The organism is Klebsiella sp. BIGb0132 (genome assembly GCF_024810075.1).
GTDB lineage: Bacteria > Pseudomonadota > Gammaproteobacteria > Enterobacterales > Enterobacteriaceae > Klebsiella > Klebsiella terrigena.
On the sequence record NZ_JANUDW010000004.1, the window covers coordinates 228,336 to 284,262 of the forward strand.

General features: G+C 59.3%; 54 protein-coding genes (2 of these 54 only partly in view). 32 read left to right on the forward strand and 22 right to left on the reverse strand.

Going from position 1 to position 55,927, the window contains the following annotated elements; genetic code table 11:
* Positions 1–422 carry the final stretch of a galactofuranose ABC transporter, permease protein YjfF gene (gene yjfF, locus M2416_RS14380; protein WP_041143751.1) on the forward strand. The gene continues 577 nt to the left of window position 1, outside the view, so the window shows 422 of its 999 coding nt (coding positions 578–999); its start codon lies beyond the left edge, outside the window; it ends in the stop codon at positions 420–422.
* 43 nt (positions 423–465) lie between these two features.
* Here yjfF and fbp read toward each other — a convergent pair whose 3' ends face one another.
* Positions 466–1,464, reverse strand: a complete 999-nt coding sequence (gene fbp, locus M2416_RS14385) for a class 1 fructose-bisphosphatase (protein WP_041143752.1) — start codon at positions 1,462–1,464, stop codon at positions 466–468.
* Positions 1,465–1,639: 175 nt separating this feature from the next.
* Here fbp and mpl point away from each other — a divergent pair, with 175 nt between their 5' ends.
* The gene (gene mpl / locus M2416_RS14390; protein ID WP_178996144.1) at positions 1,640–3,013 is read left to right on the forward strand and encodes a UDP-N-acetylmuramate:L-alanyl-gamma-D-glutamyl-meso-diaminopimelate ligase; all 1,374 of its coding nucleotides are present in this window, start codon (positions 1,640–1,642) and stop codon (positions 3,011–3,013) included.
* Positions 3,014–3,076: 63 nt separating this feature from the next.
* A complete protein-coding gene (locus M2416_RS14395; RefSeq protein WP_259225211.1) occupies positions 3,077–3,598 on the forward strand; it encodes a GNAT family N-acetyltransferase in 522 nt (173 codons plus the stop codon).
* An 89-nt stretch (positions 3,599–3,687) separates the two neighbouring features.
* Here the strand turns inward: M2416_RS14395 and M2416_RS14400 are convergent, their stop codons facing one another.
* Together M2416_RS14400 and yjgA are read right to left on the reverse strand one after the other, a co-directional pair.
* The gene (locus M2416_RS14400) at positions 3,688–4,896 is read right to left on the reverse strand and encodes an aldose 1-epimerase family protein (RefSeq protein WP_041143755.1); all 1,209 of its coding nucleotides are present in this window, start codon (positions 4,894–4,896) and stop codon (positions 3,688–3,690) included.
* A 559-nt stretch (positions 4,897–5,455) separates the two neighbouring features.
* Positions 5,456–6,007, reverse strand: a complete 552-nt coding sequence (yjgA, locus tag M2416_RS14405) for a ribosome biogenesis factor YjgA (RefSeq protein ID WP_041143756.1) — start codon at positions 6,005–6,007, stop codon at positions 5,456–5,458.
* A gap of 95 nt (positions 6,008–6,102) precedes the next feature.
* Between yjgA and pmbA the strand changes: the two genes are divergently transcribed.
* From pmbA to M2416_RS14465, 12 genes are all read left to right on the forward strand, one after another.
* Positions 6,103–7,455: a metalloprotease PmbA gene (pmbA, locus tag M2416_RS14410; RefSeq protein WP_041143757.1), complete on the forward strand. Its 1,353-nt coding sequence runs from the start codon at positions 6,103–6,105 to the stop codon at positions 7,453–7,455.
* 111 nt (positions 7,456–7,566) lie between these two features.
* On the forward strand, positions 7,567–7,956 hold the full coding sequence (gene cybC / locus M2416_RS14415) for a cytochrome b562 (protein WP_041143758.1): 390 nt from the start codon (positions 7,567–7,569) through the stop codon (positions 7,954–7,956).
* 301 nt (positions 7,957–8,257) lie between these two features.
* On the forward strand, positions 8,258–8,596 hold the full coding sequence (locus M2416_RS14420) for a glycine dehydrogenase (protein ID WP_041143759.1): 339 nt from the start codon (positions 8,258–8,260) through the stop codon (positions 8,594–8,596).
* 11 nt (positions 8,597–8,607) lie between these two features.
* Entirely contained in the window at positions 8,608–8,970 is a 363-nt protein-coding gene (locus M2416_RS14425) for an SFCGS family glycine-rich protein (protein ID WP_076947013.1), read from the forward strand.
* Positions 8,971–8,972: 2 nt separating this feature from the next.
* Positions 8,973–9,272, forward strand: a complete 300-nt coding sequence (locus tag M2416_RS14430) for a DUF4312 family protein (protein ID WP_041143761.1) — start codon at positions 8,973–8,975, stop codon at positions 9,270–9,272.
* Between the two features lie 21 nt (positions 9,273–9,293).
* Positions 9,294–10,070: a DUF4311 domain-containing protein gene (locus M2416_RS14435; RefSeq protein WP_041143762.1), complete on the forward strand. Its 777-nt coding sequence runs from the start codon at positions 9,294–9,296 to the stop codon at positions 10,068–10,070.
* Between the two features lie 13 nt (positions 10,071–10,083).
* Complete coding sequence (locus M2416_RS14440) at positions 10,084–10,728, forward strand: DUF4310 family protein (RefSeq protein WP_032689791.1); 645 nt, start codon at positions 10,084–10,086, stop codon at positions 10,726–10,728.
* A gap of 42 nt (positions 10,729–10,770) precedes the next feature.
* On the forward strand, positions 10,771–11,904 hold the full coding sequence (locus M2416_RS14445; protein WP_041143763.1) for an amidohydrolase/deacetylase family metallohydrolase: 1,134 nt from the start codon (positions 10,771–10,773) through the stop codon (positions 11,902–11,904).
* The gene (locus M2416_RS14450) at positions 11,888–13,006 is read left to right on the forward strand and encodes a DgaE family pyridoxal phosphate-dependent ammonia lyase (protein ID WP_041143764.1); all 1,119 of its coding nucleotides are present in this window, start codon (positions 11,888–11,890) and stop codon (positions 13,004–13,006) included. Before M2416_RS14445 ends, M2416_RS14450 begins: the two co-directional genes overlap by 17 nt.
* Complete coding sequence (gene dagF / locus M2416_RS14455; RefSeq protein WP_259225223.1) at positions 13,003–13,743, forward strand: 2-dehydro-3-deoxy-phosphogluconate aldolase; 741 nt, start codon at positions 13,003–13,005, stop codon at positions 13,741–13,743. The genes M2416_RS14450 and dagF overlap by 4 nt, the downstream gene beginning before the upstream one ends.
* Before the next feature lie 86 nt (positions 13,744–13,829).
* On the forward strand, positions 13,830–14,981 hold the full coding sequence (locus tag M2416_RS14460) for a lactonase family protein (protein WP_115193722.1): 1,152 nt from the start codon (positions 13,830–13,832) through the stop codon (positions 14,979–14,981).
* 23 nt (positions 14,982–15,004) lie between these two features.
* On the forward strand, positions 15,005–16,915 hold the full coding sequence (locus tag M2416_RS14465; RefSeq protein WP_259225225.1) for a BglG family transcription antiterminator: 1,911 nt from the start codon (positions 15,005–15,007) through the stop codon (positions 16,913–16,915).
* A 6-nt stretch (positions 16,916–16,921) separates the two neighbouring features.
* Here M2416_RS14465 and nrdG read toward each other — a convergent pair whose 3' ends face one another.
* The 3 genes from nrdG to M2416_RS14480 form a co-directional block, all read right to left on the reverse strand.
* Positions 16,922–17,386 (reverse strand): anaerobic ribonucleoside-triphosphate reductase-activating protein, encoded by a 465-nt coding sequence (gene nrdG / locus M2416_RS14470; protein ID WP_041143768.1) that lies wholly within the window; start codon positions 17,384–17,386, stop codon positions 16,922–16,924.
* 264 nt (positions 17,387–17,650) lie between these two features.
* The gene (gene nrdD / locus M2416_RS14475; RefSeq protein WP_133601063.1) at positions 17,651–19,789 is read right to left on the reverse strand and encodes an anaerobic ribonucleoside-triphosphate reductase; all 2,139 of its coding nucleotides are present in this window, start codon (positions 19,787–19,789) and stop codon (positions 17,651–17,653) included.
* Positions 19,790–20,156: 367 nt separating this feature from the next.
* Complete coding sequence (locus M2416_RS14480) at positions 20,157–20,900, reverse strand: MurR/RpiR family transcriptional regulator (protein ID WP_041143770.1); 744 nt, start codon at positions 20,898–20,900, stop codon at positions 20,157–20,159.
* A 262-nt stretch (positions 20,901–21,162) separates the two neighbouring features.
* Between M2416_RS14480 and M2416_RS14485 the strand changes: the two genes are divergently transcribed.
* The 3 genes from M2416_RS14485 (at position 21,163) to celB (ending at position 24,237) form a co-directional block, all read left to right on the forward strand.
* Positions 21,163–21,471 (forward strand): PTS sugar transporter subunit IIB, encoded by a 309-nt coding sequence (locus tag M2416_RS14485; protein WP_041143771.1) that lies wholly within the window; start codon positions 21,163–21,165, stop codon positions 21,469–21,471.
* 79 nt (positions 21,472–21,550) lie between these two features.
* Positions 21,551–22,858: a 6-phospho-beta-glucosidase gene (locus M2416_RS14490; RefSeq protein ID WP_259225231.1), complete on the forward strand. Its 1,308-nt coding sequence runs from the start codon at positions 21,551–21,553 to the stop codon at positions 22,856–22,858.
* Between the two features lie 26 nt (positions 22,859–22,884).
* Positions 22,885–24,237, forward strand: a complete 1,353-nt coding sequence (gene celB / locus M2416_RS14495; RefSeq protein ID WP_076947006.1) for a PTS cellobiose transporter subunit IIC — start codon at positions 22,885–22,887, stop codon at positions 24,235–24,237.
* Between the two features lie 62 nt (positions 24,238–24,299).
* Here celB and treC read toward each other — a convergent pair whose 3' ends face one another.
* From treC to treR, 3 genes are all read right to left on the reverse strand, one after another.
* On the reverse strand, positions 24,300–25,955 hold the full coding sequence (gene treC, locus M2416_RS14500; RefSeq protein ID WP_259225245.1) for an alpha,alpha-phosphotrehalase: 1,656 nt from the start codon (positions 25,953–25,955) through the stop codon (positions 24,300–24,302).
* A 55-nt stretch (positions 25,956–26,010) separates the two neighbouring features.
* Positions 26,011–27,429, reverse strand: a complete 1,419-nt coding sequence (gene treB, locus M2416_RS14505; protein WP_041143774.1) for a PTS trehalose transporter subunit IIBC — start codon at positions 27,427–27,429, stop codon at positions 26,011–26,013.
* Positions 27,430–27,558: 129 nt separating this feature from the next.
* Entirely contained in the window at positions 27,559–28,506 is a 948-nt protein-coding gene (treR, locus tag M2416_RS14510; protein ID WP_259225260.1) for a trehalose operon repressor TreR, read from the reverse strand.
* Positions 28,507–28,564: 58 nt separating this feature from the next.
* On the opposite strand from treR, the gene M2416_RS14515 reads away from it, so the two are divergent.
* From M2416_RS14515 to M2416_RS14545, 8 genes are all read left to right on the forward strand, one after another.
* Entirely contained in the window at positions 28,565–28,942 is a 378-nt protein-coding gene (locus tag M2416_RS14515; protein WP_259225261.1) for a hypothetical protein, read from the forward strand.
* A gap of 10 nt (positions 28,943–28,952) precedes the next feature.
* Positions 28,953–30,671: an IlvD/Edd family dehydratase gene (locus M2416_RS14520; protein WP_259225264.1), complete on the forward strand. Its 1,719-nt coding sequence runs from the start codon at positions 28,953–28,955 to the stop codon at positions 30,669–30,671.
* A gap of 17 nt (positions 30,672–30,688) precedes the next feature.
* Complete coding sequence (locus M2416_RS14525) at positions 30,689–31,381, forward strand: RraA family protein (RefSeq protein ID WP_259225266.1); 693 nt, start codon at positions 30,689–30,691, stop codon at positions 31,379–31,381.
* Between the two features lie 91 nt (positions 31,382–31,472).
* The gene (locus tag M2416_RS14530; RefSeq protein WP_259225270.1) at positions 31,473–32,810 is read left to right on the forward strand and encodes an MFS transporter; all 1,338 of its coding nucleotides are present in this window, start codon (positions 31,473–31,475) and stop codon (positions 32,808–32,810) included.
* Entirely contained in the window at positions 32,807–33,559 is a 753-nt protein-coding gene (locus M2416_RS14535) for an IclR family transcriptional regulator (protein ID WP_259225272.1), read from the forward strand. The genes M2416_RS14530 and M2416_RS14535 overlap by 4 nt, the downstream gene beginning before the upstream one ends.
* Positions 33,560–33,698: 139 nt before the next feature.
* Positions 33,699–33,752 (forward strand): mgtA regulatory leader peptide MgtL, encoded by a 54-nt coding sequence (mgtL, locus tag M2416_RS26985; protein ID WP_220432789.1) that lies wholly within the window; start codon positions 33,699–33,701, stop codon positions 33,750–33,752.
* Between the two features lie 143 nt (positions 33,753–33,895).
* On the forward strand, positions 33,896–36,604 hold the full coding sequence (mgtA, locus tag M2416_RS14540; RefSeq protein ID WP_259225275.1) for a magnesium-translocating P-type ATPase: 2,709 nt from the start codon (positions 33,896–33,898) through the stop codon (positions 36,602–36,604).
* A gap of 158 nt (positions 36,605–36,762) precedes the next feature.
* Positions 36,763–39,156, forward strand: a complete 2,394-nt coding sequence (locus tag M2416_RS14545) for a beta-N-acetylhexosaminidase (RefSeq protein WP_259225276.1) — start codon at positions 36,763–36,765, stop codon at positions 39,154–39,156.
* A 71-nt stretch (positions 39,157–39,227) separates the two neighbouring features.
* Here the strand turns inward: M2416_RS14545 and M2416_RS14550 are convergent, their stop codons facing one another.
* The gene (locus M2416_RS14550) at positions 39,228–40,088 is read right to left on the reverse strand and encodes an aldo/keto reductase family oxidoreductase (protein WP_259225279.1); all 861 of its coding nucleotides are present in this window, start codon (positions 40,086–40,088) and stop codon (positions 39,228–39,230) included.
* 95 nt (positions 40,089–40,183) lie between these two features.
* Between M2416_RS14550 and M2416_RS14555 the strand changes: the two genes are divergently transcribed.
* Positions 40,184–41,092 (forward strand): LysR substrate-binding domain-containing protein, encoded by a 909-nt coding sequence (locus tag M2416_RS14555; RefSeq protein WP_076946999.1) that lies wholly within the window; start codon positions 40,184–40,186, stop codon positions 41,090–41,092.
* A gap of 48 nt (positions 41,093–41,140) precedes the next feature.
* Here M2416_RS14555 and ridA read toward each other — a convergent pair whose 3' ends face one another.
* From ridA to M2416_RS14575, 5 genes are all read right to left on the reverse strand, one after another.
* Positions 41,141–41,527 (reverse strand): 2-iminobutanoate/2-iminopropanoate deaminase, encoded by a 387-nt coding sequence (gene ridA / locus M2416_RS14560; protein ID WP_076946998.1) that lies wholly within the window; start codon positions 41,525–41,527, stop codon positions 41,141–41,143.
* A 177-nt stretch (positions 41,528–41,704) separates the two neighbouring features.
* Positions 41,705–42,166 carry an aspartate carbamoyltransferase regulatory subunit gene (gene pyrI, locus M2416_RS14565; protein ID WP_076946997.1) on the reverse strand — a complete coding sequence of 154 codons (462 nt, stop codon included), beginning with the start codon at positions 42,164–42,166 and terminating at the stop codon, positions 41,705–41,707.
* Between the two features lie 12 nt (positions 42,167–42,178).
* Positions 42,179–43,114 carry an aspartate carbamoyltransferase gene (gene pyrB / locus M2416_RS14570; RefSeq protein ID WP_045853294.1) on the reverse strand — a complete coding sequence of 312 codons (936 nt, stop codon included), beginning with the start codon at positions 43,112–43,114 and terminating at the stop codon, positions 42,179–42,181.
* Positions 43,115–43,116: 2 nt separating this feature from the next.
* Positions 43,117–43,176 carry a pyrBI operon leader peptide gene (locus M2416_RS26990; RefSeq protein WP_112150686.1) on the reverse strand — a complete coding sequence of 20 codons (60 nt, stop codon included), beginning with the start codon at positions 43,174–43,176 and terminating at the stop codon, positions 43,117–43,119.
* The gene (locus tag M2416_RS14575; RefSeq protein ID WP_080773194.1) at positions 43,151–43,255 is read right to left on the reverse strand and encodes a pyrBI operon leader peptide; all 105 of its coding nucleotides are present in this window, start codon (positions 43,253–43,255) and stop codon (positions 43,151–43,153) included. Before M2416_RS14575 ends, M2416_RS26990 begins: the two co-directional genes overlap by 26 nt.
* 194 nt (positions 43,256–43,449) lie before the next feature.
* On the opposite strand from M2416_RS14575, the gene M2416_RS14580 reads away from it, so the two are divergent.
* Positions 43,450–43,902 carry a NanQ anomerase/TabA/YiaL family protein gene (locus M2416_RS14580; protein ID WP_076946995.1) on the forward strand — a complete coding sequence of 151 codons (453 nt, stop codon included), beginning with the start codon at positions 43,450–43,452 and terminating at the stop codon, positions 43,900–43,902.
* A gap of 100 nt (positions 43,903–44,002) precedes the next feature.
* Here M2416_RS14580 and argF read toward each other — a convergent pair whose 3' ends face one another.
* Both argF and argL read right to left on the reverse strand, forming a co-directional pair.
* Entirely contained in the window at positions 44,003–45,007 is a 1,005-nt protein-coding gene (argF, locus tag M2416_RS14585) for an ornithine carbamoyltransferase (RefSeq protein ID WP_041143787.1), read from the reverse strand.
* The gene (gene argL / locus M2416_RS26995) at positions 44,977–45,072 is read right to left on the reverse strand and encodes a putative translational regulatory protein ArgL (RefSeq protein WP_374756750.1); all 96 of its coding nucleotides are present in this window, start codon (positions 45,070–45,072) and stop codon (positions 44,977–44,979) included. Before argL ends, argF begins: the two co-directional genes overlap by 31 nt.
* A 98-nt stretch (positions 45,073–45,170) precedes the next feature.
* Here argL and rraB point away from each other — a divergent pair, with 98 nt between their 5' ends.
* Positions 45,171–45,596, forward strand: coding sequence for a ribonuclease E inhibitor RraB (gene rraB, locus M2416_RS14590; protein WP_045853291.1), 426 nt, complete (start codon positions 45,171–45,173; stop codon positions 45,594–45,596).
* Positions 45,597–45,645: 49 nt separating this feature from the next.
* Positions 45,646–46,410 (forward strand): tRNA isopentenyl-2-thiomethyl-A-37 hydroxylase MiaE, encoded by a 765-nt coding sequence (gene miaE, locus M2416_RS14595; RefSeq protein WP_045853290.1) that lies wholly within the window; start codon positions 45,646–45,648, stop codon positions 46,408–46,410.
* An 82-nt stretch (positions 46,411–46,492) separates the two neighbouring features.
* Here the strand turns inward: miaE and M2416_RS14600 are convergent, their stop codons facing one another.
* The 4 genes from M2416_RS14600 to pepA all read right to left on the reverse strand — a co-directional run bounded on the left by M2416_RS14600 (position 46,493) and on the right by pepA (position 52,169).
* Positions 46,493–46,996: a GNAT family N-acetyltransferase gene (locus M2416_RS14600; protein WP_259225328.1), complete on the reverse strand. Its 504-nt coding sequence runs from the start codon at positions 46,994–46,996 to the stop codon at positions 46,493–46,495.
* A gap of 170 nt (positions 46,997–47,166) precedes the next feature.
* A complete protein-coding gene (locus tag M2416_RS14605; protein WP_041143791.1) occupies positions 47,167–50,022 on the reverse strand; it encodes a valine--tRNA ligase in 2,856 nt (951 codons plus the stop codon).
* Complete coding sequence (gene holC / locus M2416_RS14610) at positions 50,022–50,465, reverse strand: DNA polymerase III subunit chi (protein WP_041143792.1); 444 nt, start codon at positions 50,463–50,465, stop codon at positions 50,022–50,024. Before holC ends, M2416_RS14605 begins: the two co-directional genes overlap by 1 nt.
* A 192-nt stretch (positions 50,466–50,657) precedes the next feature.
* Positions 50,658–52,169 carry a leucyl aminopeptidase gene (gene pepA, locus M2416_RS14615; protein WP_041143793.1) on the reverse strand — a complete coding sequence of 504 codons (1,512 nt, stop codon included), beginning with the start codon at positions 52,167–52,169 and terminating at the stop codon, positions 50,658–50,660.
* Positions 52,170–52,436: 267 nt separating this feature from the next.
* Here pepA and lptF point away from each other — a divergent pair, with 267 nt between their 5' ends.
* Both lptF and lptG read left to right on the forward strand, forming a co-directional pair.
* Positions 52,437–53,534, forward strand: a complete 1,098-nt coding sequence (gene lptF / locus M2416_RS14620) for an LPS export ABC transporter permease LptF (RefSeq protein ID WP_076946991.1) — start codon at positions 52,437–52,439, stop codon at positions 53,532–53,534.
* On the forward strand, positions 53,534–54,616 hold the full coding sequence (gene lptG, locus M2416_RS14625; RefSeq protein ID WP_041143795.1) for an LPS export ABC transporter permease LptG: 1,083 nt from the start codon (positions 53,534–53,536) through the stop codon (positions 54,614–54,616). The genes lptF and lptG overlap by 1 nt, the downstream gene beginning before the upstream one ends.
* A 40-nt stretch (positions 54,617–54,656) precedes the next feature.
* On the opposite strand, the gene M2416_RS14630 is transcribed toward lptG, so the two are convergent.
* On the reverse strand, positions 54,657–55,927 hold the 3' portion of the coding sequence (locus M2416_RS14630) for a helicase HerA-like C-terminal domain-containing protein (protein ID WP_259225344.1). It continues 232 nt past the right edge of the window; 1,271 of the gene's 1,503 nt are visible here — the last part of the coding sequence; its start codon lies off the right edge, out of view; its stop codon occupies positions 54,657–54,659.

Below are 55,927 nucleotides of genomic sequence, written 5' to 3' on the forward strand. Positions count from 1 at the left end.
GCGGCAGCGCCGTCTCGGCGAACCTGATGGGCATTTCGACGCGTGGGACCACCATCCGCATCTACATGCTCTCGACCGGGCTGGCGACGCTGGCGGGGATCGTTTTTTCTATCTATACCCAGGCCGGTTACGCGCTGGCCGGAGTGGGCGTTGAGCTGGACGCGATTGCGTCGGTGGTGATTGGCGGCACGCTGCTCAGCGGCGGCGTCGGCACGGTATTAGGCACGCTGTTCGGCGTGGCGATTCAGGGGCTGATTCAGACCTACATCAACTTTGACGGTACGCTCAGCTCGTGGTGGACGAAAATTGCGATCGGCATTCTGCTGTTTATCTTTATTGCGCTGCAGCGCGGGCTGACGGTGCTGTGGGAAAACCGCCAGAACTCGCCGGTATCGCGGGTGAGCGGGGCGGCGAATCGCTAGCGTAAATTCCCCTCTCGCCGGGCGAGAGGGGAAGTCAGAAGCGTTACGCGTCCGGGAACTCTTTAATCAGGTTTTCGACGTCTTCAACCATATGGTTGTTGCCGACGAAGAAGGAGCGGCGCTGGTGCAGGCTAACCGGGACGATATCGAGAATACGCTCTTTACCGTCGCTGGCCTTACCGCCCGCCTGCTCGGCGAGGAACGCCATCGGGTTGCATTCGTACAGCAGGCGCAGCTTCCCGTCCGGGTGGCTGGCGGTGCTTGGGTAGAGATAAATGCCGCCTTTCAGCAGATTGCGGTGGAAATCCGCTACCAGTGAGCCGATATAGCGCGAGGTATAGGGGCGCTGGGTCGCAATATCCTCTTCCTGGCAAAACTTAATGTACTTCTTCACACCCATCGGGAATTTGATGTAGTTGCCTTCGTTGATGGAGTAGGTATTGCCTTTCTCCGGGAAGCGCATGCGCTCCTGGGAGAGGCAGAATACGCCAAGAGAAGGATCGTAGGTGAAGGCGTGCACGCCGCAGCCGGTGGTATAAACCAGCATCGTGGAGGAGCCGTAAACGACGTAGCCTGCGGCGACCTGTTTACTGCCCGGCTGCAGGAAATCTTCGACGGTGACCGGCGTGCCGACCGGGGTTATGCGACGGTAGATGGAGAAGATGGTCCCGACAGAGACGTTAACGTCGATGTTAGAGGAACCATCCAGCGGGTCCATGAGCACCACGTATTTTGCGTGTTCGCAGCCTTCAAAGACGACGATTTCGTCTTCTTCTTCAGAGGCGATCCCGGCAACAATATCGCGCGCTCGCAGTGCGGCCTTCAATTTTTCATTGGCGAACAGATCGAGTTTTTGCTGCACCTCGCCCTGCACGTTTTCAGCACCGCTGGCACCCAGGATATCGACCAGACCGGCCTTGTTGATATCGCGGTGGATGATCTTGGCGCCTAGTTTTATCGCCGACAACAAAGCAGTTAGCTCGCCGGTTGCGTGGGAGAACTCGTGCTGCTTTTCGACAATAAATTCACCTAACGTTTTCATAACCCGTTCCCTGCATGTTTATGTGAAGTAAAACGAACGCAACAATCTTAACAAAGAATAAAAAAAATACGCACAGGTGAATCGCGCCAGCAAAAAACGGATTCGCCTGAAATGCATTTCTCTGATGCCGAACATAAGGGTAAAATGTGCGCCAGATTAAAGAGGGAAGTGACGAATGCGCATTCATATTTTAGGTATCTGTGGCACGTTTATGGGGGGGCTGGCGATGCTGGCGCGTTCCCTCGGTCATGAGGTAACGGGGTCGGATGCTAACGTCTATCCGCCGATGAGCACCCTGCTGGAAAATCAGGGGATCGATCTTATTCAAGGATATGACGCCAGCCAGCTGGAGCCTCGGCCGGACCTGGTGATCATCGGTAACGCGATGACCCGCGGCAACCCGTGCGTCGAAGCGGTGCTGGAAAACAACATTCCGTACATGTCCGGCCCGCAGTGGCTGCATGATTTCGTCCTGCGCGATCGCTGGGTTGTGGCGGTAGCCGGCACCCACGGTAAAACGACGACCGCCGGCATGGCAACCTGGATCCTCGAAGCCTGCGGCTATCAGCCGGGCTTTGTGATTGGCGGCGTGCCGGGTAATTTCGAGGTCTCCGCGCGCCTGGGCGGCAGCCCGTTCTTTGTTATCGAAGCGGATGAATATGACTGCGCTTTCTTTGATAAGCGTTCGAAATTTGTTCACTACTGCCCGCGAACCCTGATCCTCAATAACCTTGAGTTCGATCACGCGGATATCTTTGATGACCTGAAGGCTATCCAGAAGCAGTTCCATCATCTGGTGCGCATTGTCCCGGGCCAGGGCAAAATTATTCTGCCGGAAAACGACATCAACCTGAAGCAGACCATGGCGATGGGCTGCTGGAGCGAGCAGGAGCTGGTCGGCGAGCAGGGCCACTGGCAGGCGAAGAAGCTCAACGCCGACGCCTCGCAGTGGGAAGTCTGGCTTGACGGTGAGAAGGTCGGGGAAGTGAAGTGGGCGCTGGTTGGCGAGCATAATATGCACAACGGCCTGATGGCGATTGCCGCCGCCCGCCACGTCGGCGTGGTGCCGGCGGACGCCGCCAACGCCCTGGGCAGCTTTATCAACGCCCGCCGCCGCCTTGAGCTGCGCGGCGAAGCGAACGGCGTCACCGTGTACGACGATTTTGCCCACCACCCGACGGCGATCCTCGCGACGCTGCAGGCGCTGCGCGGCAAGGTTGGCGGCACCGCCCGCATTCTGGCAGTGCTCGAACCGCGCTCGAACACCATGAAAATGGGCGTCTGCAAAGACGATCTGGCGCCGTCGCTGGGCCGCGCGGATGAAGTCTTCCTGCTGCAGCCGCAGCATATTCCGTGGCAGGTCGCCGAGGTGGCTGAAGCCTGCGTGCAGCCCGCCCACTGGAGCGCCGATGTCGACGTGCTGGTGGATATGATCATCAAAACCGCCCATCCGGGCGACCACATTCTGGTGATGAGCAACGGCGGCTTCGGCGGCATTCATCAGAAGCTGCTGGATAAGCTGGCCAGCAAGGCGGCTGCGGCGGAGTAATTCTGACGATCGTCTCTCTGCCCTCCGTGCGAGGGCAGATTTTTTGCCATCCTGGATTTTGTCATGCTCACTTCTGAAAAACTGACCTCGATCGATTCGCCGCACTTTCCCGCGCTCGACGCGCTGTACGTCAAGGCTTTCCCCTGGCACGAGCAGCGCGAGCCGCTGGCTAAACAGCGCGCGCTGCGCGACCCGCACTATGCGCTGGAGGCGTGGTTTGATGACGGTGAGTTTATCGGGCTGAGCGGCAGCTGGCAGTTTGCGGGCTATGGCTACATTGAACATCTGGCGATTGACGACGGCCTGCGCTCGCGGGGTTACGGCAAGCGCCTGCTGGCGGAAATACTGAAGCGTGCGCCGCTGACCATCCTCGAGATCGATCCGCTGACCACGGAAATTGCCCGTCGGCGGCTGCAGTTTTACGCCGCGATGGGCTTTAGCGACAACCCGTGGCCGCACCGTCACCCGACCTATCATTACGGCATCGCCGATCATGCGCTGATGGTGTTGAGCTACCCGCAGGCGATTGACGAGGCGCAGTACCGGCACTTTGCGCAGCAGCTGCGCCAGGTGGTGATGGCCTAAGCCGATATCCCGGCGCTGGCGCCGGGAAGGAGATGTGCGGTGTCGGCGCTGCCTCTGCGGTAAGCCCGCGAGCAGCGCCGGCCGGGAGGTTACTCTTTGGCGATCGGCGCGTCGTTTTCCGCAACCTTCGCGTCGCCCTGGATCGCCGCGATCCTCTGCTCAACCTCGGCAACCTGTTTATTGTTGTGCAGCAGGGTATAGGTCAGATCAAACTGCGCGCTGGCGCCCGGCTGCAGCTGCTTCACGCGTTTCTGCTCGCGCTCAATGGTCACCGGATAGGCATAGCTGGTGCCTGGCTCGATGCCGGTAACATAGCCCTGTTTTTGGCTATCGGTGTTTTTCCACAGCGTCAGGACCGGCAGCTGGCGGGTATCAAACTGAATTGACGCGCCTTTATCGCCAGCCTTGTTAACTACCGCCGCCAGCGTTTGGTGATGGTCATCGGCGAGCGGCTGAATATTAAATACCATCTCGTCAAAGTCTTTGGTCGGGCCGGCATAGGTTTGCCACGTTTTCAAACCGGCTTTGGCATAGTCGTTGAACGGGCTGATGCTGGCCATCGGCGCAAGGAAACGCGCGCCTTCTTCGAGAATCGGCGTACCGAAATTGCTGTGGTAGATTATCTGATAATCATGCGGATAATCGGCATGGTTGGTTAAGACATCGTGCAGGCTGAAGCTGTTGCTGCCCGGCACGTAGCGCAGCTCGGTCATGGTCTGCAGATCGGCCTTCTTGAAGGTGCTCTCCTTCACCAGCCCGCGAATGCGAATTTCATACGGCGCGCTATCGGCAACCTCGACCTCAACCTGCGAGGCCGGCGTGTTTCCGGCTTTGCCGTGCAGGGTGTAAATCTGCCCGTCGGCGGTGACCGGATGACCGGTCCATTCGTAGCCGCAGCGCACCATCATCTCATTGAAACCTTCCAGCCAGCCCAGCCCGTTGCGGCTTTCCAGATTAATAAACGCCGGGTTCACCACCTCTTTGACCGGCGAGTCCCAGCCCATCCGCGTGCCGAAACCTTCGATTTTGAGCAAGTTCATGCCGCGAGTCGGGCTGAGCGCGATAGTCAGGCCGTCCTGGCTGCGAATCACGATAACTTTACTCCCCTCCTGCTTGCCGCCGTGGAGCACTTTTTGCTCGATGCTGAAATGGCGATCTTTTATTTTCAGCTGATCGCTGCTTACCTGCCAGTTTCCTTTCTCTGTACTGCTTTCAGCGCTTGTCAGCACCCAGGTTTTTGCCGCGACTTGCCCAGAAATCATCATCGCTACTGCCGTCAACGCTACTATTTTTTTCATTTTTCGTCCCTTTTTGCTGAATCGATATTGTTATCAATGAAAGGAATCTAATAGTTAGCGGATGATGAAAATGTGAAGTGCCTCACCTGGTGAGAATATGCGCGATTTGCTGTTTTTAACTGCGGTTTAAGTCCTGTTTTAATGCAATTTGGCGTAATTGTTGCCGATGAAAATGTGAATTTATGCACTATTAGCTTTAACGATTCAGCTTTTATTGCCAGCTGAGGCAGCAAAAAAGTCACGTCTACTGACGCCCGGCAAAACGGCGTACAGGCAGGATAAAAACGCCGGCAAGCAGCAGGGAGGCAAAAGAGAAGGCAAAGAAAAGGCAAAGAGAAGCAAAACAGGGGCAAAACAGGCGCAAAAAAAAGCTGAAAGGCGCTGAACATAGGCCTCAGGATGGCCTGACGGTGGGAACAAAGAGAGCTCCCCTGCGGGCGGCGCGGGGAAAGCCAGCCTTCCCGGCAATGCGCACGCATGCCGGGCTACAGGTTAAACGTTATCAGGTAGCCCGGACAGGCGCGCCGCCTGCGGAGAAGCCAGGCGGGCGGGAGCGAAATTAGCTTTCGCCTTCGGCCAGCTCACGCAGATACTGGAAGATCAGGCGCGCGGACTTCGGCGGCTTGTTGCCTTCTTTCTCTTTTTGCGCGTTACGGATAAGCGAACGCAGCTGCTGACGGTCAGCTTCCGGCCACAGGTTCAGCACTTCCGGCACCGCGTCATCGCCATCGGCAATCAGACGGTCGCGGATCATCTCCAGCTTATGGAACAGCGCAACCTGCTGGTTGTGGCGGTTCTTCAGCTTGTCCAGCGCCTGGCGAATCGGGTCAACGTCGCGGCTACGCAGCATTTTGCCAATCAGCTGCATCTGGCGGCGGCGGCCCTCTTTCTTGATCCGTTGGGCAAGTTCAATGGCGTCGCGCAGGTCGGTATCGAGCGGGATTTTATCCAGCGCGTTTTTCCCCAGCTCTACCAGTTCCGCGCCAAGACGCTTCAGTTCTTCGGCGTCACGCTTAATTTCACTTTTACTGACCCAGATAATTTCATCGTCTTCATCTTCGACGTCATCACCGGGAACGTCGTCGAGCCAGTCATCGGGCTGCTTTGTCATCTCAGGCTCCTTAAAAAAAGAGGCTAATGTTACCAGTTAAGGCGCGCACTGAAAAACGGTTCTCTGTTAGACTTCAATTAACTCCTTCCTACATTATGGCATTAGCGATGAAAGTCATCTCTCAAGTTGCACAGCAGCGTAAGGCGCTGGAAGAGGCCGTGACCACGGCGCTGGAACTGGCGGCAGGTAAATCAGACGGGGCTGAAGTCTCCGTCAGCAAAACCACCGGCATCAGCGTCAGCACCCGCTACGGCGAGGTGGAGAACGTAGAATTCAACAGCGATGGTGCCTTAGGCATCACCGTTTATCATCAGCATCGCAAAGGCAGCGCCTCCTCAACCGATCTTAGCCCGCAGGCGATTGCCCGTACGGTGCAGGCGGCGCTGGATATTGCCCGCTATACCTCGCCGGACCCGTTTGCCGGCGTTGCCGATAAAGAGCTGCTGGCCTTTGACGCCCCGGATCTTGACCTGTTCCACCCGGCGGAAGTGACGCCGGATCGGGCCATCGAGCTGGCCGCCCGCGCTGAACAGGTGGCGCTGCAGGCCGATAAACGTATCACCAACACCGAAGGCGGCAGCTTCAACAGCCACTACGGCATCAAGGTGTTCGGCAACAGCCACGGCATGCTGCAGGGCTACTGCTCAACCCGCCATTCTCTGTCCAGCTGCGTTATCGCGGAAGAAAACGGCGATATGGAGCGTGATTACGCCTATACCATCGGCCGCGCGATTGAAGATTTAGCGTCGCCGGAGTGGGTGGGCGACGAGTGCGCCCGCCGCACTCTTTCGCGCCTGGCGCCGCGCAAGCTCTCGACCATGAAGGCGCCGGTGATTTTTGCCAATGAAGTGGCGACCGGGCTGTTTGGTCACCTGGTCGGCGCGATTGCCGGCGGCGCGGTGTATCGTAAATCGACCTTCCTGCTTGACGCCCTCGGCACCCAGATCCTCCCGGACTGGCTGACCATCGAAGAGCATCCGCACCTGCTGAAAGGGCTGGCGTCAACGCCGTTCGACAGCGAAGGCGTGCGTACGGAGCGTCGCGACATCATTAAGGACGGCATTCTGACGCAGTGGCTGCTGACCAACTACTCGGCGCGCAAGCTGGGCATGAAGAGCACCGGACACGCGGGCGGCATCCACAACTGGCGAATCAACGGCCGCGGCCTGAGTTTTGAAAAGTTGCTTAAAGAGATGGGCACCGGGCTTGTCGTCACCGAACTGATGGGGCAGGGTGTCAGCGGTGTGACCGGCGATTACTCGCGCGGCGCGTCCGGTTTCTGGGTTGAGAATGGTGAAATTCAGTATCCGGTAAGCGAAATCACCATCGCCGGAAATCTGAAAGATATGTGGCGTAATATCGTGACCGTCGCCGACGATATCGAAATGCGCAGCAACATCCAGTGCGGTTCCGTGCTGCTGCCAGAGATGAAAATCGCCGGGCAATAACGGCGTGTTATACCGGATTATTCAGGCCTCGGCTTGAGCAATAACGGGTATAGAAAGGCGCCCAGGTGGCGCCTTTTCCTTATGCTTAAATAATAAAAAAGGAAGTGAGCAATGCGTAAAAAACTGTTAGCAGCGCTGGCTGTCTCAGCCCTGGCGATGGGTTCAGCGTCGGCGTTTGCCGCCGATCTGGGCGAGGATATGGATACTATCGCGCAGAATCTGCAGGTGGTGCAGAAGACCGCTGATGCCGGCGAGCTGAAAGCGGCGCTGACGAAGATGCGCGACGCCGCCGTCGATGCGCAGAAAGAGACCCCGCCGAAGCTGGAAGGCAAAGCGGCGGACAGCGCGGAGATGAAGGACTATCGCCACGGCCTCGATATCCTGATTGGCCAGATTGACGGCGCCCTGAAGCTGGCCAATGAAGGCAAGGTCAAAGAGGCGCAGACCGCTGCGGAAGCGTTCAAAACCACCCGTAACACCTACCACCAGAAGTACCGTTAAGATCTTTTCCAGGAGGTATCAGCCGGTACCTCCTGCACGTCGTCTTCGCATAAAACCCAATCCCTGTCACATTTTCCCGCTCTTCTCTGCCGCCGTTTCGGCCGCTTGCGCACGCTAATTTAATGACGTTCTTGTGACTCTCCTCACGCCGTTTTGCCGAAAATGGCAGATTTAGGCCAATTCTGTGCAATGGATCGCATCGTCCGGCGGCCTTTCCACTTCGAAGTGGAAAACAACTCGCTACAAACTCCTCACCCCCGGCGTTAGTTTTGTCCCCAGAGACATCAACGGGGTAAGACAAGTGAATAACGGAGCGGTAACACACGACGTAGGGGAGCAGGCAACGCAAACCGAGCAGCTGGCTGAGAAGATGCTGCAGCAGGTTTATACCCTGCTAGGTCGCCGTAACATCATCCCCAACGCCGTCCAGGAGCAGATGCTGACCTCCCACGTGCGGGCTATGGCCCACCGGTCAATTAGCGGCGAGCCGCTGCCGGAAGTGGATGCCAGCCTGTTTGAAGAGATTTCACAAGATTCAATGATGCTGGCCCGCGAAGTGGTCGCGCAGTTCGGCAACCTGCCAGAAGAAGAGTCCTGGCTGCTGTCCGTCCACTTCGAAGTCGCAAAAGAAAACCTGTAAGGAGCTAAAAAATGGAACAAATCACCGTAGTAATTGGCGATCGCCTGGGTAAAGGGCAGAAAGTTGCCGCTGGCGCGGAAAAAGCCGGAGCTCGTGCAGTCGTGGTACCGGGCGTTGCCGCTGATATGAAGCTGGGCGACATGATGAAAGCAGAGAACGCCACCTTCGGCATCTCCTTCTGCGGCAGCGGCGGCGCAGGCGCCATCACCGCGCAAAATAAATATGGCTACAAAGCGAAATACGGCATGCGTTCCGTTGATGAAGGCGTCACCGCTATCAACGAAGGCTACAACGTTCTGGGCTTCGGCTTTATGGATAAAGAAGAGCTGGGCGAGCGCCTGGTAGAAGCCTGGAAAAAGAAATACGGCGCCTGAGTATGAAAGAGCAATTCACCACCACGGTGAGCGTTACGGGCAAAGGCGAGAGCAAGACAAGGGCGTTCGCCGATGCCCTGAACCACGTGCAGGCGGCGGTGATGAAAACCTCGCCGCACATCTTACTGCGTATTGAGCCACAGGATGTGGAGGTTGTTCATGCGCGTGAAGCGGTGCGCAAAGAAGCGTTTTTATTCTTCTTTTTGCGCCGTGAACGACGGACCTACAGCGTGGAGCTGAACGTCACCGTCAACGTGACCGCCATTAATCTCGATAAAGTGGATTTCGTCACGCAAACCTGATTTTCACCATAGGGTTAAACTATGTTCCTGATAATTTTAATAAAATCGCTCATTATCGGCGGCCTGGTCGGCGTTGGTGTGGGCGCCGGAGCGGCACGTATGTTTCATGCGCCCACCACGCAAGGGATGGGTGCATTTCGTACGTTGGGCGAGCTGAACTCCTGTGAAGGCGATCCGGCTTCCCACTTCTCCTTTGGCCTCGGCTTCTTCTTTAACGCCTGGGCCTCTTCCGTCGCAGCAGGCTCCTTCACCCAGGACGTCGATCACCGCATCATCCCTAACTGGGGCGCCGCGGCGCTGATGCTGAAAAACCGCAACGTCGGCGAGACGCTGCACGATCCGAAGAAGATGGCGATTGCCTGCGGCGTTATCGGCATGTTCGTGGTCTCCTTCCTTAACCTGACCGCCTCTTCCGTGCCGGAAGCGCTGCAGGTTACCGCCGTTAAGGTCCTGGTTCCCGCTGCTAACCTGCTGGTTAACACGGTGATGCCGGTTATCTTCTGGCTGGCGGCCATCGATGCCGGCAAAAAGTCGGGCTTCTGGGCCACCATTTTCGGCGGCGCCGCGCAGCTGATTATGGGTAACGCCGTTCCGGGTCTGGTGCTGGGCATCCTGATCGGTAAGGGCGTCGAAGAGAGCGGCTGGCACCGCGTCACCAAAGTGATGATGTCCGCCATTGTTGCGCTGTTCGTGCTGAGCGCCTTCTTCCGCGGCTTCGATATTAAGACCCTGGAGTCCTTCCACCTGGGCGTACCGAACTGGCTGGATCTGATTCACAACTCGCTCAGCGGCAAATAACAGGAGCCTCTAAATGGAACAGAATAAAGGTTTTTGGTATGCCGACTGGTCGTTCCCGATCTTCGTTGGCCTGCTCTCCTCCGGCGTCTTCGCCGGGACACACATGTACTACCTCTACGGCATCGGCGCGTTTAACGAAGTGGCCTTCGTGGCCATGCTGAAAGCGGGCATTGATACCGGCGCCTACGGGGCGGTCGCGGCGTTTGGCGCCAGCTTCCTGTTTGCGCGCATCATTGAAGGCTCGCTGGTGGGGATCCTTGATATCGGCGGCGCGATTCAGACCGGTATCGGCCTCGGCGTGCCGGCGCTGCTGCTGGGCGCGGGCTTCGTCTTCCCGGTGGCTAACTTTGCCGCCTCGCTGGCTACCGGCCTGGCGCTGGGCCTTGCCGTCGGCTACATCATCATCCTGGCGCGTAAGTTCACCATTAATCAGAGCGACTCCACCTACGGTGCCGACGTCATGATGGGGGCGGGTAACGCCTCCGGCCGCTTCCTTGGGCCGCTGATTATCCTCAGCGCGATGACCGCATCGATTCCTATCGGTATCGGTTCACTAGTGGGCGCCCTGCTGTTTTACATCTGGCAGAAGCCGATCACCGGCGGCGCCATCCTTGGCGCGATGATCCTCGGTTCCCTTTTCCCGATTGCTATTGGTTAAGTCCTGCGGGCGCGCGAGCGCCCGCTTTAACAGGAGAGACCCATGTTTGATTTACTCCTGCGCCGTGCGCGCCTCGTCGACGATACCCTGACCGATATCGCCATTCAGGACGGGAAGATTGCGGCGCTGGGCGAGATTAGCGCGCCTGCGCGCAAAACCGTTGAGCTGGACGGCCGCTGCTACGCCAGCGCCGGCTGGATTGATTCCCACGTTCACTGCTATCCGAACTCACCGATCTATTACGACCAGCCGGACAGCGTGGGCATTGCCACCGGCGTGACCACGGTGATTGATGCCGGCAGCACCGGCGCGGACGATATCGACGACTTTTATCAGCTGACCCGCAGCGCGGCCACCGAGGTCTTTGCGCTGCTCAACATCTCCCGCGTCGGGCTAATCGCCCAGAACGAGCTGGCCAATATGGCCAACGTCGATGCCGATGCGGTAAGCCAGGCGGTGAAGCGCCACCCAGACTTTATCGTCGGCCTGAAGGCGCGCATGAGCAGCAGCGTGGTTGGCGACAACGGCATTACTCCCCTCGAGCGGGCGAAGGCGATGCAGCGCGAAAACGGCGACCTGCCGCTGATGGTGCACATCGGCAATAACCCGCCGAACCTCGATGAAATTGCCGACCTGCTGAGCGCGGGGGACATCATCACCCACTGCTATAACGGCAAGCCGAACCGCATTCTGACCGCCTCCGGCGAGCTGCGCGCCTCCGTGACCCGCGCCCTGAAGCGCGGCGTGCGCCTTGACGTCGGCCACGGCACCGCCAGTTTCAGCTTTGAGGTGGCGCGCCGGGCGATAGCGCTGGGCATTCTGCCGCAGACCATCAGCTCCGATATTTACTGCCGCAACCGTATTGACGGCCCGGTGCGTTCGCTGGCGCTGGTGATGTCGAAGTTTCTCGCCATCGGCATGTCGCTACCGCAGGTGGTGGAGTGCGTTACCGCCGGCGCCGCCGACGGGCTGCGCCTGACGCAAAAAGGGCGCCTGGCCGTGGGCTACGACGCTGATTTAACCCTGTTTGCTCTGCAGCACGCGCCGACGGTACTGGTCGACGCCGAAAAAGAGAGCCTGCAGGCTGACACTATTCTGGTGCCGCTTGCCGCGATTCGCGCAGGCAAGGGCTATCTGACCGAACAAGGGAGCGCGGAAAATGCCTTCGATTTTTGAAAAGTACAATTTAAAACAAGTGATTAATACATCAGGCCGCATGACGGCGCTGGGCGTATCCACGCCGCGCCCTGAAGTGGTCGAAGCCGTGATGAGCGGCATGAACCACTACTTCGAAATGAAAGACCTGGTCAATAAAACCGGCGAGTACATCGCCAACCTGCTGGACGTCGAAGGGGCCACCGTTGTCTCCTGCGCCTCCGCGGGGATCGCCCAGTCGGTAGCGGCGGTACTGGTGAAAGAGAGCAGCTGGCTGCTGGAGAACCTTCACGTCACGCCGATCGAAAACAACGAAATCGTCCTGCCGAAAGGCCATAACGTCAACTTCGGCGCGCCGGTGGGATCGATGGTGGCGCTGGGCGGCGGCAGGCTGGTGGAAGCCGGCTACGCCAACGAGTGCTCCGCCGATCAGCTGGCGGCGGCGATCACCCCGCGTACCGCGGCGATCCTCTACATCAAATCGCACCACTGCGTGCAGAAAAGCATGCTCAGCGTTGAGCAGGCGGTGGTGGTGGCGCGTAAGCACAACCTGCCGCTGATCGTCGACGCGGCGGCGGAAGAAGATCTGCAGTGCTACTACAGCGCCGGCGCCGACCTGGTAATTTACAGCGGCGCCAAAGCGATTGAGGGCCCAACCAGCGGCCTGGTGATCGGTAAAACGCAGTACGTGGAGTGGGTCAAACGCCAGTCAGGCGGCATTGGCCGGGCGATGAAGGTCGGTAAAGAGGGCATTCTTGGCCTGACCTGCGCGATTGAACACTACCTGACGGCGCGCAAGGAGAGCGGCGATGAGATGGTGGCGAAGATGACGCCGTTCATTAACCAGCTCAACGCCCTCACCGGGGTGAGCGCGCGGGTGGTCTGGGACAGCGCCGGTCGCGATATCGCGCGGGCGGAAATTAAGTTTGCTGAAGCCGTGACCGGCATCGCCACCGGCGAGCTGGTTGAGGCGCTGAAGCAGGGCGAATACGCCATCTACTTCCGTGGCTATAAGGCCAACGAAGGCATTATTGAGGCCGACGTGCGCAGCGTTACCGCACAGCAGCTGGAGATCGTCTCCCGCCGCATCGGCGAAGTTCTGAACAAGGAGAAGAAAGCATGAAACTGACCCCGAATTTTTACCGCGATCGCGTGTGCCTGAACGTCCTGGCGGGCAGCAAAGACAACGCCCGCGACATCTACGAAGCGGCGGAAGGTCATGTTCTGGTCGGCGTGCTCTCTAAAAATTACCCGGACGTGGCGAGCGCGGTGGCCGATATGCGTGAATACGCCCGGCTTATCGATAACGCGCTGTCGGTGGGCCTCGGCGCGGGAGATCCAAACCAGTCTGCGATGGTCAGCGAGATCTCCCGCCAGGTGCAGCCGCAGCACGTCAACCAGGTCTTTACCGGCGTCGGCACCAGCCGCGCGCTGCTGGGGCAGAGCGAAACCGTCGTCAACGGCCTGGTGTCACCGACCGGCACGCCGGGGATGGTGAAGATCTCCACCGGCCCGCTGAGCAGCGGCGCCGCGGACGGAATTGTGCCGCTGGAAACCGCCATTGCGTTACTAAAAGATATGGGCGGCAGCTCAATCAAATACTTCCCGATGGGCGGCCTGAAGCACCGCGATGAGTACCTCGCCGTCGCCGAGGCCTGCGCCCGCCACGATTTCTGGCTGGAGCCGACCGGCGGGATCGATCTGCAAAACTACGGCGAGATCCTGCAGATCGCACTGGACGCCGGCGTCAGCAAAATCATCCCTCACATCTACAGCTCTATTATTGATAAAGAGAGCGGCAACACCCGTCCGGCGGACGTGCGTCAGCTGCTGGAGATGACCAGGGCGCTGGTTAAATAGTCATTGCCCTGCCGTCCCCCGAACCTCGCCGCAAGGGCCGGGCGGGGGACAACCACCTTACCCTACCGAACCATCAAGGAGTCACCATGCCTGCCGCTCGTCACCTGCTTGTTGCTTCACTTTCCCTGCTCGCCGCCAGCACCTGCGCCCAGGCGCAGTACGCCTGGGTCGGCACCTACAACCCCAACGGTGAAGGCCTGTATCGCTTTACCGTCGAGGCGAAAACCGGCGCGTTGAGCAACAGAACGCTGGTCAGCTCCCTGCCCAACGTCGCGCAGCTCACCGTTTCGCGCGATGGCAAAACCCTGTACGCCGCCAGCGAAGTGGAAAAGGGCGTGGTGCAGGCGTGGCGCGTGGGGGCCAACGGCGAGCTGAGCGAGCTGAATCAGGTCTCTTCCGGCGGGGCCGGGCCGGTTTATCTCTCCCTGACGCCGGACGGTCGCCATCTGCTGGTGGCAAACTACGTTAGCGGCACGACCGCCGTGCTGCCGGTGCAGGAAGACGGTCGCCTGGGCGAGGCGGTGGACGTGCATCAGGATCAGGGACCGGCCGGCGCGGCGCGCCCGGCGGCGGCGGTTGAGGGCAGCTTCGCCATTAGCGACCATAACGGCCCCCACGCCCATATGATCTCGGCCGATCCCAGCGGAAAATACGTTTACTCCACCGATCTGGGGCTGGATCGGATCTATCAGTACCGAATGGACGGTGCCAGCGGCAAGCTGACGCCCAACGATCCGCCGTTTATCGCCGCGTCTTCACCGGGCGCCGGGCCGCGTCACTTTGTCTTCACGCCGAAGGGCGACGGACTGTGGCTGATTAACGAAGAGTCCTCTACGCTAACCTTCTATCACCTTGATAAGACCAGCGGCCTGCTGCGCGAGGGCAAAACGATCTCCGCGCTGCCGAAGGGCTATAAAGGCACCAGCTTTGCCGCCGGCCTGGCGCTGAGCGCCGACGGCAGACAGCTGTACGTGGCGAACCGCCTGCATAACAGCATCGCCCACTTTAGCGTGATGGCGGACGGTAGCCTGAGCCATCAGGAAGATATCTGGACGCGCGGGGACTACCCACGAACGCTCACGCTGGATAATCAGGGGCAGTGGCTGTACGTCATGAACCAGCGTAGCGATAATATCACCCGTTTCAGCGTGGCGCCCGAAAGCGGCAGGCTGACCTTTGCCCCGGACTATACTCCGGTAGGCAGTCCGTCACAGATGGTGATATCCGCTCAACCTTGAGCCGTAAAGATGAAGGAACTGACATGCGATTCCCCAACCAACGTTTAGCGCAGCTGTTTAGCCTGCTGCAAAACGAAACGCTGCCGCAGGATGAACTGGCGCAGCGGCTGTCAGTTTCTACCCGTACCGTACGCGCCGATATCACGGCGCTTAACGCGCTGCTGCTGCCCTACGGGGCGCAGTTTATGCTTATCCGCGGCAGCGGCTATCGGCTCAACGTTGACGACCCGACGCTATACCAGACGCTGGCGGAGACCACCCCGAAGGCGCAGCATATTCCGCGTACCGCGCAGGATCGCATCAACTTTTTGCTGATACGCTTTTTGACCTCGGCCTTCTCGCTCAAGCTCGAAGACCTTGCCGACGAGTGGTTCGTCAGCCGCGCCACGCTGCAGAGCGATATGGTGGACGTGCGCGAACGCTTCCAGCGCTACCAGCTGACCCTCGAGACGCGGCCGCGCCACGGTATGAAGCTATTCGGCAGCGAAGTGTCGATTCGCGCCTGCCTGACCGATCTCCTGTGGGAGCATGCGCAGCAGGGCGGACTGCCGCTGCCGGTGGATAAAGGCGGTCTGAGCGCCGAGGGTTCCGCCCGGCTGGCGCGCGAGCTGCAGGAGATCCTCACCCGCCACCACGTCCGTCTGACGGATGAGGGCGAGCGCTTTATCCGCCTCTACAGCGCGGTGGTGGTGCGTCGTGCCAGCGAGGGCTATCCGCTGGCGGAGTTTAGCGCTGAAGACGTGGCGCAGAACGTGCGCGATGCCGCCCGGGAGCTGGTCGGGATGCTGCAGCAGCTGGCGGGGAAGGCGCTCTCGGCGGCGGAAGAGGAGTGGCTGTGCGTGCACCTTGCCGCCCGCCAGGTGCAGGACGTCGATCCGGGCACCATCAGCGCCGACGACGACGAGGCGCTGGTGAACTACATCCTGCGCTATATCAATACCCAGTATAACTACAACCTGCTTGATGACGCCCAGCTGCACGCCGATCTGCTGACCCATATTAAGACCATGATCACCCGGGTGCGCTACCAGATAATGATCCCCAATCCGCTGCTGGATAACATCAAGCAGCACTACCCGATGGCGTGGGATATGACCCTGGCGGCCGTCTCCAGCTGGGGGAAATACACCCCCTATGCGATCAGCGAAAACGAGATCGGCTTCCTGGTGCTGCATATCGGCGTCGGCCTCGAGCGCCATTACAATATCGGCTACCAGCGCCAGCCGCGCGTGCTGCTGGTGTGCGATACCAGCAACGCGATGGTGCGGATGATCGAGGCAACCCTGCAGCGCAAATATCCGCAGCTGGAAATTGCCGCCACCCTCTCGCAGCGCGAGTACGAGCTGCTTGAAGCCGTTGCCGAGGATTTCGTGATTTCCACGGTGCGCATCGGTGAAAAGGATAAGCCGGTGGTCACCATCGCCCCGTTCCCGACTGATTATCAGCTGGATCAGATCGGTAAGCTGGTGCTGGTGGACAGAACCCGCCCGTGGATGCTGGATAAGTATTTCGACGAGGCCCATTTCCGGGTCATCGACACCCCCATCGATCGCCAGACGCTGTTTGCCGAACTGTGCCAGCAGCTGCAGGAGGAGGGGTTTGTTGACGCCGGTTTTTATGACTCGGTTGTCGAGCGTGAGGCCATCGTCAGCACCATGCTCGGCGACGGGATTGCGCTACCCCACGCCCTCGGCCTGCTGGCGAAAAAAACGGTGGTCTACACCGTGATTGCCCCGAACGGCATGGTCTGGGGCGACGAAACCGCCCACATCATCTTCCTGCTGGCCATCAGCAAGAGCGAGTATGAAGAGGCGATGGCGATCTACGATATTTTCGTGACTTTCCTGCGCGAACGCGCGATGGCCCGTCTTGCCGCCACCGGCAGCTTTGACGAATTTAAAGCCGTGGCAATGGAGTGCGTCAGCCGCTTTTAAGCGCGGCTAGCGCAGGTGGTGCACCACCTGGTTGCTGCTGCCGCGCCAGATAAGCATCGGGTCTTTTAGATCCTGGACGAACTTACCGTCGACCAGCACGTTAATCAGGTCGACCACCGCCATCTGCGCGTCGTTGAGCTCCTCAAGCCTGTAGCCCGTCCACATCCAGATATCCTTCCCGGGACACTCGGCGCGAATGCGCTGCACCAGCGCGAGGATCGCCGATACGTTCTGCGGATGCAGGGGATCGCCGCCGGAGAGGGTGATTCCCTGACGCTGAATGCGCGTGTCGTTGAGGTCGGCGATGATGCGGTCGGCCATTTCGGTGGTGAACGGCAGGCCGGAGTTGAGCCGCCACGTGCTCTTGTTGTAGCAGCCGGGGCATTCGTGGACGCAGCCTGAGACGAACAGGGTGCAGCGGGTGCCGGGGCCGTTGACGATATCTACCGGATAGTACTGATGGTAATTCATCGTTTCCTCTTCTCATTTGACGCTGTAGCGGCGTTGGCTGCGCTCGTGCGCCCAGGTCACTTACTACAGTAAGCTCCCCGGGACTTGCTCGCTTGCCGCCTTGCTACAACGCCAACTGATTTGAGGAAACCCATATAGTGGCGGTAGCCCTGGATAAAAAGCGCTTTGCGGCGCGATCCGGGAGCGGCTCCTGAATGGTCAAACGGCTACTGATTGATCCCCTCTCCTCGTTGGGGAGAGGGGGAGGGGCTAAACCGCTCGGAATTAACCGATCTGCCCGTTGCCAAGGTGCTTAATGCGGCGTTTCACTTCTTCCTGCTTGCCGGCGTTGAACGGACGGGCGTCCGGGCTGCCGAGATAGCCGCATACGCGGCGGGTGACCGAGACGCGGGCCGCGTCGTGGTTACCGCATTTCGGGCAGGTAAACCCTTTGCTGGTGCACTCGAACTCGCCGGTAAAGCCGCACTCGTAGCACTCGTCGATGGGCGTGTTGGTCCCGTAGTACGGCACGTGCTGGTAGCTGTAGTCCCAGACGTCTTCCAGCGCCTTCAGGTTGTGCTGAATATTCGGGTATTCGCCGTAGCAAATGAAGCCTCCGTTAGCCAGCGGCGGGTAAGGCGCTTCGAAGTCGATCTTATCGTAAGGGTTGACCTTCTTCTCGACGTCGAGGTGGAAGCTGTTGGTGTAGTAGCCCTTATCGGTCACGCCGCTGATGACGCCAAACTCGGCGGTATCGAGGCGACAGAAGCGATCGCACAGGTTTTCACTCGGCGTGCTGTAGAGGCTGAAGCCGTAGCCGGTCTCCTCCTTCCACTGCTCCACGGCGTCGCGCATGCGCTTGACGATGGCGATGCCTTTCTCGCGCAGCGCGTCGCTATCGTACATATGCTGGTTGCCGGAGAGCGCGTTGATGGTTTCGTGAATGCCGATATAGCCCAGCGAAATCGACGCGCGGCCGTTTTTAAAGATATCCGCCACGTCGTCGTCCGCCTTCAGGCGTACGCCGCAGGCGCCTTCCATATAGAGGATTGGTGCGACGCGGGCCTTCACCCCTTCGAGGCGCGCAATGCGCGTCATCAGGGCCTTACGCGCCAGCTCCAGGCGGCTGTCGAGCAGTTTCCAGAAGGCGGCTTCGTCGCCCTTCGCTTCCAGCGCGATCCGCGGCAGGTTGAGGCTGATGACGCCGAGGTTGTTGCGGCCGTCGTGAACCTGCTCGCCGTCCTCGTTTTCCCACACCCCGAGGAAGCTGCGGCAGCCCATCGGCGTTTTAAACGAGCCGGTGACCTTCACCACCTGATCGTAGTTGAGGATATCCGGATACATGCGCTTGCTCGCGCACTCCAGCGCCAGCTGCTTGATGTCGTAGTTGGCGTCGCCGAAGCGGTGGTTCAGGCCGTCGCGAATGGCGAAGACCAGCTTCGGGAACACCGCGGTTTTGCGGTTTTTACCCAGACCGGCAATGCGGTTGCGCAGAATCGATTGCTGAATCAGACGCGATTCCCAGCTGGTGCCGAGGCCAAAGCCAAAGGTGACGAACGGCGTCTGGCCGTTGGCGGTGTGCAGGGTATTTACTTCGTATTCCAGCGACTGGAAGGCGTCGTAGCACTCTTTCTCGGTGCGAGAGCGGGCGTACTCTTCGGCGTTCGGGATCTGCCACTCTTCGGCGATTTTACGATGCTTCTTGCAGCTCTCGGCCACGAACGGCGCCAGCACTTCGTCAATCCGGTTGATGGTGGTCCCGCCGTAAATATGGCTGGCGACCTGGGCGATAATCTGCGCCGTAACCGCCGTGGCGGTAGAGATAGATTTCGGCGGCTCGATCTCGGCGTTGCCCATTTTAAAGCCGTGGGTCAGCATGCCCTTGAGGTCAATCAGCATGCAGTTAAACATCGGGAAGAACGGCGAGTAGTCGAGATCGTGATAGTGGATCTCGCCGCGTTCGTGCGCCTGCACCACGTCGCGCGGCAGCAGGTGCTGGCGAGCGTAGTGTTTGGCGACAATCCCGGCCAGCAGGTCGCGCTGGGTAGGGATCACCTTACTGTCTTTGTTGGCGTTTTCGTTAAGCAGGGACGAGTTGGTTTGCTCTACCAGGCCGCGAATCTCCTGGTTCAGGCGGCCGCGTTTTTCACGCTCGATATCGCGATCGTGGCGATATTCAATATAGGCGCGAGCCAGCTGCTTCCACGGACCGGACATCAGCTGGTTCTCAACGGCGGTCTGGATTTCGTTAATATCGACCTGAGCCCGGTTTTGCATTTGCTGGCTAACGACTTCTGCGACGGTGGCGCAATAGTCTGCGTCATCGACTCCCGCTGCTTTAGCTGCACGCAGAATTGCTTCTTTAATGCGCTCTGACTTAAACGGCATTTTGCAGCCATCTCTTTTCATCACATGCGGTGTCATGATCACTCCATACTTTATAGAACAGGTTATCCACAGAGGCGGAAGGTATACCGAGGTCGCGAGGGGCTATAGCTGCCGCCGTTTTCCTGCGGTTCCGGCCCGTTTTATCCACATCCCACCACCGCCTGAGTACGATGGGCTGTGTCGACATAATAGACGATTAATACAATATGTAGGGCCGGGACGCATTTTAAGTTCTATATGTAGTGATTTGCATCAAAGATGTTTGCGATTTTATTGATGCAGGACAAAGTAAAAAGGTGAGAGTACGGATGGTGGGCGCTTGCGCTAAATGTAAATTTATCTGCTTAAAAAACAAGCATAAAAATGTCGTGACGCCGCCCGGGCAGGCGGCAGGGGGCGCGGCTCAGGCAATGAGCGTATCGTTCAGCAGATCGACCAGCAGCAGCAGGGCGTAGCGGGCCAGCTGCGGGCTATCGGGGAGCGGAATAATCCCGGCGGCCATGTTGGCCAGGGCGTGGTTTTCCGGCGCCAGGGCGATGATGGTTACCCCCTGAGTTCGCGCCTGCAGGGTCGCGCTTTGCAAAATATTGTCCGCGCCGGCGGTGACCAGCACCAGCAGCAGGTGATCGTCGCTCAGCGTCGAGGCCGTCATGCGCATCAGGGCGCTGTCCTGGCACAGGTTGATGGCGATGCCGGAGGGCAGCAGCTGGTGCTGCAGCAGCGTGGCGAGGGCAACATCCTGGGCACCGAGCGCAAAGCAGTGCACGGCGCGCGCGGTCAGCAGGCGGGATTTGAGCTTCTCGACCGCCGCCTCCGAGGTCTGCGCCAGCTGCCGGGTCAGCGTATCGCCAAGATAGCTCAGCCTGTCGCGCCAGGCGGCGGGCAGGGCGTGGCTGTTCGGGCTCACCCAGCTGGTCCGACGCTCGCTGGCCTGCGCCAGCTGTTTGCGCAGATCTCGAATATCCTCGCAGCCAACGGAGCGGGCGAAGCGGGTGATGGTGGCCGGGCTGACCCCGGCGCTGGCGGCCAGTTCATCGATGGACGCGCTGGCGGTAAAGCTCAAATTTTCCAGAATAAACGCCGCAACCCGCGACTCCTGGGTGCTAAAACGCACCAGCCCTTGCTGCAACTGACCTACGATATCCATCCTGACCGTCCCTTTCCCCAGAACATCACGTTGAAAATATTTTTCACTTACCGTCTGTGCCTATTTATAGCACCAGCCCAAGGTATTTCCTATGGTTTCGCCGGTAATCGGGCAAACGGTGCGAGCAATAATGATCAAAAATTACGTTTCGATCACATCGGTGAAAATTATTTTCAGATAGCCTTCACTTTCACACAATCTTAACAATATATTCGCTGAGGCCCTAACGGGCGAAGTCATAAATCCATCTGGGGGAGAGGTCATGCAACGAATCGTTCTGTGCTGTGCAGCAGGTATGTCAACCAGCATGCTGGTCACGAAGATGAAAGCCGAGGCGCAGCAGCGCGCGCTGTCGCTGGATATCTACGCGGTGGCGGTCGCGGAATTTGAGCGCGAACTGGCCAATGCCGACGTGATCCTGCTGGGGCCGCAGGTGAAGTATGAGGCCGGACGCCTGAGCGCGCTGGCCGCCCCGCACGGAAAAGCGGTCGCGGTGATCGATATGGCCGACTACGGCATGATGCGCGGCGCGGCGGTGCTTGATAAGGCGCTCGCGCTGCTTAATTCCTGATTTTTCTCTTATATCCCTGAACCATCACGCGCGCTCACGTCGACCGCGCGCGGCTCTCTGCATGCCGAAAGAGGTCTCTATGCAAGCACTAAAAATTGCCGTCATTGGCGGCGGCAGTAGCTATACGCCGGAGCTTATTGAAGGAATTATCGTTCGTTATGAACAGCTTCCGGTTACGGAGCTGGCGCTGGTTGACGTTGAATCAGGCAGGGAGAAGGTGGAAATTATCGCCGCGCTGACGCGCCGAATGCTGACCCGCAAAGGGCTGGAGCACGTCATCGTCAGCGTCCACTTTACGCTGGACGAGGCGATCCGCGGGGCCAGCTTCGTCCTGACCCAGCTGCGCGTCGGCCAGCTGGCGGCGCGGGCCGGCGACGAGCGCCTCGGGCTGAAGTACAACCTGCTGGGCCAGGAAACCACCGGCGTGGGCGGATTCGCCAAAGCGCTGCGCACCATCCCGGCGATCCTTGAGGTAGCGCGCAAGGTCGAGCAGCTGGCGCCGCAGGCGTTTATCCTCAACTTCACCAACCCGGCCGGGATTGTCACCGAGGCGGTGAGCCGCTACAGCAAGGCGAAGATTATCGGCCTGTGCAACGTGCCGATTAATATGCAGCACATGATCGTCGGCATGCTGGGCGCGAAGGCGGAAGAGGTTAACCTGCGCTTTGCCGGGCTCAACCATATGGTGTGGGTGCATAAAGTGATGCAGGGGCGCGAAGACGTGACCCGCAAGGTTATCGATATGCTGTGCGATGGTCAGGCGCTGTCGATGAACAATATCAAAGAGCTGCCGTGGCCGGCGCCGTTCCTGCGCGCGCTGAACGCTATTCCCTGCCCCTATCATCGCTACTTCTGGCTGACGCCGGCGATGCTGGCGGAGGAGATCGCGGCGGCAAAAACCAAGGGTACCCGCGCCGAGCAGGTGATGAAGGTCGAGCAGGAGCTGTTCGCGCTGTACGCCAATCCGGCCCTTGATGAGAAGCCGGAGCAGCTCAGCTTCCGCGGCGGCGCTTACTACTCGGAAGTGGCCGTGGAGCTCATCAACGCGATTCATAACAATCTCGGCAAGGAGATGGTGGTGAACACCCGCAACAACGGGGCGATTCACGGCCTGGACGATGACGCGGTGGTGGAAACCAACAGCATTATTGATGCCCAGGGCGCCCGCCCGCTGACCTTTGGCGCGCTGCCGCCGGCGATGAACGGCCTGACGCAGCAGGTGAAGGCCTTTGAGCGGCTGACCATTGAAGCCGCGGTACACGGCTGTCGCGATAGCGCGCTGCTGGCGCTGGTGACCAACCCGCTGGTGGGCAACGTCACCGACGCGCAGGCGCTGCTGGACGAAGTCTTAACCATCAACCGTCAATGGCTGACGCAATTTAACTGACCGTTATTTCCTTTGGGGATCGTCTTATGTCGAACACAACGTGGATTGAACGTTACGTCATGCCTGCGGCGCTGAAAATCGCCGGGCAAAAGCACGTCCTGTCGGTGCGCGACGGCATTATCCTGAATATGCCGTTTATGCTGATTGGTTCATTTTTCCTGATTTTCGCCTACCTGCCCATTCCCGGCTATGCCGATATGATGAGCGGCCTGTTCGGCGACGTCTGGCGCGATAAAATTCTTTACCCGGTCAAAGCGACCTACGACATTATGGCGCTGATATCGAGCTTCGGGATTGCCTACCGGCTGGCGGAGAAGTACCGCACGCTCGATCCGCTGACCGCCGGGGCGATGTCGCTGGTCGCCTTCGTGATGACGATCCCGCAAAGCACCCTGTTTACGCCGGTGCACGGCGCGGCGGAAGTGGTCAAAGGGGTGATCCCGGTCGGGCTGGTGGGCAGCCAGGGGCTGTTTGTTGCCATCGTGATTTCGCTGCTCTCCACCGAGATTTACCGCTTTGTCGCCGGCCGCAACCTGGTTATCCGCATGCCGGACGGCGTGCCGCCGGCGGTGGCGAAATCGTTCCTCGCGCTGATCCCCGGATTCTGCGTGCTGGCGGTGGTGCTGGCGCTGCGCCTGATCGTCGAAGCCTCGCCGTTCGGCGACATTAACAGCATGATCGCCACCATTATCGGCATCCCGATGCACCACGTCGGCGGCACGCTGCCGGGGATGATCTTCTCGGTTATCCTGATCGGCATTCTGTGGACGCTGGGGCTGCACGGGGATGCCATTGTGCTGGTGTTTATTCAGCCGGTGTGGCTGTCGAATATGTCGGAAAACCTCACCGCGTTTCAGAACGGCCAGCCGATCCCGCACATCATTACGCAGCAGTTTTACGATCTGTGGATTGCCCCTGGCGGCACCGGGGCGCTGCTGGGGCTGGTGCTGTTTATGCTGTTCAGAAGCCGCAGCCAGCAGATGAAGCAGCTGGGGAAAATCGCCGCGCCCGGCGCGCTGTTTAATATCAGCGAACCGATGGTGTTCGGTATTCCGCTGGTGATGAACCCCTATTTCTTCCTGCCGTTTATCCTGACGCCGGTTCTGCTGGTGATTGTCTCGTACACCGCGATGGCGACCGGGCTGGTCGCTCCGCCGGCGGGGATTGCGCTGCCGTTTACCACGCCGATTTTTATTAGCGGCTATCTGGCAACGGGCGGGCATATTTCCGGCACCATTCTGCAGGTGGTGAACCTGACGATTTCGCTGGTGGTTTACTATCCGTTCTTCCGGGCGTGGGATCGCCTGAAGGCGAAAGAGGAGCACGCTTCGACCCGCCAGGAGGCCAGCAGCGCGCTGTCAACGGCCGACAGAGTCTGACGACAAAGGCGCGGCGCCAGCTCGGGCTACCCTAAGGTAACCCGGCTAAGCGCGGCGTCGCCTTACTCCTGCAGCCACCACACGGCTTCAAACGGACGCAGGGTCATGGCCGCCGGGCGGTTCGCCGCTTCCGCGTAGTTGCTCATCACTACCCGCCAGTCGCCCTTCATCTCATCCGGCTGCCAGGTCTGGAATTCACGGCTCAGGTTAGCCACCACCACCAGCGTTTGCCCCTGCCACTGACGGCGATAGCACCACAGAGACGGATGCGCCGGGCAAAGATCGAGATAGTCGCCCCAGGTCAGCACCGGCGTGCTTTTGCGCAGGGCGATTAGCTGCTGATAGGCATAAAACACCGAATCAGGATCGGCCAGCGCCGACTCGGCGTTGATGTGGCGATAGTTATCGCACAGCGCAATCCACGGCTCGCCTTCGCTGAAGCCGCCGTTCTCGCGGCCGCTCCACTGCATCGGCGTCCGGCTGTTGTCGCGGGATTTGCTGGCCAGAATCGCCAGCAGCTCGTCGGGCGCCTGCCCCTGGGCCGCACGTTCAATAAACATATTGTGGCTTTCGACGTCGCGATAGTCGCTGATGCGCGAGAAGTGCGGATTGGTCATGCCAATCTCTTCCCCCTGGTAGATATAGGGGGTGCCCTGCATCCCGTGCAGCACCATCGCCAGCATTTTGGCCGCCGGAACCCGGTATTCGCCCTCGTCGCCGAAGCGCGAAACGATGCGCGGCTGATCGTGGTTACACCAGAACAGCGCGTTCCACGCGCGGTTGTGCATCCCCTGCTGCCAGTGGCTGAACAGCGCCTTCAGCGCCACGTAGTCAGGACGCGCGAGGCTCCACTTTTCGCCGCCGGGATAATCCACCTTCAGGTGGTGGAAGTTAAAGGTCATCGACAGCTCCTGGCCCTCCTGTGACGCGTACTGCTGGCAGTGCTCCAGGGTGGTGGAGGACATCTCCCCGACCGTCATCAGATTGCGCGGGGTGAAGACGTCGCGGCTCATCTCCTGCAGGAATTCGTGCACGCGCGGGCCGTCGGTATAGAAGCGGCGGCCGTCGCCCTCGGCGTCGGACGGGAAGGTTTGGTCTTTCGAGATCAGGTTGATAACGTCGAGGCGCAGGCCGTCAACGCCGCGGTCGGCCCAGAATTCGCAGACCTTTTTTAGCTCCGCGCGCACGGCCGGGTTTTCCCAGTTGAGGTCCGCCTGCTCGGCGGCGAAGAGGTGCAGATAGTACTGGCCGCTTTCGGCGTGCCACTGCCAGGCGTTGCCGCCGAATTTGGAGCGCCAGTTGTTCGGCGGGACGGTAGGCTCGCCGTCGCGCCAGATATAAAACTGGCGGTACGGGCTCTCTTTATTTAACGACTCGCGGAACCAGGCGTGGGCGGTTGAGGTGTGGTTAAGCACCATATCCAGCACGATGCGGATGCCGCGCGCTTTCGCCTCGGCCACCAGCTCGTCAAAGTCATCCAGCGTGCCGTAGGTCGGATCGATGGCGGTGTAGTTCGCCACATCGTAGCCGTTATCCACCTGCGGCGAGACGTAGAACGGGGTCAGCCAGATGGCGTCCACGCCGAGCTTGTGCAGGTAGTCGAGCCGCGCGGTGACTCCGCGCAGATCGCCGGTACCGCTGCCGGTCGTATCCTGGAAACTCTTCGGATAGATTTGGTAAATAACGCCGTTTTGCCACCAGAGGGGAAGGGTATTCATAGTGCTTTCCTGCTACAACGAGGGGGCGCATTCGCGCCCCGGAAGGAAGATAAAATCAGACAATCTGCAAGGTGCCCTGGCGGAATTTGCGCTGGTACACGAAGGTCGTGAGAACAATCGGCACGACGACGGCGATAGCCATTGCCAGGCCGTACACCTGCCAGTAGGTCGGCTGGATGGAGAGGATGCCCGGCAGGCCGCCGACGCCGATCCCGTTCGCCATCACGCCGTTGAGGCCGCACAGCAGCCCGGCGAGGCCGGAGCCGACCATCGCGCAGAGCATCGGGAAGCGGTACTTGAGGTTGATGCCGTACATCGCCGGCTCGGTGACGCCAAGGTAGGCGGAGATCGCCGCCGGGACGGAGATTTCACGCTCATTCTGCTTGCGGCTGGCGATAATAATGCCGACTACCGCCGAGGCCTGGGCAATGTTGGAGAGCGCAATCAGCGGCCACACCGGCGTACCGCCCATGCTCTGAATCATCTGCATATCGATAGCCAGGGTGGTCTGATGGACGCCGGTAATCACCAGCGGCGCATACAGGAAGCCGAACAGCGCGGCGCCAATCGGCGCGAAGCTACCGGTCATCAGATGGCGCACCGCAAAGGCCACGCCGTCGCCGATCATGCGGCCAAACGGGCCGATAAAGGCGTGAGCAAGGAACACCGCCAGGATCAGGGAGCATACCGGGACGATGACCAGGTAGAGGTAGTCAGGCACGATGCGCTTCATGCGCGTTTCGATAAAGCCCAGCGCCAGACCGGCCAGCAGGGCCGGGATCACCTGCGCCTGATAGCCCACTTTAGCGATGGTAAACAGGCCGAAGTTCCACACTTCCGGTACCTGCTGGCCGAGCATGTAGGCGTTCATCAGCTGGGGAGAAACCAGCGTAACGCCCAGCACGATGCCGAGGATCGGCGTGCCGCCCATTTTCTTTACCGCTGACCAGCAGATGCCGACCGGCAGGTAGAAGAAGATGGCTTCGCCAATCAGCCACAGGAAGTCATAGATCGTTTTCAGCGACGGGTGCATTTGCGCCAGCGTCTGGCCGTTGCTCATCGGCAGATCGCCGATCACGTTGCGGAAACCGAGGATCAGGCCGCCGCTGATCAGCGCCGGCAGCAGCGGGAAGAAGATCTCGGCAAAGTGCGAGATCAGCTGCTCGTGCCACTTCATGTTCTGTCGCGCGGCCTGTTTGGCCTGCTCTTTATCCGCAGAGGCCTGGCCGGTGGTGGCCAGCAGCGCCTTGTAGTAGTCGTCCACGTCGGTGCCGATCACCACCTGGAACTGCCCGGCGTTGGTAAAGCAGCCCTTCACCATGCGCAGCTGCTCGATATCTTTCGGCCTGGCGATGGCCGGGTTATTCAGCACAAAGCGCAGACGGGTAATACAGTGGCTGACGGTGGCGATGTTGTCGCGCCCGCCTACCAGTTCGATTAATTTATCGATGTCCTGCTGATTTACTTTACTCATTGTGAGGCCTCAAAACAGAGGGAAGAGATTGCGTAATGAACTGAGACGAATCCTAACCGCTCCGCTTCGTTTGCAAAATGGGAACGTTCCCGAAACGCAGCCACGATCACATAAATCCTGCTGACGGGACTAAATCAGCGCCGCGGGAATGACGATTTGACGAGGGTTAGCGTTGCCGGCGATCTGTTCGATCAGCTGCCGTGCCGCCTGGCGTCCGGCCTCGGCGTAGCCCGGATCGACGGTGAAAATTTCCGGATGCAGGAACTTCATCAGCGGCGTGCTGCCGACGCTGGCGATCTGCAGGCTGTCGATGCGCTGCTCCTGCAGGTACTTGCTGGCGCCAAGGGCGAGGGTATCGGTGGCGCACAGCAGGGCGCTGGTGTCGGCGCCGAGGACGCTGGCGACGTTTTCATAGCCCTGCTTCATCGCCAGGCCCGGCAGCGCAGCGGTGGGCGTGAGCCGGTGCTGCTGGCAGAAATCGAGGTAGGCCTGATGGCGGCGCTGGCCGGTGGTGACGTCGCTGTGCGGCACGCCGAGGAAGCTGATATGGCGATGGCCGCGATCGTAGAGGCGCTGCATCAGCATCCTCACCGCCCCGTCGTCGTCGTAGCAGACCGAGGCGAAGCCCGGCGCGTCGCGGGCCAGCAGCACCAGCGTTTCGCGCCACGGTGTGAGCATCTCTTCGGTAATGCCGGTAAAGCCAAACAGCACCACGCCGTCGACATGGCGGCGGGCGAGGATCCTGAGATGCTCGCTAACCAGCGCCGGGGAGAACTGGCTCTCCATCATAATCGGATCGTAACCCTGCTCGTAAAAAGCGGGCAGCATGGTCTGCACGGCGAGGTTTTCCGACAGCGAGTCCAGACGGGTGACGATAATCGCCACCACCTTATCGCTCTGGCCGCGCATGGCGCGCGCGGAGCGGGAGGGCGAGAAGCCGTGCTGCAGCATGACCGCCTCCACCCGCTCGCGGGTGCGCTCGTTGACGCCGCTTTCATTGTTGAGCACGCGCGATACCGTCGATTTCCCGACGCCGCTCAAGCGCGCGATATCTTTGATGGTCAGCCGGTTTTGCATGCAGGGTTCTCGCGGTGGTCCGATTAAATTGAGCCTAATGCTACTCAACCAGACCGCAATGAGCAAAGTCTGGTTTACCTCCGGCAGCGGATCGACTGCCCCTTTGCGCCACCTGGCGGGGCAGCCGCGGTGCCAGGCCGCGGCGGCTATTCCGATACAGATCACATTTTCGCGATTTTTTTGCGGGAATTTAACTTTTATATATAAAACCTGCCAAAAGCAACCTAACTATATTGCACTGATATTAAATAATATTTTTGCCATCAATAGCCGCGCGGCCTTTTTGACTTTTACCTGTAAAAGCACGGGGCGGGCGGGAGCGAAGATTCTATTTACTCACTCACAAACGGCGGCTTTTGCCAGCATCTTGCGGCGAATTGACGGGATCGCCACATCAATTACACTGCCGCTAACTCTCACCTTTTCTGGAAAATGAGCGCAACGTAATGAAAAAATATCGTAGCCAGACGTGGTTTGGACGCAAGGATAAATCAGGGTTTATCGCCAGAAGCTGGTTAAAAAATCAGGGGCTGCCCAATGATATTTTTGATGGTCGCCCGGTTATCGGGATTTGTAATACCTGGTCTGAATTAACCCCCTGCAACGCGCATCTACGCGATCTTGCCGAGCAGGTCAAAATGGGCGTTCTCGAAGCCGGCGGCGTGGCCTTTGAGTTTCCGGTGATGTCGCTCGGCGAAGCGCTAATGAAGCCGACGACCATGCTGTTCCGCAACCTTGCCAGCATGGACGTTGAAGAGTCGATTCGTGGGAATCCCATTGACGGCGTGGTGCTGCTCACCAACTGCGACAAAACGACGCCATCCTGCCTGATGGGGGCCGCCAGCGTGGATTTACCGACGCTGGTCGTGAGCGGCGGACCGATGCTCAACGGTAAATACCGCGGGGCGGATATCGGTTCCGGCACCGACCTGTGGAAATTTAGTGAGGATCTGCGTGCGGGCCTGATGAGCCAGGCCGAGTTTGACGAGGTGGAAAACGCCATGTCGCGCAGCCCCGGCGCCTGCAATACGATGGGTACCGCGTCCACGCTCTCCTGCATGGTCGAGGCGCTGGGCATGTCGCTGCCGGGGTCTGCCGCCATTCCCGCCGTTGACGCCGCGCGTCGTCGGGTCTCCCGGCTGTCCGGCCGGCGTATTGTCGAGATGGTGAAAGAGGATCTGTGCATGTCGCAGATCCTGACCCGCGAGGCTTTTCAGAATGCCATCGTCGTCAATGCGGCAATCGGCGGTTCAACCAATTTTATCCTGCATCTTCTGGCGCTTGCCGGGCGGATCGAGGTGCCGCTGACGCTGGAGGATTTTGACCGCTTTAGCCAGAACGTTCCTCTGCTGGCAAACCTGAAGCCGTCGGGGGAGTTTCTGATGGAGGATTTCTACTACGCGGGCGGCGTGCCGGCGGTGATCGGCCAGCTTACCGACAAGCTGCATAGCCAGGTGCGGCAGTGCAATGGCAAAACCCTCGATGAAAACTACCGCGAGGCGGCGATTTTAAACGAGCGCGTCATTGCGCCGCGGCACAATGCGCTGCTGGATGACGCCGGAACGATAGTGCTGAAGGGCAACCTTTGCGCCGACGGCGCGGTGATAAAGCCTTCGGCCGCGACGCCGACGCTGCTCAACCATACCGCGCGAGCGGTCGTTTTCGAGAACATCGAAGATTATAACCGGCGCATCAACGATCCGGATCTGGACGTGCGGACCGACGATATTCTGGTGCTGAAGGGCGTGGGGCCAAAGGGCTATCCGGGCATGCCGGAAGTCGGCAACTTTGGCCTGCCGCTAAAGATCCTGCAGCAGGGCGTGCGCGATATGGTGCGCATCTCGGACGGGCGCATGTCGGGCACCGCATTTGGCACGATTGTCCTGCACGTCAGCCCGGAGTCGACCATTGGCGGAACCCTGGCGGTGGTGGAAAACGGCGACATGATTGAGCTGAACTGCCGCGAGCGCCGGCTGACGCTGCACGTCAGCGATAGCGAACTGAGCAGGCGTAAAGAAAACCGACCGCAGGAGTATCCTGATTATCCCCGCGGCTACGCCAGCCTTTATATCCAGACGGTGCAGCAGGCGCACACCGGCGCCGACCTGAACTTTTTAGCGGGTAAGTCAGGTAGCGAAATTAAACGTGAACCCCATCCTGAATAATACACCGAGGAAATATTATGAGCCACGCCTGGTCAGATGATGAAACGTTATTTGCATTAGCAAAAGAAAAGCTCTTTGTTGCATTAGTGGGGGATATTCTGGATTCAATGGGATTACTTCATCAGTTTTTGTCGCCGCAGTTAAAACCGATTGATGCCAATATGGTTATTATTGGCCGGGCGATGCCGGTACTCGAGGCGGATTATTTCCAGCAAAGCGCTCCAGGCCATAATACGCTCAGTGAAAAGCCGTTCGGCTTAATGTTTCACGCACTGGACGATCTGCAAAAGAACGAAGTTTATATTTGTGCGGGCGGCTCGCTACGCTATGCGCAATGGGGCGGGCTAATGTCGACCCGCGCCATGCAGTGCGGGGCGGCCGGAGCCGTCATTCATGGCTACCATCGGGACAGCAATGAAATTTTGGACCTCGGTTTCCCGGTGGCCTCCTTCGGCAGCTACGCGCAGGATCAGGGACCGCGCGGCAAGGTGGTTGACTGGCGCGTGCCTATCGAACTGGACGGCGTGCGGGTTGCGCCTGGCGACGTGATTTTTGGCGACCGCGACGGCGTGCTGATTATCCCTGCGCAGGCGGTGGATGAAGCCTTCCACGGGGCCTTTGAAAAGGCCAAAGGTGAAAATGAAGTGCTGCACGCGCTGAGAAAAGGCATGAGTACCGTCGAGGCCTTTGATAAGTTCGGTATTATGTAAGCATTATTTCAGGGTGCCTCACGCTTTTATTCTTCGAACACGGGTTTATCGCACCATCATTATTTTGATGAACTAAATTAAGGATGCAATTATGTGTTCTGCAGACGGTCGTATGGAAAGGACGACGATAAAGAAAATTTCCGCCAAAATAATACCGATCATGGTGATGCTCTACGTGATTGCCTATATCGATCGGCAGAATATCGGCTTTGCCAAGCTCCATATGGCGGAAAGCCTGTCGCTGAGTGAAACCGCCTACGGCCTTGGCGCATCGTTATTTTTTATCGGCTATTTATTATTTGAAGTCCCGGGCAATATCATGCTGCATAAAGTGGGCGCCCGCCTGTGGTTTGCGAGGATAATGCTGACGTGGGGCGCCATTACGGTTTTAATGGCTTTTACCACCAGCGCCAGCATGTTTTACGTTTTACGCTTTTGCCTGGGCGCCGCCGAGGCGGGCCTCTATCCCGGCCTGCTTTATTACATGACCCGCTGGTTTCCTTTGGCGTATCGTCCCCGGGTGGTGGGCTATCTGATTATGGCCAGCCTCGCGGCGAACCTGATCGGAGCGCCGCTTAACGGCGCGCTGTTAAGCATTCATGGCATATTGAATCTTGAGGGCTGGCAGTGGATCTTCATTGGCACCGGCCTGCCGGCGCTGCTGTTTATTATTCCGGTCCTTTTTTGGCTGCCCGATACGCCGGAAAAAGCCCGCTTTCTGAGCGCGGAGGAAAAGGCCTGGCTTGGGGCGATGCTGCAGCAGGAGCAGAGCCGGGACCGGGATCGTCAGGTGAGCGGCGTGCTGAAAACGTTGAAAGACGCGCGGGTGCTGCTGCTGGCGCTGGTGCTGGGCTTTATTTCCTTTGGCGCCTATGGTCTGAGCTACTGGATGCCAACCATTGTGAAAGGGTTTGGCGTATCCGATATGACCAACGGGCTGATCAACATGATCCCCTGGCTGATGGCGATGCTGCTGCTCTGGTGGATGACGCGCAATCCGGCGCGGACCTCCGATCCGGTGAAAAATATTGCCCTGCCGATGCTGGTGGCCGCGCTTTTTCTTGCCGGCAGCGCGCTGTTTATCGCCACGCCCTGGCTGAGTTTTTTATGCATAACCCTGGTGATTATGGCTATATTCTCAATTCAGCCCTGCTTCTGGACCCTGACGCGGTTTTTAGGCGGCTCGGCGGCAGCGGCCGGATTAGCGGCGATAAACTCGCTGGCTAACCTCGGCGGCTTCTTTGCGCAGAATACCGTTCCGGCAGTGCGCGATCTGACGGGCAGCGTCAGCGCCCCGATGTACTATTTAGGCGGGTGTATGGCCATCGGCTGCGTGGTGACGCTATTGACGATTCGCTATCTGCACCGGCGCAGCGATGACCAGGATCCGCTGCCCCATACCGATGCGCCACAGAAAGGAGCGTTATGACCGATTATCGAGCCCCGGCGCTAAGCCGGGGTTTACGCGTACTGGAATATTTGTCGGCGTCGGGCGTCCCCATGACGATGGGGGAGATTAGCCTGGCGCTCAGCCTTTCTTTTAACCAGCTATTCCGGATTATTCAGTGCCTGGAAGAGGAGGGATACCTCAGGCAGGATGCCCGACGCTATTATCATTTGACCGATAAACTCCCTCTCACCGGCCAGTACCGCTATATCGAGCAGCTGGCGCAGTCGGAACGCTGCCAGCAGCTAATGAAAGACTTTACCTGGCGTACCAATCAGCCCTGCCACCTGGCCGGACTGCGGGACGATCGGGTGGTGGTTATCGCCCATCGTCACCCGGACTTCACCCCGGCGATTAGCGCCAGAGAAGGGTCGCTGCTGCATACCATCCGCTCAAGCTCGTCGCTGGTGCTTTTGGCCTTTGCCAGCGACCAGGATAGCTGGCGTTTGATCCGCCATCACGCGCTGGATACGGCGTTACGCGGGGAGATGGCCGAGCAGCTTGCGCGCATAAAATCCCGGGGCTTTGCCGAAATCCCCCACGATCGCATTATTGGACTGACGTCGGCCTCATGGCCCGTTTTCGGGCCGGATAGCTACGCCCACGCGGTGATTACCTGCCCGTGGTTCGATCGGCTGCCGGGAGACTATGAAGAGACAAAGCAGGCCCTGGGCGAAATGGCGACGGCGCTGGGGGATGCGCTTGCGGCGCTAATGCGTTCGCGATGCTGAACGCGTGATAAACCGGTCTGAACGGCTGCGCGTATACGTTTGGTTTAGTTACGCGGGTTTACCATAGCCATAATTGCCACAAATAGATCGCTGGCCGCGGTATAATCCGCGCCGTTTTTACTCACTTACCGGAGATTTTATGGACCCCGATCCCACTCCTCATCCTCGATGGAGTTATACCCCTTTCCGGTAAGCCTGCTTAGCACTGCTTTACCGGAAGCGTAAAGCAGTGACGTCCTTGATGTCCCTGCCATAAAAAAATAATGCCTGACAGGTATGGTTTTACCGTGCCCGTCGATTTGCTGCGTTCGCCGTGCGAGCGCGGAGGGACTGTTTATGTTGAAAAATTTTACCCGGCAGCTGTTTGCGCAGCTTAGCCGCCACCTGCCACACCGCCTGGTGCAGCGCGATCCGCTCCCCGATGCCCGCAATCTGGCCAGCGCGCCGATCCCGGACTCGCTGGGCAAGCGCTGCCTGAACGTGGCGGCCATGGATGAAAACGAAATCTGGCGCGCCTTCGACAGCCACCCGGAAGGGCTCAACGCCGCCGAAGTGGCGCAGAAAATTGCGGCGCACGGCGACAACCAAATCCCCGCCCAGAAGCCTTCGCCGTGGTGGGTGCATCTGTGGACCTGCTATCGCAACCCCTTCAACCTGCTGCTAACCGTGCTGGGCGTCGTCTCCTACTCTACGGAGGATCTGTTTGCCGCGGGCGTGATCGCGCTGATGGTCGGGATCTCCACGCTGCTCAACTTTATTCAGGAAGCCCGCTCCACCAGGGCGGCGGATGCGCTGAAGGCGATGGTCAGCAACACCGCCACGGTGCTGCGGGTGGTCAACGAACAGGGCGAAAGCCGTTGGTGCGAGCTGCCTATCGACCGGCTGGTGCCGGGGGATATCGTTAAGCTCTCGGCGGGAGATATGATCCCGGCGGACCTGCGCATTCTCCAGGCGCGCGATCTTTTTGTCGCCCAGGCGTCGCTGACCGGCGAATCGCTGCCGGTGGAAAAAGTGGCCCACAGCCGCGACCCGCTGCAGAGCAACCCGCTGGAGTGCGATACCCTGTGCTTTATGGGCACCAACGTGGTGAGCGGCACGGCGCAGGCGATCGTGTTCGCTACCGGCGGCGGCACCTGGTTCGGCCAACTGGCCGGGCGGGTAAGCGAGCAGGAGAGCGAACCCAACGCCTTCCAGAAGGGCATCAGCCGCGTCAGCATGCTGCTGATCCGCTTTATGCTGGTGATGGCGCCGGTGGTGCTGCTGATCAACGGTTTTACCAAAGGCGACTGGTGGGAAGCGGCGCTGTTCGCCCTGTCGGTGGCGGTTGGCCTGACGCCGGAAATGCTGCCGATGATCGTCACCTCGACCCTGGCGCGCGGGGCGGTGAAGCTGTCGAAACAGAAGGTTATCGTCAAACACCTCGACGCCATCCAGAACTTTGGCGCGATGGATATTCTGTGTACCGATAAAACCGGCACCCTGACCCAGGATAAAATCGTGCTGGAAAACCATACCGACGTTTCCGGCAAGGTGAGCGAGCGGGTGCTGAACGCCGCCTGGCTTAACAGCCACTACCAGACCGGGCTGAAAAACCTGCTCGATACCGCGGTGCTGGAAGGCGTGGAGCTGGACGCCGCCCGCCAGTTGGCCGAGCGCTGGCAGAAAGTGGACGAGATCCCCTTCGACTTTGAGCGCCGCCGGATGTCGGTGGTGGTGAGCGAGCAGGAGGGCGTCCATCAGCTTATCTGTAAAGGCGCGCTGCAGGAGATCCTCAACGTCTCGACCCAGGTCCGCTACAACGGCGACATCGTGCCGCTGGACGAGACCATGCTGCGCCGTATCCGCCGGGTAACCGACACGCTGAACCGTCAGGGGCTGCGCGTGGTGGCGGTGGCCACCCGCTATCTGCCGGCGCGGGAAGGGGACTATCAGCGGGCCGACGAGTCGGACCTGATCCTCGAAGGCTATATCGCCTTTCTCGATCCGCCGAAAGAGACCACCGCCCCGGCGCTGAAAGCGCTGAAGGCCAGCGGCATTACCGTCAAAATCCTCACCGGCGATAGCGAGCTGGTAGCGGCGAAGGTGTGCCATGAGGTGGGTCTGGACGCGGGTGAGGTGGTTGTCGGCAGCCAGATTGAAGCGCTCAGCGATGATGAGCTGGCGGCGCTGGCGAAAAGAACCACGCTGTTTGCGCGCCTGGCGCCGCTGCATAAAGAGCGCATCGTGACGCTGCTCAAACGCGAGGGGCACGTAGTGGGCTTTATGGGCGACGGGATTAACGACGCCCCGGCGCTGCGCGCGGCGGACATCGGGATTTCCGTCGACGGGGCGGTGGATATCGCCCGCGAGGCGGCGGATATCATCCTGCTGGAAAAGAGCCTGATGGTGCTGGAAGAGGGGGTTATCGAAGGGCGCCGCACTTTTGCCAACATGCTCAAGTACATCAAAATGACCGCCAGCTCGAACTTCGGCAACGTCTTCAGCGTGCTGGTGGCGAGCGCATTTCTGCCGTTCCTGCCGATGCTGCCGCTGCACCTGCTGATTCAGAACCTGCTGTACGATGTATCCCAGGTGGCGATCCCGTTTGATAACGTGGACGATGAGCAGATCCGTAAGCCGCAGCGCTGGAACCCGGCCGAGCTGGGGCGCTTTATGGTCTTCTTCGGCCCGATTAGCTCAATCTTCGATATCCTCACCTTCTGCCTGATGTGGTGGGTATTCCACGCCAACGTGCCGGAAGCGCAGACGCTGTTCCAGTCGGGCTGGTTTATTGAAGGGCTGCTGTCGCAAACGCTGATTGTGCATATGATCCGCACCCGACGCATTCCGTTCGTCCAGAGCCGCGCCGCGTGGCCGCTGTTCGCCATGACCCTGGTGGTGATGGTGGTCGGCATTGCGCTGCCGTTCTCGCCGCTGGCGGGCTATCTGCAGCTGCAGGCGCTGCCGCTGAGCTACTTCCCGTGGCTGATTGCGATTCTGGCGGGCTACATGACGCTGACCCAGATGGTCAAAGGCTTCTACAGCCGTCGCTACGGCTGGCAGTAACCCTGGCTTCCTCCGCCCCTCTCCCGCTCAGGGAGAGGGCATTTATCTTAAACTTCATCAAGTTGTGACGCGCGTCATCTCATTTCCTTGACGCTCTTTTTGGCGCATGTTAACCAAATGTTTTGCTTTTTTTTGGCCCGTCATCAAAAGGAAAACTCATGCTTAACACCCTGCGCTATGGACTGCTTACCAGCGGATTAATTCTCAGCGGCCTGGCCTGCGCCGCCCCGGCGGGCGACCTGCCGCTTATGCCCTGGCCGGCTCACGTCGAGCGGCCGCAGGCGCAGGGCGCGCTGGTGCTGAATAATCAGCTGACGCTAAACGTCACCGGCGACGATTTGGGGGATGCCGCCAGCCGCTGGCGCGAGCGCATCGCCCGTCAGACCGGCTGGACGCTGCAGCCGCAGCTGGCGCCGGCGAAAGCGCCGACGATTAACGTGGTGATTGCCAAAAAGGTCCCGGCCATTCCGCGCCCGGACAGCGATGAAAGCTACCAGCTGAAGGTGACCGCCGAGGGCGTTACCCTCCGGGCGAATACCCGCTTCGGCGCGCTGCGCGGGATGGAAACCCTGCTCCAGCTGATCCAGAACGGCGCGGAGAATACCGCCATTCCTTACGTTACGATCGACGATGCGCCGCGCTTCCCGTGGCGCGGGCTGCTGCTCGACTCCGCGCGCCACTTTATGCCGCTGGACGCCATCAAGCGGCAAATTGACGGCATGGCGGCCGCCAAGCTCAACGTCTTCCACTGGCACCTGACCGACGATCAGGGCTGGCGCTTTGCCTCCACGCGCTATCCGAAGCTGCAGCAGCAGGCCAGCGACGGGCTGTTCTACACCCAGGGACAGATGAAAGAGATCGTGCGCTACGCGACGGATCGCGGCATCCGCGTGGTGCCGGAAATCGACATGCCCGGGCATGCCTCGGCCATTGCGGTGGCCTATCCGGAGCTGATGAGCGCGCCGGGACCCTATCAAATGGAGCGCCACTGGGGCGTGCTTAAACCGGTGCTTGACCCGAGCAAAGAGGCCACTTACGCCTTTGCCGAGGCGATGATCGGCGAGCTGGCGGCGATCTTCCCCGATCCCTATCTGCACATTGGCGGGGATGAGGTTGACGACAGCCAGTGGCGGGCGAACCCGGCGATCCAGAAGTTTATGCGCGACAAGGGGCTGGCGGACAGCCACGCGCTGCAGGCGTACTTCAACCGCCGGCTGGAGACGATCCTCGAAAAGTACCATCGCCAGATGGTGGGCTGGGACGAAATCTATCACCCCGATCTGCCGAAAAGCATTTTGATCCAGTCGTGGCAGGGGCAGGACGCGCTGGGGGAGGTGGCGAAGCACGGCTACCGCGGGATCCTCTCTACCGGATTTTATCTCGATCAGCCGCAGTACACCGCCTATCACTACCGCAATGAAGTCGTGCCGCAGGGCCTGAACGGCGTCGACACCATTACCGATAACGACAGCGCCCAAAGCTGGAGCTTTGTGATGCCGCGGCTGAAGGGGAGCGCGGTGGAAGGCAGCTTCACGCTGGTAAAAGGCGAGAGCGGCTGGCGCGGGTTTATTGATTTTAAGGGCAAATCACGTCGGGCGGTGCAGGACATCGCGTGGCTGAACGATAACCAGATAACCTTCAGCGTCGATACCTGGATGGGGGAAACCCGGCCGGTGCTCACCGTCAATGACGATAAGCTTGGCGGCTACTTCCTGCTGGGCAACGCCCGCTATCCGGTGAGCGGGCAGCGGCTGGACGAGGTGCCGGAGGGGATCCCGCCGGTGGTTCCCGATGCCGAACAGCAGAAGAACCTGCTTGGCGGCGAAGCGGCGCTGTGGGCGGAAAACGTGGCGGCGCCGGTGCTGGATATCAAGCTGTGGCCGCGGGCCTTCGCGGTCGCCGAGCGCCTGTGGTCGGCGCAGGATGTCAAAGACAGCGACAATATGTACCAGCGCCTGCAGGCCATGGACGGCTGGTCAACGGTCTCGGTCGGCCTGCAGCAGCACGGCCAGCAGCTGGTGCAGTTCACCCGGCTGGCAAACGGCGGCAGCCCTCTGGCGCTGCAGATCCTCGCCCAGGCCATCGAGCCGGCGCACTATTACACGCGCCAGCATCTGAAATTCCAGGCCAATAACTATCATCAGTTTGAGCCGCTGAACCGCCTGGCCGACGCGCTGCCGCCGGAGAGCGACACCGTGCGCAGCCTTGACCGCTGGGCCGAAAGGCTGATTAGCGATGCGGAAGATAACGAAAGCGCGGACGCGCTGCGCCACGTCTTTACCCGCTGGCAAAATAATACCGCCGATGCGCTGGCGCTAACGGAAAACAGCTATCAGCTGGCGGCGATCGGCCCGGTGGTGCAGCAGGTTGATAAGCTGGCGACGCTGGGGCTGCGGCTGACGGACCTGGTGGCCCGTCAGGGTACGCTGGATGATAAGGAGTATGCGTCGGTGCAGGCGCAGCTGGATGAGGCGGCGAAAACCCAGGATGAGCTGGTGATTGCGGCGGTCTATCCGCTGGAGAAACTGCTGCGGGCGACGAAGGTCGAGTAGGGGAGATATGCCAGTGCCGGCCTTAAGGGCCGGCACGGTGGCAGAGGACGCTTTCCGTAGAGACTGGCGGCCTAGCCAGCGATCCCGTTCAGCTTTTCCATCACCTCATCCGACAATACTCTTTGCGCGCTGGCCAGGTTCTCCTGCAGATGCTGCGGCGACGACGTGCCGGGGATTAGCAGAATATTGGCCGAGCGCTTGAGCAGCCAGGCGAGGGCGACCTTCATGGGCGTTGCCTGTAATTCGCCGGCGATCTCATCGAGCAGCGCGGACTGCAGCGGTGAGAAACCGCCGAGCGGGAAGAACGGCACGTAGGCGATCCCCTGCGCGGCCAGGCTATCAACCAGCTCGTCGTCCTGCCGGTTGGCAAGGTTATACATGTTCTGAACGCAGACGATCGGCGTCATCTTTTGCGCATCGGCGATCTGTTTGGCGGTCACGTTACTCAGGCCAATATGGCGGATTAATCCGCGCTCTTGCAGCTGAATCAGCGTTTCCAGTTCCCTTTCCAGCGAGCCTTCCTTCGGCGTATGGACGTCGTGCATGCTGCGCAGGTTCACCACCTGTATGGCCTCCAGCCCCAGATTCTGCAAGTTCTCTTCTACCGCGCGGGTCAGCTCCTGCGGGCTGAAGGCCGGGATCCATCCGCCCTTTTCATCCCGACGAGCGCCAACCTTAGTGACGATGCACAGATCGTCGGAATAGGGATGCAGCGCCTTTTTAATCAGCCTGTTGGTTACGTGCGGACCGTAAAAATCGCTGGTATCAATGTGGTTAACGCCGGAGGCGACGGCGTCGCGGAGGACCTGAATGGCCCGGGCCTCATCTTGAACCGGACCAAAAACGCCCGGACCTGCCAGCTGCATTGCGCCATAGCCTAAACGATTAACTTCGCGGTCGCCGAGGCGGTAAGTCATTGTGGGTTTTGACATGGTGCTCTCCTGGGTAAGTGTGTTTCGATTGTATCGGTGAATGCGCTGTGCAACTATCCGGCTAAATAAGAACAACCTGTACGAGGTGGCGCACAGTGTCGATGGATATGGGTTTGCTGCATGCGGTAGTTGAAGTGGCGAAGGCCGGCGGATTTCGCGAGGCCGCAAGGATCACCGGCAGCAGCGCGTCGCGGCTAAGCGATGCCGTGCGTCGTGCGGAAGAGCAGCTTGGTATCAGGCTGTTTCATCGCACCACGCGCACCGTGGTGTTGACCGAAGCCGGCAGGGCGCTGATTGAGCGTCTGCTTCCGGCGATGAACGAAGTGGACGCCGCGCTGGATTCTCTCAATCGCTATCGTAATACTCCCGGCGGCACGCTGCGGCTGAACGTGCCGGTCAGCGCCGCGCGGCTGGTATTACCCTCGCTGGTGCCGGAGTTCATCCGCCGTTACCCCAATATCCAGCTGGAGATCGTCGCCGAAAGTAACGTCCAGGATGTGTTTCGCGACGGCTGCGATGCCGGAATTCGCTACGACGAGCGGCTAGAGCAGGATGTGATTGCTCTGCCTATCGGGCCGCGACGCCAGCGATTCGCCGTCGCCGCCGCGCCGGCGTATTTAAGCCAGCACGGCAGGCCTGTGCATCCGCGCGATCTGATGCACCATCAATGTATACGCGGCCGCTACGCTACGGGCGTCATGCCGGCGTGGGAGTTTGAGCGCGAGGGGGAAAGCTACAGCGTTCAGGTGAATGGCCCGCTGGTGGTGAGCGTCGGTAGCGCAGTCGACCTGGCGGTTGACTCGGCGATTGCCGGGACCGGCGTTATCTACCTGTTTGAAGAGTGGCTGCAGCCCGCCATCGCCAGCGGCCAGCTCGAGCCAATATTACAGCCGTGGTGGCTGTCGTTCTCCGGGCCCTATCTTTATTACAACGATCGTCGGCTGATCCCGGTGCCCCTGCAGGCGTTTATTGATTTTGTGCGCGAGATGAATGCGTCGTCATGAGATGAATCGCCGAAGATAACCCTCCCCGCAGCGGAGAGGGCTGAACAATCAGCGGCGAATCGCGATCGCTTCAATCTCAATCTTCACGTCTTTCGGCAGACGCGCAACTTCGACGCAGGAGCGTGCCGGGAAGGTCGCATCATGCTCGGTGAAGAACGCTTCATACGCGGCATTCACGGTGGCGAAATCGTTCAGGTCTTTAACGAATACGGTGGTTTTAACGATATCGCCCACTTTCAGACCTGCTGCTTCAACGATAGCCTTTACGTTGTCCAGAGACTGGCGCGCCTGAGCGGCAACATCTTCCGGTACGCTGCCCGTTTTAGGATCAACCGGGATCTGGCCGGAAGTGATGATCATGCTACCCAGATCAACACCCTGAACGTACGGGCCGATAGCTGCGGGTGCATTTTCCGTCGCGATAGTTTTAGACATGAGTTCTCCTGAATAACAGCTTAATTAAGAAGTGACGCGAAATCCTTCGGGTTGCATCGACGCGGCAGGAGGCGAGTCGCCGTGGGCGCTCACGCCGCCGACAAGGAAGCAGCTTGAAGGATAGCGCGTTAAGGACCCGGCCATTATAGGGAGCCGGGTTGCCAATACCAACCTCAATTAGTTGGCCAGAACCACATTATGTGAAAACTCTTTTTCACAATATTTGCACTTCAGCGCGATGTCATTTTCCCGTTTTTTCACCGCAAAGCTGGAGGAAACGGGCTCGGCGTGGCTGATACAGTTGCTGTTCGGACACACCAGCACGCTGTTAATCCGCTCCGGCAGATTGGGGCGCGACTTGCCGACCACTTCGTACTCGTCGATACGGTTCACCGTCGCCAGCGGGGCGTACAGCGCCAGCTGGTTGACCTGCTCGTCGGTCAGGAAGGTGTTCTCAATTTTTATCAGATCCTTGCGGCCCATTTCGCCTGACGGCAGGTTCAGGCCGATGGTGATGCGCTGGTCGGTTTCGGTCAGCTTGAACAGCGTCAGCAGCTTAAAGCCCACCTGCGCGGGGATGTGGTCGATGACGGTGCCACGCTTAATGGCTTCTACCTGCAGTTTATTATCGTGTGTCATGGTCGTTTCCCCTTACAGAGCCAGCTCGCTAGTCAGTACCAGTGCCAGTAACGCCTGGCGTGCGAAGATGCCGTTGCCGGCCTGCTGGAAGTACCAGGCGTGCGGCGTTTTATCAACATCAGTGGTGATTTCGTCAATGCGCGGCAGCGGGTGCAGCACTTTCATATTGTCGCGGGCGCCTTCCAGATCGGCGGCGCGCAGCACAAACTGCGCCTTCACGTTGGCATATTCCGACGGGTCGAGGCGCTCTTTCTGGACGCGGGTCATATAGAGAATATCGACCTCCTCCATGACCTCATCAATGGCGCTATGGACGCTCCAGGCAATCCCTTTCTCGTCGAGCATATCGAGGATGTACTGCGGCATGGCCAGCGCGTCAGGCGCGATAAAGTAGAAGCGGTTGCCGTTAAATTTCGCCAGCGCCTGGGTCAGGGAGTGCACGGTGCGGCCGTACTTGAGGTCGCCGACCATCGCCACGTTGAGGTTTTCCAGGCGGCCCTGGGTTTCCTGGATGGTGAACAGATCCAGCAGGGTTTGCGTCGGGTGCTGGTTAGCGCCGTCGCCGGCGTTGAGCACCGGAATGCCGCCGGAGAATTCGGTTGCCAGCCGCGAGGCGCCTTCCTGCGGATGACGCATCACGATGGCGTCAACGTAGGTGCTGATGACCGAAATGGTGTCGGCGAGGGTTTCGCCCTTTTTGCCCAGCGAGGTGTTGCTGCTGTCGGAGAAGCCTACCACGCTGGCGCCGAGGCGGTGCATCGAGGTTTCGAACGACAGACGGGTGCGGGTAGAGGCTTCAAAAAAACAGCTGGCGATAACCTTGTGCTTCAGCAGTTCCGGCTGCGGGTGCGCTTTCAGCTTTGCAGCGGTCGCCAGGACCAGTTCAAGGTCTTCGCGGCTGAGATCGTTTATGGAAATGATATGTTTTTGATATAGCGGGTTAGCCATGTTTATCTCCTGACGCCTGGGCAAAAAAAAAGCCCCTTAAATAAGGGGCTTCGAGAATTCATTGAGCAACGGAAAGAAAAACGCTACGCCAGCGCCTGTTTTCAGACGCGGTAAGACAGAATGTCGTACGCAATAGACCATGCTTCCTCCCGGCAAATCGACCGGCATTATACGCAGCTCAAATTTCGGATCAAGCGATTCGTCCACAAACAGGTAAACGTTTGCTTCAATATCGCTGCGCCAGCGCAAAAAAGCGTTAAAAAGTGGTGGTATGGCAGTCGCAAGGGGCGTATAAAAACCAGAAATGAAAAGCTGTTTTATATTTGAGGGTTATTATGATCGTCGGCAACATTCACCATCTGCAGGCCTGGCTACCGGAGCCGCTGCGTCACGCTATCGAATACGTTAAGGCTCACGTCAACGAGCAGACGCCGCTCGGTAAGCACGATATTGACGGCAACAACCTGTTTTATCTGATTTCGCAGGATACCACCGAAGCGCTCAGCGAGCGCCGCGCCGAGTATCACGCGCGCTACCTGGATATCCAGATTGTGCTGCAGGGCGAGGAGGGGATGACCTTCAGCACCCGGCCCGCCGGGACGCCGGATATCGACTGGCTGGCGGATAAAGACATCGCGTTCCTCGCCGCCGGCGAGGAGGAGAAAACCATGATCCTCCGCGCGGGAGATTTTGTGGTGTTTTATCCAGGAGAGGTGCATAAGCCGCTGTGCGCGGTGGGCTCGCCCGCCAAAGTGCGCAAAGCGGTGGTGAAGATGCTGATGGGCTAAGAGCCATCACTCCCCGGTTGCGCAGTGCTTGCCGGGGAGAGGGGGCGGTGCGGTGGCCCGGATAAGGCGCACGCGCCGCCTCCGGGAAGTCTCCGCCGGGTTATTTACTCAGAGTCGCGACCATCACCGCTTTGATGGTATGCATGCGGTTTTCGGCCTGATCGAAGACGATGCTCGCTGCGGATTCAAACACCTCGTCGGTGACTTCCATCCCGCCATGCAGGCCAAACTCGGCGGCCATCTGCTGGCCAAGCGCGGTCTGATCGTCGTGGAACGCCGGCAGGCAGTGGAGGAACTTCACCTGCGGGTTGCCGGTCAGCGCCATCATGCTGCTGTTCACCTGATAGTCACGCAGCTGGGCGATACGCTCGGCCCACTTCTCTTTGGCTTCGCCCATCGAGACCCAAACGTCGGTATAGATAAAGTCTGCACCCTTCACGCCGGCGGCGATATCTTCGGTCAGGGTGATGTTGCCGCCGTGCTTTTGCGCCAGCGCTTTGCACTCGGCCACCAGGCTCTCTTCCGGCCAGCAGGCCGCCGGCGCGACGAGGCGCAGATCCAGCCCGGTAAGGGCCGCCGCTTCCAGCATCGAATTGCCCATGTTATTACGCGCGTCGCCGGCGTAGGCGAGGGTCATCTCGTTGAACGCTTTCCCGGGCAGGTGTTCCTGCATGGTCAGCAGATCCGCCAGCAGCTGGGTAGGGTGAAATTCGTTGGTCAGGCCGTTCCACACCGGCACGCCGGCGTATTGGGCGAGGGTTTCAACCACTTCCTGGCCGTGGCCGCGGTACTGAATACCGTCATACATCCGGCCCAGCACGCGGGCGGTATCTTTAATGGACTCTTTATGGCCGATCTGGCTGCCGCTTGGCCCGAGGTAGGTGACGCGCGCGCCCTGATCGAATGCGGCAACTTCGAAAGAGCATCGTGTGCGGGTAGAGTCTTTTTCGAAGATGAGCGCGATGTTTTTGCCGGCGAGATGCTGGATTTCAATGCTGTTTTTTTTATCGGTTTTGAGCCGGGTCGCCAGCTTGAGCAGGGCGGTGATTTCTGCAGGTGTAAAATCAAGCAACTTCAAAAAATGCTTCTGATAAAACGTCGACATGGTTCCCTCGCATGGCTTAAGCCACTTATTGAATTAAAATTCACTTTATATGTATGAATATTCATTTGCAACCCCGCCGCACAAATCTTTCGCGCAAAGGTGGAGGCAATCACGGCGGTATGTGACAATAGAAGTAACTGCCGCACATTATGAGGAACGAGCCATGGCAAACCCGGAACTACTGGAAGAACAGCGTGAAGAAACGCGTTTGATTATCGAAGAGCTGCTCGAAGACGGCAGCGATCCGGACGCGCTGTACACCATTGAGCATCATCTCTCCGCCGACGACTTCGAAACGCTGGAAAAAGTTGCGGTCGAAGCCTTCAAGATGGGTTACGAAGTGACCGAGCCGGAAGAGCTGGAAGTCGAAGAGGGCGAAACCGTTATCTGCTGCGACATCCTGAGCGAGAGCGCGCTGAAGGTTGAGCTGATTGATGCCCAGGTTGAACAGTTGATGACGCTGGCAGAAAAGTTTGGCGTCGAGTATGACGGTTGGGGCACCTACTACGAAGACCCTAACGGTGAAGATGGCGACGAAGACGATGACGAAGATTTCGTCGATGAAGATGACGACGGCGTACGTCACTAAGCCGCTGATGGATACGGCGGTATCTGCCGCCGTATAGCAAGGAATCTCGATGGACTACCCGCAAATACTCTCCCCCGTACTCAACTTCCTGCACTGCACCACCCCGCAAGCGTGGATTGATGAAGCCCGTAAGCCGGAAAACCTGCCGCTGCTGCTCACCGATCATATGGTCTGCGAGCTGAAAGCGGCGCAGAACGCCATGCTGCTGGTGCGTAAATATGTGGCGGATAAAGAGGGCGCCGACGAGCTGCTGGCCTGCCTGAAGCCGTACGAGGACTTTACCTACCGCTGGGGCCCGGAGCCGGATTTCGTCGCGCTGCATAAGCGGATCAATAAAAGCACCATGCCGCATACGGACGACCCGTGGGGACGCCAGCTGATTGACAGCATGGTGCTGCTGATTAAAGAAGAGCTGCACCACTTTTGGCAGGTGCGCGAGATCATGCAGGCGCACGATATTCCCTACGTCAAAATGACCGCCAGCAGCTACGCCCGCGGGCTGCGCCGGGAGGTGCGATCCCATGAGCCGGCGATGCTGATCGATAAGCTGATCTGCGGGGCCTATATCGAAGCACGCTCCTGCGAGCGCTTTGCCGCCCTGGCGCCGTGGCTGGAGGAGAGTCTGCAGAAGTTCTACCTGTCGCTGCTGCGCTCCGAAGCGCGCCACTTCGAAGATTACCTGCGCCTGGCGCAGCAGATTGCCGGGGAAGATATCAGCGAGCGCGTGCGCCAGCTGGGGGCCGCGGAAGCTGCGTTGATCAACGCGCCGGAGGCAGAGATTCGCTTCCATAGCGGAGTGCCGGTGGCGGCCTGAAGTGGGGTTCCCGGAGCAACGGGAAGATGGCGGATCCCCGGTAAGCGCAGCGCGGCCGGGGAAGCGTAAACAACAAGACTAACTACAGCGTTTTAAGCATCCGCACTTCGCAATCCACGTGGCCGGTATGGCCCAGCGGTCCGTCAATATGCTCGAAACCAAGGTGCTCGTATAACCCCACAGCTTCCTTGAGGAAGGCGGTGGTTTCCAGATAGCAGCGCCTGAATCCCTGCTCGCGGGCATGATCCAGCGCGAGCAGCGCCAGCTTTTTCGCCAGCCCCTGTCCGCGGGCACAAGTCATAAAGTACATCTTCTGCAGCTCGCAGATATCGGGCTCGCTGTGGGCCAGCGGCGCTACGCCGCCGCCGCCGACGACCTGACCATCCTGCTCCACCACCCAGTATGCGGAACCCGGCTGGCTATAGAGCTGGAAAAGCTCATCCAGATTAGGGTCGGCTACCGTATAGCCTTTATCGGCCGTCAGCCCATATTCGGCTGAAACCTGGCGAATAACGCCGGCGATAGCCGCATTGTCTTGCGCGGTGATCCGGCGCAGCGACACCGTGATGGTCGCGATGGTATTCATACGATTACTCATAGCAAAAATGGCAGATGATGCTGTTGTTAATAACATCGGAAAAGGGGGCAGCGCAAGCGCTGTTCAACGCGACGGACGTTTGTGCTGCAACCTGGTCGTTAGCGCGTGAGAATACGCGGTGATTGGGCCCCTTGCCCGGTCAGGCAAGGGGCTGAGGGTTACAGCGCGGCGATGACGGCCTGCTGTTCAACCAGCTTGGTTTTCGCTTCCGCGTAACCTTCCAGCTTTTCACGCTCTTTAGCAATGACCGCTTCCGGCGCGCGGGCGACAAAGCCTTCGTTGGAAAGCTTGCTTTCGATGCGGCCAATTTCCGCTTCGACTTTCGCCACTTCTTTCGCCAGACGCGCCAGCTCGGCGTCCTTGTCGATAAGGCCGGCCATCGGGATCAGCAGCTCGGCGCCGTCGATGATCTTGGTGACGGAAACCGGACCTTTATCATCGGCAGCCAGCACGGTGATGCTTTCCAGACGCGCCAGGTTCAGCAGGAAGCTGCGGTTGTCGTTTACGCGACGAATGGCATCGTTGCTGCAGCCGCGCAGCAGAAGCTCCAGCGGTTTGCCTGGGGCAATGTTCATTTCCGCGCGAATGTTACGCACGGCGATGATGGCCTGCTTCAGCCACTCGGTATCGGAAGCCGCGGCTTCATCAACCTGGGACGCATCGTACTGCGGGAACGGCTGCAGCATGATGGTATCGGCGGTTACGCCGCAAATTACCTTCACGCGCTGCCAGATGGTTTCGGTGATAAACGGAATGATCGGGTGCGCCAGGCGCAGCAGGCCTTCCAGTACGGTGACCAGCGTATTGCGGGTGCCGCGCAGCTCGGCGTCGCTGCCGCCGTTCATTACCGGCTTGGTCAGCTCCAGATACCAGTCGCAGAACTGGTTCCAGGTGAACTCGTACAGAATGCCCGCGGCGATATCGAAGCGGAAGTTATCCAGCGCTTCGCGGTACGCTTTGATGGTCTGGTTGAATTCAGCCAGGATCCAGCGATCGGCCAGAGAGAGCTCCATGGCGCCGCCGTTGAAGCCGCAGTCCTGATCTTCGGTATTCATTAGCACGAAGCGGCTGGCGTTCCACAGCTTGTTACAGAAGTTGCGGTAGCCTTCCAGGCGCTTCATGTCCCAGTTGATGTCGCGGCCGGTTGAGGCCAGCGCCGCCAGGGTGAAGCGCAGGGCGTCGGTACCGTGCGGCTCGATGCCGTCCGGGAACTGTTTTTCGGTGCGCTTAGCGATTTTTTCCGCCAGCTGCGGCTGCATCATGTTGCCGGTGCGTTTCTCCAGCAGGTCGGCCAGGGAAATACCGTCGACCATATCCAGCGGGTCAATCACGTTACCCTTGGACTTGGACATCTTCTGGCCTTCGTCATCGCGGATCAGGCCGGTCATGTAGACGGTCTTAAACGGAACCTGCGGCTTGCCGTTTTCATCTTTGATGAAATGCATGGTCATCATGATCATGCGGGCAATCCAGAAGAAGATGATGTCGAAGCCGGAGACCATCACGCTGGTTGGGTGGAACTGACGCAGCGCGTCGGTGTTTTCCGGCCAGCCGAGGGTGGAGAAGGTCCACAGCGCGGAGGAGAACCAGGTATCGAGAACGTCGTCGTCCTGACGCAGCGCGACGTCTGCGCTCAGGTTGTTTTCGCTGCGCACTTCTTCTTCGGTGCGGCCAACGTAGACGTTGCCTTCGTTGTCGTACCATGCCGGGATGCGGTGACCCCACCACAGCTGACGGGAGATACACCAGTCCTGAATATCGCGCATCCAGGAGAAATACATGTTTTCGTACTGCTTCGGCACGAACTGAATGTCGCCGTTCTCAACCGCTTCCACCGCCGGTTTTGCCAGCACGTCGGCACGAACGTACCACTGGTCGGTCAGCATCGGCTCGATAACCACGCCGCCGCGATCGCCGTACGGTACGGTCAGGTCGTGCGGTTTAACCTCTTCTAACAGGCCCAGCGCGTCGACGGCAGCAACCACCGCTTTACGCGCGGCAAAGCGTTCCAGATTCTGGAACTGGGACGGGATGGCGTTAGGGTAGGCGTCAGACTCGTTGCCTTTGGTGTCGTACACCTCCGCGGTTTCGCGGATATCGCCGTCAAAGGTCAGGATGTTGATCATCGGCAGGCCGTGACGTTTACCGACTTCGTAGTCGTTAAAGTCGTGCGCCGGGGTGATCTTCACGCAGCCGGTGCCCTTTTCCATATCGGCGTGTTCATCGCCGACGATGGGAATGCGGCGGTCAACCAGCGGCAGAATAACGAATTTGCCGATCAGGTCTTTATAGCGCGGATCTTCCGGGTTAACGGCCACGCCGGTATCGCCGAGTACGGTTTCCGGACGGGTGGTGGCGACCACCAGGTAATCTTTACCGTCGGCGGTTTTCGCACCGTCGGCCAGCGGGTAGCGGATGTGCCACATGGAGCCTTTAGACTCGCGGTTTTCCACTTCGAGATCGGAAATCGCGGTGCGCAGCTTCGGATCCCAGTTGACCAGGCGCTTGCCGCGGTAGATCAGATCTTCTTTGTACAGGCGGACAAAGACTTCCTTCACGGCATTGGAGAGGCCTTCGTCCATGGTGAAGCGCTCGCGCTCCCAGTCCACGGAGTTGCCCAGGCGGCGCATCTGACGGGTAATGGTGCCGCCGGATTCCGCTTTCCACTGCCAAATTTTGTCGATAAAGGCGTCACGACCGTAATCGTGGCGGGTTTTACCCTCTTCGGCGGCAATCTTACGTTCAACCACCATCTGGGTGGCGATACCCGCGTGGTCGGTACCGGCCTGCCACAGGGTATTTTTACCCTGCATGCGCTGGTAGCGAATCATGGTATCCATGATGGTTTGCTGGAAGGCATGACCCATATGCAAACTGCCGGTGACGTTCGGCGGTGGGATCATGATGCAGAAGCTCTCCTGGCTTTCATCACCATTCGGTTTGAAATAGCCCTGCTTTTCCCAGTGCTCGTAAAGCGGCTGTTCGATATCTTGTGGGTTGTATGTCTTTTCCATTATTTCCAGGTTGCCGTGTTCAGGTTGAAACCAGCCATGCGGTACGCTTTATAGCGTTCGCGCGCCAGTTGTTTCAAAGAGTCTTCGTAAGGGACAAAGTCTATCACTTCTGTGAAAGCGGTGGCAAAATCTGCAAAGTTTACCCGCAGACTGATCAGGATGTCCCGCGGGCTGCTGTTGCGCTTTTGCGGCCAGGCGACCTCCACCGGCGCGCCGCCTCTGGGGCCTTCTCCCGCCAGATTATGCGGGACAAAACTCTCCGGTGGCCGCGTCCACAGCGCTTCGTCGAGGCGAACCGCCTGCTGCTCATCTTCACAGGCGATCAGCACGCGCTTGCCGCTGCGCCAGCGCTCCGCGGCAATTTCACACACCAGCTGTTCGACGGCGCTCAGACCGTCCTGCTGCGCGTCGTTGTCCAGCAGATAAAAGGTTGCGTTCTTCATATCTCTACCCGTTGTCTTTCCCGTTGCCTCTTGGTTGGCTGCCTTTGGGCACCCCCGGCCGCAGAGTGAACTATGCTGGCGGAAGTGTGCGCCGCTCTGCCGCCGCGATGCAACTCGAAATCCATAGGGTACTGAATTCTAATTGCTCGAACTTACGGGCCGGATAAGCGTCGCGCCATCCGGCCTGCAAGATTACTCTTCGCCGGTAAAGCCGGCGCGGTTGAGCAGGAACTGCGACAGCAGCGCCACCGGACGGCCGGTCGCGCCTTTGGCTTTACCCGAACGCCATGCGGTACCGGCGATATCGAGGTGCGCCCAGTTGTACTTGCGGGCGAAGCGCGACAGGAAGCAGCCGGCGGTAATGGCTCCGCCCGGACGGCCGCCGATATTGGCCATATCCGCAAAGTTAGACTCCAGCTGATCCTGGAACTCGTCGCCCAGCGGCAGACGCCACGCGCGGTCGCCCGCCAGCTCGGATGCGCCAATCAGCTCATGAGCTAGCGGATTGTGGTTCGACATCAGGCCGGTGATATGGTGGCCGAGGGCAATCACGCAGGCGCCGGTCAGCGTCGCCACGTCAATCACCGCTTCCGGTTCGAAGCGCTCAACGTAGGTCAGGACGTCGCAGAGCACCAGGCGGCCTTCGGCATCGGTATTCAGCACTTCAACCGTCTGGCCGGACATGGTGGTCAGGACGTCGCCCGGGCGATAGGCGCGGCCGCCGGGCATGTTTTCACAGCCCGCCAGCACGCCGATGACGTTCAGCGGCAGCTGCAGCTCGGCCACCATACGCATCACGCCGTATACCGCCGCCGCGCCGCACATGTCGTACTTCATCTCGTCCATGCCTTCGGCAGGCTTGATGGAGATACCGCCGGAGTCGAAGGTCAGGCCTTTACCGACCAGCACGATCGGGCGCGCGTCTTCCGCCGGGTTGCCTTTGTACTCAATCACCGACATCAGCGATTCGTTCTGCGAGCCGTTGCCGACCGCGAGGTAGGAGTTCATTCCCAGCTCGCGCATCTGCTGCTCGCCGATCACGCGGGTGACGACGTTTTTGCTCCAGGTATCCGCCAGCTGGCGCGCCTGCGAGGCGAGATAGGCCGCGTTGCAGATGTTCGGCGGCATGTTGCCGAGATCTTTTGCCGCTTTGATCCCGGAGGCGATCGCCAGACCGTGCTGGATGGCGCGCTCGCCGCTGGTCAGTTCGCGGCGGGTTGGCACGTTGAAGACCATTTTACGCAGCGGACGACGCGGTTCGCTTTTGTTGGTTTTCAGCTGATCGAAGCTGTACAGCGTCTCTTTCGCGGTCTCAACGGCCTGGCGAACTTTCCAGTAGTTGTTACGCCCTTTGACGTGCAGCTCGGTCAGGAAACAGACCGCTTCCATCGACCCGGTATCATTCAGGGTATTAATGGTTTTTTGAATCACCTGCTTGTACTGGCGCTCATCCAGCTCGCGCTCTTTGCCACATCCAATCAGCAGAATGCGCTCTGACAGAATATTTGGCACATGGTGGAGCAGCAGCGTCTGGCCTGGCTTACCTTCCAGTTCGCCGCGACGCAGCAGGGCGCTGATATAGCCGTCACTGATTTTATCGAGTTGTTCGGCAATGGGGGAGAGGCGACGCGGTTCGAAAACGCCGACCACGATACAGGCACTCCGCTGCTTCTCCGGGCTACCGCTTTTTACACTGAACTCCATGCACTACGCTCCTGAATCTTAAAGACAACGACGGTGGCTACGGATAGAATTGAAAGCTTTCGTAACTCATGTCCGCTGTTGTGGTGACTTCGTGTTAATCTTAACGTTATTACGGCCTTGGTTCGTCAGAAAAAAACCTGATACGCAGAACCGATGAGTCATTTAATCTTAGCGATGTTTTCGACGACCAAAGAGAATAAATGACGTTTAAGCCATGAAACAAGCAATTTTCCTGCAATAAGACGGGTTTTTACGGGCGTATTTATAGTGATAATCATAAGATATCTGGTTCGTGAGACGCTGAAAAGCCAGTTGGCGATCCTATTCATCCTGCTGCTCATTTTCTTTTGTCAGAAACTGGTCAGGATCCTCGGCGCTGCGGTAGATGGTGATATCCCGACAAATCTGGTGCTCTCGCTGTTAGGGCTGGGCATTCCGGAAATGGCGCAGCTGATCCTGCCTCTGAGCCTGTTCCTCGGGCTGCTGATGACGCTGGGCAAACTCTACACCGAAAGCGAAATTACGGTGATGCACGCCTGCGGCCTGAGCAAAGCGGTACTGGTGAAGGCGGCGATGATCCTCGCGCTGTTCACCGGCGCGGTCGCGGCGGTGAACGTGATGTGGGCGGGGCCGTGGTCGTCCCGGCATCAGGACGAAGTGCTGTCGGAAGCAAAAGCGAACCCCGGCATGGCCGCGCTGGCCCAGGGCCAGTTCCAGCAGGCCAGCGACGGTAGCGCGGTGCTGTTTATTGAAAGCGTTAACGGCAAGCGTTTCCAGGACGTATTCCTCGCGCAGCTGCGGCCGAAAGGCAACGCCCGTCCGTCGGTGGTGGTCGCCGATTCGGGCGAACTCTCGCAGCAGAAAGACGGCTCGCAGGTGGTGACCATGAATCAGGGTACCCGCTTTGAGGGCACCGCCATGCTGCGCGATTTCCGCATCACCGATTTCAAAAACTATCAGGCGATTGTTGGTCATCAGGCGGTCACCTCAGATCCCGATGATACCGAACAGATGGATATGCGCACGCTGTGGCATACCCAGACCGATCGCGCGCGCGCCGAGCTGCACTGGCGCTTCACGCTGGTGGCGACCGTCTTTATCATGGCGCTGATGGTGGTTCCGCTGAGCGTCGTCAACCCGCGTCAGGGCCGCGTGCTGTCGATGCTGCCGGCAATGCTGCTTTACCTGGTCTTCTTCCTGCTGCAAACCTCGATTAAGTCGAACGGCGGCAAAGGTAAAATGGACCCGATGATCTGGATGTGGGGCATCAACCTGCTCTATTTCGCGCTGGCGGTGCTGTTGAACCTGTGGGATACGGTGCCAATGCGTCGCTTCCGTGCCCGTTTTAACAAAGGAGCGGCGTGATGCAGGCGTTTGGCGTACTTGACCGTTATATCGGTAAGACGATTTTCAACACCATCATGATGACGCTGTTCATGCTGGTTTCGCTATCGGGCATTATCAAGTTTGTCGATCAGCTGAAAAAAGCCGGGCAGGGCAGCTACGACGCGCTGGGCGCCGGGCTCTATACCCTGCTCAGCGTGCCGAAAGACGTGCAGATATTCTTCCCGATGGCGGCGCTGCTCGGGGCGCTGCTTGGCCTCGGCGCGCTGGCACAGCGCAGCGAGCTGGTGGTGATGCAGGCCTCAGGCTTCACCCGTCTGCAGGTGGCGCTGGCGGTAATGAAAACCGCTATCCCGCTGGTTCTGCTGACGATGGCGATGGGTGAATGGGTTGCGCCGCAGGGCGAGCAGATGGCGCGTAACTACCGCGCTCAGCAGATGTACGGCGGCTCGCTGCTTTCCACTCAGCAGGGCCTGTGGGCGAAAGACGGCCACAATTTTGTGTATATAGAACGGGTTAAAGGTAACGACGAGCTGGGCGGCGTGAGCATTTACGCCTTCAACGATGCGCGTCGTCTGCAGTCGGTCCGCTACGCGGCGTCGGCGAAATTCGATAGCGAGAATAAGGTCTGGCGCCTGTCGCAGGTTGATGAGTCCAACCTCACCGATCCGAAACAGATTACCGGCTCGCAGATGGTCAGCGGCACCTGGAATACCAAGCTGACGCCGGACAAGCTGGGCGTGGTAGCGCTGGATCCCGACGCGCTGTCGATTAGCGGCCTGCACAACTACGTCACCTATCTGAAGTCCAGCGGTCAGGACCCTGGCCGCTATCAGCTCAATATGTGGAGCAAGATCTTCCAGCCGCTGTCGGTGGCGGTGATGATGCTGATGGCGCTGTCGTTTATCTTTGGTCCGCTGCGCAGCGTGGCGATGGGCGTGAGGGTGGTGACGGGGATTAGCTTCGGCTTTATCTTCTACGTTCTGGACCAGATTTTCGGCCCGCTGACCCTGGTCTACGGCATTCCGCCGATCATCGGCGCGCTGCTGCCGAGCGCCAGCTTCTTCCTGATAAGCCTGTGGCTGATGATGAGAAAAGGCTAGCGCACTTCCCCCTCTCCGGCGCGGAGAGGGGGGCATTAACCTACCGTTTTCGCCCGCCGAGTAAGCTTCCCAGCATCCCTCTTACTATCTGATTCGTCACCTGACGCACCGCGCTTTTGGCCGCCGTTTGCACAATACCGTCGCGCTTGCCGCCGCGCGGGCCGGTGGTGCCAAACAGAATATCCTTCAGGCCGCCGAGCAGGCCGTCGTCGGCGCTGCTCTGCTGGCCTTTGGCCGGCGGCGCATCCTGCTGCTCGGTGGTAGCCTGTACCCCTTTTTGCAGCATTTCAAACGCCGACTCGCGATCGACCTCCTCCTCGTATTTTCCGTACAGCGCGGAGTGGTTAATCAGCCCGTTACGCTCGTCGTCCGTCACCGGCCCCATCCGCGAGCAGGGGGCGATAACCATCACCCGCTCTACCACCGACGGGCTGCCTTTTTCGTCGAGGAAGGAAACCAGCGCCTCGCCGGTGCCCAGCTCCTGAATAGCCTGTTCGGTACTGAACGCCGGATTGGCGCGCATGGTTTGCGCCGCCGTTTTTACCGCCTTCTGATCCTTCGGCGTGAAGGCGCGCAGGGCGTGCTGCACCCGGTTGCCCAGCTGGCCGAGCACCGCGTCGGGGATATCCGCCGGGTTTTGCGAAACGAAGTAAACCCCCACGGCCTTGGAGCGAATAAGGCGGATAACCTGTTCAATTTTATCGAGTAAAACCTGTGGCGCATCGTTAAACAGCAGGTGCGCCTCGTCGAAGAAAAAGACCAGCTTCGGTTTGTCCAGATCGCCGGCTTCCGGCAGGCGCTCGTAGAGCTCCGAGAGCATCCACAGCAGGCTGGCCGCGTACAGCTTCGGCATCTGATACAGCTTTTCGGCGCTGAGGATATTAATCACCCCTTTGCCGCTGGCATCAACGCGCATCCAGTCCGCGATATCCAGCATCGGCTCGCCGAAGAAGTGCTCCGCCCCCTGCTGCTCAAGCGTCAGCAGGCCGCGCTGGATAGCTCCCACCGAGGCGCTGCTGATGTTGCCGTACTGGTTCTGGAAGCTTTTCGCGTTATCGCCGATGTACTGGGTAATGGCGCGCAGATCTTTAAAGTCGAGCAGCAGCAGGCCGCGGTCGTCGGCGATGCGGAAAATGATATTCAGCACCCCGGACTGGACCTCGTTGAGGTTCAGCAGGCGCGCCAGCAGCAGCGGGCCGAGGTCGGAAACCGTGGCGCGAAGCGGGTGGCCTTTCTCGGCGAAAATATCCCACACTACCACCGGGTTAGCGTGCGGCTGCCAGTCGCTGACGCCGATTTTTTCCAGCCGCG

Bases quoted from the DNA above. Each gene is read 5' to 3' on its own strand.
- fbp (WP_041143752.1), bottom strand. From the start codon at position 1,464: ATGAAAACGTTAGGTGAATTTATTGTCGAAAAGCAGCACGAGTTCTCC.
- mpl (WP_178996144.1), top strand. From the start codon at position 1,640: ATGCGCATTCATATTTTAGGTATCTGTGGCACGTTTATGGGGGGGCTG.
- M2416_RS14395 (WP_259225211.1), top strand. From the start codon at position 3,077: ATGCTCACTTCTGAAAAACTGACCTCGATCGATTCGCCGCACTTTCCC.
- M2416_RS14400 (WP_041143755.1), bottom strand. From the start codon at position 4,896: ATGAAAAAAATAGTAGCGTTGACGGCAGTAGCGATGATGATTTCTGGG.
- yjgA (WP_041143756.1), bottom strand. From the start codon at position 6,007: ATGACAAAGCAGCCCGATGACTGGCTCGACGACGTTCCCGGTGATGAC.
- pmbA (WP_041143757.1), top strand. From the start codon at position 6,103: ATGGCATTAGCGATGAAAGTCATCTCTCAAGTTGCACAGCAGCGTAAG.
- cybC (WP_041143758.1), top strand. From the start codon at position 7,567: ATGCGTAAAAAACTGTTAGCAGCGCTGGCTGTCTCAGCCCTGGCGATG.
- M2416_RS14425 (WP_076947013.1), top strand. From the start codon at position 8,608: ATGGAACAAATCACCGTAGTAATTGGCGATCGCCTGGGTAAAGGGCAG.
- M2416_RS14430 (WP_041143761.1), top strand. From the start codon at position 8,973: ATGAAAGAGCAATTCACCACCACGGTGAGCGTTACGGGCAAAGGCGAG.
- M2416_RS14435 (WP_041143762.1), top strand. From the start codon at position 9,294: ATGTTCCTGATAATTTTAATAAAATCGCTCATTATCGGCGGCCTGGTC.
- M2416_RS14440 (WP_032689791.1), top strand. From the start codon at position 10,084: ATGGAACAGAATAAAGGTTTTTGGTATGCCGACTGGTCGTTCCCGATC.
- M2416_RS14445 (WP_041143763.1), top strand. From the start codon at position 10,771: ATGTTTGATTTACTCCTGCGCCGTGCGCGCCTCGTCGACGATACCCTG.
- M2416_RS14450 (WP_041143764.1), top strand. From the start codon at position 11,888: ATGCCTTCGATTTTTGAAAAGTACAATTTAAAACAAGTGATTAATACA.
- dagF (WP_259225223.1), top strand. From the start codon at position 13,003: ATGAAACTGACCCCGAATTTTTACCGCGATCGCGTGTGCCTGAACGTC.
- M2416_RS14460 (WP_115193722.1), top strand. From the start codon at position 13,830: ATGCCTGCCGCTCGTCACCTGCTTGTTGCTTCACTTTCCCTGCTCGCC.
- M2416_RS14465 (WP_259225225.1), top strand. From the start codon at position 15,005: ATGCGATTCCCCAACCAACGTTTAGCGCAGCTGTTTAGCCTGCTGCAA.
- nrdG (WP_041143768.1), bottom strand. From the start codon at position 17,386: ATGAATTACCATCAGTACTATCCGGTAGATATCGTCAACGGCCCCGGC.
- nrdD (WP_133601063.1), bottom strand. From the start codon at position 19,789: ATGACACCGCATGTGATGAAAAGAGATGGCTGCAAAATGCCGTTTAAG.
- M2416_RS14480 (WP_041143770.1), bottom strand. From the start codon at position 20,900: ATGGATATCGTAGGTCAGTTGCAGCAAGGGCTGGTGCGTTTTAGCACC.
- M2416_RS14485 (WP_041143771.1), top strand. From the start codon at position 21,163: ATGCAACGAATCGTTCTGTGCTGTGCAGCAGGTATGTCAACCAGCATG.
- M2416_RS14490 (WP_259225231.1), top strand. From the start codon at position 21,551: ATGCAAGCACTAAAAATTGCCGTCATTGGCGGCGGCAGTAGCTATACG.
- celB (WP_076947006.1), top strand. From the start codon at position 22,885: ATGTCGAACACAACGTGGATTGAACGTTACGTCATGCCTGCGGCGCTG.
- treC (WP_259225245.1), bottom strand. From the start codon at position 25,955: ATGAATACCCTTCCCCTCTGGTGGCAAAACGGCGTTATTTACCAAATC.
- treB (WP_041143774.1), bottom strand. From the start codon at position 27,429: ATGAGTAAAGTAAATCAGCAGGACATCGATAAATTAATCGAACTGGTA.
- treR (WP_259225260.1), bottom strand. From the start codon at position 28,506: ATGCAAAACCGGCTGACCATCAAAGATATCGCGCGCTTGAGCGGCGTC.
- M2416_RS14515 (WP_259225261.1), top strand. From the start codon at position 28,565: ATGAGCAAAGTCTGGTTTACCTCCGGCAGCGGATCGACTGCCCCTTTG.
- M2416_RS14520 (WP_259225264.1), top strand. From the start codon at position 28,953: ATGAAAAAATATCGTAGCCAGACGTGGTTTGGACGCAAGGATAAATCA.
- M2416_RS14525 (WP_259225266.1), top strand. From the start codon at position 30,689: ATGAGCCACGCCTGGTCAGATGATGAAACGTTATTTGCATTAGCAAAA.
- M2416_RS14530 (WP_259225270.1), top strand. From the start codon at position 31,473: ATGTGTTCTGCAGACGGTCGTATGGAAAGGACGACGATAAAGAAAATT.
- M2416_RS14535 (WP_259225272.1), top strand. From the start codon at position 32,807: ATGACCGATTATCGAGCCCCGGCGCTAAGCCGGGGTTTACGCGTACTG.
- mgtA (WP_259225275.1), top strand. From the start codon at position 33,896: ATGTTGAAAAATTTTACCCGGCAGCTGTTTGCGCAGCTTAGCCGCCAC.
- M2416_RS14545 (WP_259225276.1), top strand. From the start codon at position 36,763: ATGCTTAACACCCTGCGCTATGGACTGCTTACCAGCGGATTAATTCTC.
- M2416_RS14550 (WP_259225279.1), bottom strand. From the start codon at position 40,088: ATGTCAAAACCCACAATGACTTACCGCCTCGGCGACCGCGAAGTTAAT.
- ridA (WP_076946998.1), bottom strand. From the start codon at position 41,527: ATGTCTAAAACTATCGCGACGGAAAATGCACCCGCAGCTATCGGCCCG.
- pyrI (WP_076946997.1), bottom strand. From the start codon at position 42,166: ATGACACACGATAATAAACTGCAGGTAGAAGCCATTAAGCGTGGCACC.
- pyrB (WP_045853294.1), bottom strand. From the start codon at position 43,114: ATGGCTAACCCGCTATATCAAAAACATATCATTTCCATAAACGATCTC.
- M2416_RS14575 (WP_080773194.1), bottom strand. From the start codon at position 43,255: ATGGTCTATTGCGTACGACATTCTGTCTTACCGCGTCTGAAAACAGGC.
- M2416_RS14580 (WP_076946995.1), top strand. From the start codon at position 43,450: ATGATCGTCGGCAACATTCACCATCTGCAGGCCTGGCTACCGGAGCCG.
- argF (WP_041143787.1), bottom strand. From the start codon at position 45,007: ATGTCGACGTTTTATCAGAAGCATTTTTTGAAGTTGCTTGATTTTACA.
- argL (WP_374756750.1), bottom strand. From the start codon at position 45,072: ATGAATATTCATACATATAAAGTGAATTTTAATTCAATAAGTGGCTTA.
- rraB (WP_045853291.1), top strand. From the start codon at position 45,171: ATGGCAAACCCGGAACTACTGGAAGAACAGCGTGAAGAAACGCGTTTG.
- miaE (WP_045853290.1), top strand. From the start codon at position 45,646: ATGGACTACCCGCAAATACTCTCCCCCGTACTCAACTTCCTGCACTGC.
- M2416_RS14600 (WP_259225328.1), bottom strand. From the start codon at position 46,996: ATGAATACCATCGCGACCATCACGGTGTCGCTGCGCCGGATCACCGCG.
- M2416_RS14605 (WP_041143791.1), bottom strand. From the start codon at position 50,022: ATGGAAAAGACATACAACCCACAAGATATCGAACAGCCGCTTTACGAG.
- holC (WP_041143792.1), bottom strand. From the start codon at position 50,465: ATGAAGAACGCAACCTTTTATCTGCTGGACAACGACGCGCAGCAGGAC.
- pepA (WP_041143793.1), bottom strand. From the start codon at position 52,169: ATGGAGTTCAGTGTAAAAAGCGGTAGCCCGGAGAAGCAGCGGAGTGCC.
- lptG (WP_041143795.1), top strand. From the start codon at position 53,534: ATGCAGGCGTTTGGCGTACTTGACCGTTATATCGGTAAGACGATTTTC.